We start from the raw sequence: 55,648 nt of genomic DNA on the forward strand, positions 1-55,648 counted from the left end.
CGCCTGGCTGGCCGCCGCCGACTACACCGAGGCGCTGGCGACGGCGCTCTGCTCCGCCGCCTGGGGAGGCCCGGAGGACGCGGACGACGGGGAGGTGCCCCGGAGGGAGGCGCAGGCGGCGGTATAAGCGAAGTATTTGCAGAGACCGATAATCCGCGCCAACTGGCATACTTGTGAGAGAGGAGACATCTCAGCACGCACGCACGGACGAACGCGAAGGGAAGGCGAGCCATGTCCATCCGCGATGACGCGGCCGAGGTCCGGGCCGGTGGCTGGCGGACGCTTGCCGCACTGCACGGGCTGATCGACGCCGCGCTGGAGAAGGCGCTCCAGGCGGAGCACAAGCTCTCGGTGGTCGAGTACACGGTGCTGGACGCGCTCTCCCGGCAGGACGGCTGGCACATGCGGATGCAGCAGCTGGCCCGTGCGGCGGCGCTGAGCAGCAGCGCGACCACCCGGCTGGTGAGCCGCCTGGAGGACCGGGGTCTGCTCAGCCGCTACCTCTGCGCGGACGACCGGCGCGGCATCTACACCGAGCTGACGCCGGAGGGCCGCGCCCTGCTGGAGGCCGCCCGCCCGGTGCACGACGCCACCCTGGAGGCGACGCTGGCCCAGGCCGCCGAGCTGCCCGAACTGGCCCCGCTGGTCGACGCACTCGCCGAACTCAGCCCGGCGAAGGCGTAACCCGGCGAAGTCAAGACCCGGCGCCGGCGAATGCCTGGCTCTGCACCCTGGCGAGGGCGTGACAACGCCGGGTGCAGTCACCGGGACCGCGCCTCACCGCCGCCCGGCGGCCAGCGCGTCCCGGTGCACCCGGTCGAGCAGGGCGAGCAGCAGCTCCTTGCTGGACGTTCGCTCCCGGACGTCGCACAGCACCACCGGCACCTCCGGCCCGAGGTCGAGCGCGCGGCGGACGTCCTCCGGGGTGGCGTCGCGGCGGCCGTGGAAGCAGTTGACCCCGATGGCGAAGGGGATGCCGCGCTGCTCGAAGAAGTCCACGGCGGCGAAGCTGGATTCGAGCCGCCGGGTGTCGGCGAGGATGATCGCGCCGAGGGCGCCGAGCGCGAGGTCGTCCCACATGAACCAGAACCTGAACTGCCCGGGCGTGCCGAAGAGGTAGAGCACCAGGTCCTCGCGGACGGTGATCCGTCCGAAGTCCATCGCCACCGTGGTGGTGGACTTGCCCTGGATGCCTTCGAGGCTGTCGACCCCGATGCTGGCGCGGGTCATCCGCTCCTCGGTCTGCAGCGGTTCGATCTCGCTGACCGAGCCGACCATGGTGGTCTTCCCGACGCCGAAGCCGCCGGCGACGAGGATCTTGACCGCGCCCGGCACCAGGCTCTTGGTCGTCAATTCGGGTCTCCTGGAAGGGAACTGGCCTGGAAGGGGAGCTGGTGGGTCGTGGCCGTCCGGGGTCCGCAGCCTCAGAGTCTGCGGACACCCTCGATCACGGCCTGGATCAGAGAGATGTCCGGTGCCTCGGCGAGCTGGACCGGGGCCCGGGTGAGGATCAGCCGGGCCTCCGCCAGGTCGTCCAGCAGCACCTTGACCACACTCACCGGCAGGTCCATGGTGGCCGCGATCTCGGCCACGGCCAGCGGGCGTTCACGGCACAGGTCGAGGATCGCGGCCGGTTCGGGGGTTAACCGGCTGGTGTCGGTGCGCGGGTCGGCGGTGACCACCAGGGTGATCAGCGCGAAGCCGTCACGGACCGGGCCGGTGCGCCCGTTGGTGATCGCGTAGGGGCGGACCAGGTGGCCGGCGTCCTTGTCGTAGAACCAGCCCTCGTCGGCGTCGGCGGTGCTCACGCACCGCCACCCGCGCCGACCTGGCCCGCGTCGCTGCGCGGCGCCGCGGTGAGGTACTGGCCGACCTGCTTGACCAGCATGTTGATCTCGTAGGCCATCAGCCCGGCGTCCACCAGCTCGCTGGTGAGGACGGCGAGTCGGGCGCCCTGCCCGGCGGTGGTGACGAACAGGAACAGCTGGTCCATCTCGACCACGGTCTGCCGGACCCGTCCGCCGTTGAAGCGGTGCCCGGCGCCGCGGGCCAGGCTCTGCAGGCCGGAGGCGACGGCGGAGAGGTGCTCGGCGTCGGCCCGGTCGAGGTCCTTGGACGTGCCGACCAGCAGGCCGTCCTCGGAGAGGACGATGGCGTGCCGGGTCTCGGGTACCCGCGCCACCAGCTGGTCCAGCAGCCAGTTGAGGTCGCGCTGGGTCTCGGTGTGCTGCGTCATCACTGCTGTTCCTTGACTTCCTGAACGGCGGCGGCCTCCGCGGCTCCCTCGGGGGCGGAAGGTGCGGCCGGGTTGGGGGCGGTGGCGGGTGAGTCCGGTCCGGTGCCGGCCGCGCGGGCGCTCCGGGTGCCGCGCTGGATGGCGGCCATGGTGGCGCGGGAGCGCGACGGCGAGGGGTCGTCGGCCTCGCCGAACCGGGGACCGGCCGGAGCGGCGTGGGCCCCGTACGGTGCGGCCGCGGCGAGCGGGGCGGACGGCGGGGCGGGCGGCATCATGGTGCCGGGCGCGTGGGCCTCGCGGAGCTGCTCGGCGAGGCTGGCGTTGCGGACCCGTTGCGGCAGGACGCGCGGGGTGCGCAGTTCGCCGTCCGGGCCGTGCTGCACGCTGTCCTCCTGCGGGCGTTCGTGGGTGGGCGTCGACCGGTCGGCGGGGACCCCGTCGAAGCCGGCGGCGGAGTCCACCACGGCCGTGTTCGCGACCGTCGGGTTCGCGACCGTCGGGTTCGCGACCGTGGGTTCCACCGGCAGCCCGTCCACGAAGGGCGCGTCCACGTGGCCGGGCGCCGAACCGGCCCCCGGGTCGAGCTGTGCGGCGAGCTCCGCCGACGGACCGGTGGGCAGGTCGTACGGGCGGGGCAGTACGGGCCGGGGCACCACCACAGCCCCGGGCAGCCCGGGGATCTCGGCGCCGACCGGCAGTCCGGCGTTGTCGAGGACGGGCCCGCCGCCCGCACCGTCCTGCCGCGCGAGCAGCTCACCGACGATCACCTCGCCGCCGGCCACACCGGCCTGGCGCGCGGAGGGGGCGCCGGCAGCGGCGTCACCGCCACCGGCGGCGGCACCGGGGACGGCGCCGGGGGCAGCACCGCCGGAACCGCCCGCCGGATCCGTCGCGGCGCCGTTCCCGCCGTTCCCGCCGGTCCCCCCGGCTTCGCCCGGCGCGTCGCCCGTCAGCCCGCTGAGCACTCCCGCCAGCGCACCGGACAGCTCCCCGTCGACCTCGCCGAAGTCGCGGTCGGACGGCCGCGGTTCGGGCACCGGGGTCCGGGTGATCCGCGCGCCGGACGGCAGTCCGGGCACCGCGGCGGGCTGTTCGGCCTGCTCCAGCAGCACCGAGGGCACCAGTACCACGGCCCGGGTCCCGCCGTACGGCGAGGGCCGCAGGGTGACCTGGATGTCGTGCCGGGCGGCGAGCCGGGCGACGACGAACAGGCCGAGCCGCAGGTCGTCGCCGAGCGCGGAGACGTCCAGCTCGGGCGGGTTGGCCAGGTACTCGTTGAGCCGCTCGTACTCCTCCTCGGTCATGCCGAGGCCGCGGTCCTCGACCTCGACCGCCAGGCCCTTGGGGACTTCCTGTGCGGAGACCTGCACCTGGGTGTACGGCGGGGAGAAGGTGGTGCCGTTCTCGATCAGCTCGGCGATCAGGTGGATCACGTCGGCGACGGCCTGGCCGCTGAGCGAGGCGCGCGGCACGCCCTGGACGACGACCCGGGCGTAGTTCTCGGTCTCGGAGACGGCGCTGCGCAGCACGTTGACCACGGGCACGGCGTTGCGCCAGCGCCGGGCGGGCAGCGCGCCGCCGAGGATGACCAGGTTCTCGGCGTTGCGCCGCATCCGGGTGGCCAGGTGGTCGACGGCGAACAGTTCGCGCAGCAGCTCGGGTTCCTCGTGCTCGCGCTCCAGCGCGTCGAGCATGCTGATCTGCCGGTGGATCAGGATCTGGGTGCGGCGGGCGATGTTGAGGAAGACCTTCTTCGTCCCCTCGCGGCCCTGGGCCTGGTGGACGATGGCGGCGACGGCCGCCTGCCGGACGGCGGCCAGGCCGTCGGAGGTCTGCTGGACCTCGTCGCCGACCCGCCGGGACGGCGCCCAGGTGGGCGGGGTCGGCACCGGCTCCCCGGCGCGCAGGCGCCCGACGACCTCGGGGATCTCCTGCTGGGCGAGTGCGAGGGTGTCGGTGCGCAGTCCGGCGAGCCGGGCGGACAGCGACCGGGCGGCGCGTATGCCGCGGACCAGGCTGACCAGCAGCACCAGGGCGACGACGGCGGTTCCGGCCAGCAGCGCGGTGCGGTTTCCGGCGTCGCGCAGCAGGTAGGCGGCGTAGCCCCAGGCGGCGGCGAGGCCCAGGCTCGGGACCAGCACGAGGGCGAGGAGCGAGCTGCGAAGGGAGCCGGACCGGCCGGCGCGGTGGCCCGAGCGGGGGGCCGATATGCCTGGCATCTGATTCCTTGTTGCAGGGCCGAGTTGCAGGCCGGGTCTCGGGGCCGGACGGCGGCTCGGCCCGAGCGGACCGGACCGGACGTCAGGGCGCCGAGGCCCGGGGTCGCCGGACGGGCTGACGCGGTGTCACCGTCCGTGCGGGGTTCAGCGCGGCCGCCGACGGCAGGAAACCTATCAGTCCCAGGTGCCCTCATCGCAACATCAACTGACGATATGTGAACGGGTGATGGCAGGAACGGCCACTCCCGGTCAGAGCGTTCGCCGACGGAACGCCGCTGGTCAGCGCGGCCGCGGTGGAGTGGGAAGCGGCTCCCCGGGAGGCCGGTCGGGGCCTCTCGAGGAGCCGTCAGGAACAGGTCAAAACGTCGTCATGCTGAAAGTTCGCCACCATCCGCGCTTCGGTGCGGGTTTCAGCCCCGCCACTCTCGGCCTGCCACTCTCAGCCTGCCGGTTCCAGCCCGCCGCTCTCAGCCCGCCGCGGAGAGCGGCACCACCCGACTGCCCCGGACGCCCCGGACACCGCGCACCCCGTACCCGTACAGCTCCTCCGCCGGGGCCACCCCGGAGACCGCAGACGCCCCGGACGCTGCGGCGGCCCCGGACACCGAGGGCACCGCGGCCGGCCCCGACTCCAGCTGGTTGAGCTCGGTCCACGCCCAGCTCGCGAGGTCGGCCAGTTCGGCCGACCACTGCTTGCCGTACGTGCCCGTCGCCACCTGTCCGAGCCGCAGCTTCTGCACGTCCGAGGTGCCGGCCGGGGCGTAGATGTGGGTGGCGTCCCGCAGGTAGCGGATGATGTTGTGCTCCTCCTGGGTGCCCCGCGCGGCGAAGATCTCCATCGCCTGGCGCGCCGAGTCCATCGCGTACTCGGTGTTGATGAGCTTGGCGTTCATCAGCTCGGCGTCGCAGGCCTTGCCGTTGTCGAGCAGGTGGGAGGCGTGGTACGCGGCCAACTTGGCCGTCATCAGCCGGGACTGCATCTCGCCGAGCTTCAGCGCGATGCTGTTCAGCTGGTTGATGGGCTTGCCGTAGAGCACCCGCTCCTCGGCGTAGCGCACGGTGTCCTCCACCACGGCGACGTGGATGCCGAGCGCGACGGCGCCCAGGTTCAGCCGGCCGTACAGGGTGGAGGAGGAGTAGGCGACGTCGAGGCCCTGCCCCTCCTCGGCGAGCCGGTTGCCGACCGGGATGCGGCAGTCCTCGAACACGAGCTCGCCGAAGCTGAACCCGTGCAGTCCGCCCTGGGTGCCGACGGTGCCGGCGCGGAAGCCGGGCCGGTCGCTCTCGACCAGGAAGGCGGACAGCCCCTTGCTGCCCCGGTCGGTACGGAAGACCACCCCGTGGACGTCGCCGATGTGCGAGTTGCCGACGAACACCTTGCGGCCGTTGAGCACGTACTCGTCGCCCTCGCGGCGGGCGGTGCCCGCCATGCCGAGCACGTGGCCGCCGGACTCCGGTTCGGTGACCGCGATCGTCGGCAGGCACTCGCCGGACGCGAACTTCGGCAGCCACTCACGCCGTTGGGCGTCCGAGCCGAAGTGGATGACCTTGGCGACACCGAGCTGTGAGGCCTGCGCCATCGCACCCATCGCGCCGCTGACCCGCGCCAGCTCCTCGACGATGACGGTCTTGGCGAGGTGTCCCAGGCCCAGACCGCCGAACTCGCGCGGGATCGTGACGCCGATCCAGCCGCGGCGGGCGATCTCCCGCGAGAGCTCGAACTCGATCTCCCGGTCGGCCTCCATTCTGGCCACCTGAGGACGCACCTCCTTCTCCGCGAACTCACGGACCTCCGCCCGGAGGCTCTCGTGTCGTTCGTCGGTGAAGTAGTCCATCGCCATGCTTGGTCCTCTCGCTCCGGTGGTGTCGTGCCTCCGTTCGTGCCGTAGATGCCGCTCCGGCCGCTCCCCCAGGGAGATCGGGTGGGGGTGTGGAGGTGTGGCGGTGCCGATCGCTTCCAAGCCATCGGTGCATGCGGGTCCGGACCGGGTTCCCGTGGCTCCCGGGGAACTACCGTCCGTGTCTTCGGCAGGGCTCATTGTCATATGGGCACATGGGGTCCATACAGAGTCGATCTTGGAATGGCGGGATTCGGCCCGTCTTGCGGGTGGCGGGTTTTGCCACTGTGCCGGTAGGGGATTGACCTTCCCCGCTCGGGCGCGCTGCCGCCTGGTCGCTCACATGCTGCTTTGACTGTTCATCAGCAAGGCTGGTGATCGGTCCCGGTAGCACCGCAGTGCCCGAATGTCTGATTACATGTGCGCCATGACTGATGTGATGAGCACTCAAGGCCAGTTCCCGGGTGCCGCCGGGGAGTCCGAACGCACCCGCAGGCTGCGCAGCCTGGGTCTCAACGAACCCTCCGCGGACGAGGCCTTCGACCGCTTCGCCCACCTGGCAGCCAGCATCACCCGCGCTCCCATCGCGATGGTCAACTTCATCAACGACGAGCGCCAGATGTTCCGGGGGCTCTACATTCCGCCAAATTCTTCCGACGTCGCGGTCGAGGAAGGCGCGTCCTGGGCGGATCGGGGCATCGCCTTCGACCTTCCCACCCGGCAGATGCCGATGAGTCACGGCTTCTGCCCGCACGTGGTCGCCCAGCGTTCACCCCTCGCACTGGACGACATCCTCGCCTACCCCCGGTTCGCCGGTAACCCGGTCGTGGACGAACTCGGCGTCCGGGCCTACCTCGGCGCCCCGCTCGTCGACGACACCAACACCGTCATCGGCACCGTCTGCGTCCTCGACCGGGAACCCCGGCAGTGGGGACGCGAGCGGCTGCGCGACATCCAGCACCTCGCCGAGGCGCTGCTCTCCGAGATCAGGCTGCGCGACAACCTGCTCGCCCAGCAGCAGGAGATGTTCGCGGCCTTCGACGGCTCCCCGTTCCCCATCATGCTGACCGACGGCCCCGGCCAGGAGATCCGCTACGCCAACGCCCAGCACGCCGACACCTTCGGCGCGCCGGTGGCGTACGGCTCGATCGGCACCGCCTACCCCCAGCTCGGCGCGGCCGGCCTCCAGCAGGCCGTCGCGGAGGCCTACCACACCGGACGGGCCACCGTCCTCAACGACGTCCGGATCCAGTCAGGACGCCCCGAGGCGCAGCGCATCCAGCAGATCTTCAGCTTCACCTGCACCCCGCTGCGGGTCGCGCGCACCGGCCAGGTCAACGGCGTCCTCACCGTCGGCATGGACGTCACCGCCCAGTCCCGCACCGAGGAGGAACTCGGCACCCTCGCCGCACTGTTGGTCGACCGGCTCCAGCAGAACGGCTCCGCCACCCCGACCGGCCGACCGGGCATCGCCGGCGGCACCGGACTCGTCCTGCCGAGCTGAGCGGCCGACCGTCGCTCATGCGCGGCAGCACGGCCCGCGGGCGCACCCGCCCAGCGCACCACCTGCATTGCCCACCGCACCACCCGCACCACCCGTACCGACCACCACCGTGGCGGGGCGCCTCTCACCCCCGAGGAGAGGCTCCCCGCCACGGTGCCGTTCCGGGGCGGGCACGGCGTGTGAGCCGCCGTCCGTCCCGGGCCGGGCGGGCGCTCCGGGCCGAGCGGGTGAACCGGCCACCGCCCGCACCCCGGCCGGGCCCGGCGACGGCCCGACGGCGCCCCGCCGGTGGTAGGCATGGGCCGCATGGACTGGATGGACTGGTTCGCCGCCCCCGACTACTGGCTGAGCCGACTGCTCGTCCAACGCCTGCTCGCCGGCCTCTACCTGATCGGATTCCTGGCCGCCGCCGCACAGTTCCGCGCCCTCATCGGCACCGACGGCATGCTGCCGGTACCCCGCTTCACCGCCCGCGTCCCGTTCCGCCGCTCGCCCAGCCTCTTCCACCTCCACTACAGCGACCGCTTCTTCGCCGCCGTCGCCCGGAGCGGCGCCGTGCTGGCCGCCGCGGTGGCGGCCGGCCTCGCCGACGTCCTCCCGCTCTGGGCCTCCATCCCGGTGTGGGCGGTGCTCTGGGCCCTCTACCTCTCCATCGTCAACGTCGGGCAGACCTGGTACTCCTTCGGCTGGGAGTCGCTGCTGCTCGAAGCCGGCTCGCTCGCCGCCTTCCTCGGCAACGCCGACACCGCCCCGCCCACCCCCGTGCTCTGGCTGATGCGCTGGCTGGTCTTCCGGGTCGAGTTCGGCGCCGGACTCATCAAACTGCGCGGCGACGGCTGCTGGCGCGACCTGACCTGCCTGCGGTACCACCACGAGACCCAGCCGATGCCCGGGCCGCTCAGCTGGTTCTTCCACCACCTGCCCGACCCGCTGCACCGGGTCGAGGCGGCGGCCAACCACGTCGTCCAACTCCTCGTCCCGATCGGCCTGCTGCTCCCGCAGCCCGTCGCCGGCTACGCGGCCTGCGCCGTGATCGCCACCCAACTGTGGCTGATCGCCTCCGGCAACTTCGCCTGGCTCAACTGGCTGACCGTCGTCCTCGCCCTCGCCGCCGTCGAGCCGGCCCGCCTCGGCCTGTCCGTGCCCGTCCACCACCGCGCCGGCGCCCCCGTCTGGTACCAGGTCGTGGTCATGACGGTCACCGCCGCCGTCCTGGTGCTCAGCTACTGGCCGGTGCGCAACCTGCTCTCCCGGGGCCAGGTGATGAACCGCTCCTTCAACCGGCTGCACCTCGTCAACACCTACGGCGCCTTCGGCAGCGTCAACCGGCTGCGCCAGGAGGTCGTGGTCGAGGGCACCGACGAGGCCGTCCTCACCCCGCACACCGTCTGGCGCGAGTACGGATTCAAGGGCAAACCCGGCGACGTGCGCCGCCTCCCGCGCCAGTACGCCCCCTACCACCTGCGCCTGGACTGGCTGATGTGGTTCGCCGGCATCTCGCCCTCCTACGCCCGCCCCTGGTTCCTCCCCTTCGTCGCCCGCCTGCTGGCCGGCGACCGGGCGACGCTGCGGCTGCTGCGCCACAACCCCTTCCCCGACGCCCCGCCGACCCACGTCCGGGCGACCCTCTACCTCTACTGGTTCACCGGATGGCGCGAACTGCGGCAAACCGGCGCCTGGTGGCACCGCACCGCGCTCCACGCCTACCTCGCGCCGGTCGACCTGCCCACCCTCGGCCGGGCCGGCCACTACCCGCCGCCCGGCCGTTCCGTCAGTGGTCCCCGACGCGTGCGCACCGTCCCGCTCGACCGGCCGCGCCGGGCACGCCCACCCCGGACGGAGCACCCCGGCCACCCGTCCGGACCAGCACCGGGCCACCCGGGCGGCCCTCCCGAGTAGCGGCCAGGCGGGCGGTATGGCAGGCGACACCGGCCCGTCGGGCGGTGGGTGCGTGCAAGGCTCGAACGGGCACCCGTATTCTGGGCCTCCACAACCGGCGGCCCGACCGCGCGCCCCCCGGCCCCGCCCCAGGGGCCCCGCGTGCACCCGGCCCGCCGCCCCCTCGCCGCCAGCCCCGCCGTCGTCGCCCAGAACCGGACCTCACATGACAGTGCTTCACTCGCGCAACGCCGACGCAGCCGACCCGGCGGACGTCGCCGACGCCGCAGACGTCAAGGACCCCCAGGACGCCGCTGCGGAGCCCGACCTCCGAGAGGACCTCGGCCGCTACGCCGAACTCGGGGCCTTCACTCTCAGCGCCGACACCCACGCCTGGTACGCGGCCGTCGACAGCGTCGCCACCCCGGAGGACGCCCGCGCCGCCTCCACCGCGCTCGCCGAACTGCGCGGCAGCGACCTCCAGCAGGCCTGGGAGGCCGTCACCGCGATGGCCGCCGAGGTCAAGCTGGACGAGCCCGACACCGTGGCCAAGACCGCGCTGCTGGTCGAGATGCTGCAGCGGATCCGCCGTACCTCGGCCACCCTCACCAGCGCCGCGTACGACGCCGACCTCGCCGCCCTCGCCGCCGCCACCGCCGACAGCACCTGGCGCCGAGAGAACGGCGTCAAGCTGTCCTGGCTGCGCGGCCGCTCGCTGCGCAAGCAGGCCGCCACCCTCGCCCACGACCGCAAGGTCCGCCGCGAGGACCTGCACGAGGCGCTCACCTCCGCCGAGATCGAGCGCCGCGCGTGGGCCGCCGTCGCCCCCGCCGGCACCCTCCCGCGGGTGCCCGCCGACGGTGACCTGGTCGAGCGCACCGCCCAGGCCTTCGAGCCGATCAACACCGGCCTGCGCGGCCTCGCCCGACTGCTGCCCGACCACGACCTCGACGGGCTCGCCTTCACCGAACTGGCCGACCTGGTCGAGCGCCTCGCCGCCGACGAGGGCACCCTCTACCGGCTGCCCACCATCCGCGGCCTGCGCGCCACCCTGGAGGAGGCCGGCCTCGCCGACCTGCTCGCCGAACTCACCGCCGCCAAGGCCGACCGCCGCGCCGCCGAGGCCGCGTACGCGGCGCGGCAGGCGCTCGCGGGCGGGCAGCGGGACGGGCTGGCGTCGTCGGTGGCCGCGGAGGCCGACGCTTCGTCGGACGTCGAGGCCGAGGCGGAGACCGTGGTGGAGACCGAGGTCGAGGCTGACGCGGCTGAGTCCGGCGCCGAGGCCGAGGCCGCCGCGCGTCAGGCGCTGGCCGCCGGGCAGCGGGACGGGCTGGCCGAGTCGGCGGTTGCCGAGCCGGTCGACGAGCCGGTCGACGAGGAGACCGGGGTGGAGGGGTCGGACGTCGACCTGTCGGACGTCGAGCCCGAGGTCGTCGGGACCGCCTCCGACTCGGACGTGGACTTTGCTGAGACCGAGACCGAGACCGAGACCGAGACCGAGACCGAGACCGAGACCGAGACCGAGGCTGAGGTCAAGGCTGAGGCCGAGTCGGTTGTGGTGGTGGAGGAGAAGGAGGAAGCCCCGGTCGCCGTGGTGTCCCTCCCGGCGCCCTCCCCGGCCGCTGACGACCTGGTGGCCGCCGCCACCGTCGCGCTGGCCGAGGCCGCAGTCGCGGACGAGGTGGCGGAGGCCGAGCCGGTCGAGGTCGAAGAGCCCGTCGCTGAGGTCGAGGTTACGACCTCGACCGAGCCCGAGACCATCGCGGTCGAGGAGCCGCAGCTCGGGGCCGAGGTCGAGGCCTCGGTCGAGGTCGTCGAGGAGGCTCCGGCCGTGGTGGCCGAGGAGCCCGAGGTCGTCGCTGAGGTGCCCGCCGTCGAGGTCGAGGTCGAGGAGCCCGTCGCTGAGGTCGAGGTTGCGGTCGAGACCGAGCCCGAGACCATCGCGGTCGAGGAGCCGCAGGTCGGGGCCGAGGTCGAGGCCTCGGTCGAGGTCGTCGAGGAGGCTCCGGCCGTGGTGGCCGAGGAGCCCGAGGTTGTCGCTGAGGTGCCCGCCGTCGAGGTCGGGGTCGAGCCCGAGGTTGTCGTCGTTGAGCCCGCCGCCGAGCCCGAGGCCGTGGTGGAGGCCCCCAGCGCCGAGGTCATCGAGCCGGCGGTCGAGGCCGAGGTCGGGGTCGAGGTCGAGGCCGTCGAGGAGCTCCAGGCCGTGGTGGCCGAGGAGCCCGCTGTCGAGCCGACTGTCGAGGAGCCTGCCGTCGACGCCGAGCCCGCCGTCGAGCCGGAGCCGACCCCCGAGCCCGTCGCCGAGGAGGCCGCCGGCCGCCCGGCGAAGCCGGACTTCACCCCCGGCCGCCCGGTGACCGCCTACTCGGCGGACGAACTGCTCGGCGTCGTCCGCTGGATCGACGGTGACGGCACCGGCCGGAGCGACGAGGAACTGCTCCGTGCGGCCATGAAGGAGCTGGGCTTCGCCCGTCTCGGTCCCCGGATCAAGGAGGCGCTGGGCGCCGCCGTCACCGCCGCGCGCGGCTGACGTCCGGGCGACAGCCGGACACGCAGGGCCCGGGACGCGCGTCCCGGGCCCTGCGCCGTATGGCGGCGGGGGAGTACGTCAGCCCGCCTTGTTCCAGGGCTGGCTTGCCATCAGCGCCTTCACGTTGGCGACGTACTTCGGGTTCGGGATGTCGAGGCTGCCGACGATCTCTCCCGAGGTCGGGTCCGTGACGGTGGTGTAGTGCACGTTGCCGGCGCCCGCGTTGTAGGCCGAGATGACCAGGTCGAGCAGCGGCGTCTTGCCGGTGGCCGGGTCGGCGGAGAGGTCGTACTTGCCGCCGAAGGAGGAGTCGCCGTAGTAGGCGACCAGCCAGTCGATCAACTGGGTGCCGAGCTGGACGTTCCCGGCGAGCGTCTTGGGGTCGGAGCTGGTGCCGTACTTGCCGTTCATCCAGGCGACGGTGTTGGGCATGACCTGCATGGTGCCGATCCCGCCGTCGCAGGCGAGGATGCCGGACTGCCAGCCGCTCTCCTGCCAGGCGATGGCCTTGACCAGGTTGACCGGCAGCGCCGGGAGCTTGTCGGTGCCGCCCGAGCTGAGGTTGAGCACCCGGGACTGGCCGGCCGCCGCCGTGAGCGCCGCGCCGACCGTCGCCTTGGGCTCGTCCGGCTGGGGCTTGCTGGGCTGGCAGCCGCTCTGCGCCGGGGGCACGTGGCCGACGGGCGGGGCGGGCGGTGCCGGGAGGGCGACGGCGCCGGGCTTGGCGGTCGGGACGGGCGCCGGGATGGCGGGCTTCTCGACCGGCGGCTGGGTGGCGGGCGCGCCGGCCGCGGCTCCGCCGCTGCCCTTGGTGTTGCCGGCCTGGGCGCCGGGCGCGGCCTTCGCGGACTTGCCCGCGCCAGTGCTCGGGCCGGTGCCCGCGCCGGTGCTCGGGCTGTGCGCGGCGTCGGGGCTCGCGGAGGCCGAGGCGCTCGGCGTCGGGGTGGTGCTCGCGGACGGGCTCGCGCTGGCCGCGTCGGCCGGCGTGGCGGTGGCCGCGGTGAGGGTGGTGCCGGATCCGGCTCCGGGGTGCTTGTCGGCGCTCTCGGTGCCGCAGCCGACCAGGACGGCGGTCGACACGGCGACGGCGGACACCAGTACGGTGGCCCGCCGGGTGGTGCTCAACTTCATCTGTGGTCCCCCCACTTGCCGCCGGTGGTCCCGGCGAATGGCGGTCATCCTACGATGCGGCCGATTCCCCCTGTACGAACGGGTGGTCGATCGCCCGCCGGAGGACGGCCGGGGCGGCCGCGAGCGAGGGCCCGTACCAGGTCAGGTGGCGGCCGCTGACCAGCGCGACCGGGACGCCGGGGAAAGCCTCCGGGCCGTCCTCGGCGGTGAAGCGGTACGGCTCGTCCGGCAGCAGCACCAATCCCGGCCGCTCGGCGCGCAGTTCGGGCAGCGGTACGGCCGGGTAGCGCTCGGGGTGCCCGGCGTGGACCAGGCGCAGGCCGAGGCGGTGCAGCAGGTCCCCGGCGAAGGTGTCGCGGCCGAGCACCATCCACGGGCGGCGCCAGATCGGCACGACCGCCCGCGGGCCGTCCGCCGCCGGCCGCACCCCGCGCCAGGCCTCCTCCGCCTCGTCCAGCCAGGCCGGGCGCGGCAGTCGGCAGGCGACGGTGAGCAGCCGGTCCAGCGAGCGCAGGGCGTCGTCCAGGGTGCGGATGTCGGTGACCCACACCGGCACCCCCGCCGCCCGCAGCGCGTCCAGGTCCGGGCGGCGGTTCTCCTCGTCGTTGGCGATCACGAGGTCCGGGCCGAGCGCGAGCACACCCGGCAGGTCCGGGTTCTTGGTGCCGCCGATCCGGGCCACGGCCAGGCCGGCGGGGTGGCTGCACCAGTTCGTCGCGCCGACCAGCAGACCGGGGGCGGTGGCGGCGACGGCCTCGGTCAGCGAGGGCACCAGCGAGACCACCCGGCGCGGCGGCAGCGGTCCGAGCGGTACGGGCATACCGAGGTCGTCGCGCGGGTCGGTGGGGTCGGCCATCCGGCCACCCTACGCGCGGGGCGCTGCACGCGGGGCGGGACGGAGGCGCCGGAAGCCCAGGACGCCTCGGAGCCCCAGGACGTCCCGGAAGTCCCGGGAACCCGGCGCGGACCCGGCCCGACTACCTGGTCCGGGTCCGCAGCGCGGGCCCCCAGCACGATCACCGACCAGGAGAGTCCTCATGCGCCCTCGCGTCGTCTGCGGTATCGCGGCCGCCGTCGCCCTGTTCGCCACGGCCTGCGGAAGCGGCGGTGGCGGGAACGGCGGCGGAAGCAGTGCCGCCGTCACCGTTCCCGCCACCGCCGGGGCCGCCTACCCCGTCACGGTCGCCGACTGCGCGGGCAAGGAGACGACCATAGCCAAGGCCCCGACGAAGATCGTCACCTCCAACGCGGCGAGCCTGGAACTGCTGCTCCGACTCGGCGCGGGCGACCGGGTGATCGGCACCGGCTTCCCGCCCGGCAAGGGCACCCTGCCGGCCGCGCTGGCCGAGCAGGGCGCCAAGGTGCCGGTGCTCGGCGACAAGACCATCCCCAAGGAGAAGCTGCTCGGCTCCGGCGCCGACCTCTACGTCGACACCTTCGGCGCGATGCCGATGATGGGCGGCGCCACCGGTCCGAGCGAGGCGGAGTACGCGGCGGCCGGCATCCAGCACGTCTACCTGCTCTCCACCGCCTGCGCGGGCACCCCGAAGGCCGCCAAGGCGCCGCGCACCGACCTCGCCGGGATCGAGGACGACATCCGCCGCCTCGGCGCCGTCACCGGCACCGGCACCCGCGCCGAGGAACTCGTCACCGGGATGGAGAAGCAGATCGGCGAGGTCCGCACCGCGCTCGCCGCCGTCCCGGAGGACAAGCGGCCGAGCTACTTCGTCTTCGACTTCGACGCCGGGACCAAGCAGCCGACGGCCGTCTGCGGCCGACAGGTGGCCAACGCCGTCATCACCCAGGCCGGCGCCCGCAACGTGTTCGCCGACTGCGACGCCGACTTCAAGCCCGGCTCCTGGGAGGACGTCGTGGCCAAGAACCCGGACTGGATCCAGCTGGCCGTCCGCAACCGGGGCAGCGAGGAAGCCACCCGCAAGGCCTTCGACGACGCCGAGGCGTTCCTGCGGAGCTTCCCGGCGACCCAGGGCCTGAAGGCCGTCCAGGAAGGGCACTTCGTGCGGCTCGGCTCCGAGGTGACCACCATCGCGGGGGTGCGCAACGCCGACGCCGTCCGGCAGATCGCCGCCACTGTCCACCCCGACCTCGTCAAGAACGGGCAGTAGACCGTGACTTCGGCCGATCCCGCCGACGTCGCGGATGCCGCCGAGGTCGCCGATGCCACCGATGCCGAGGTCGCGGACGTTCGGCGCCCGGCCCGCACCCTGCGGGCCGGGCCGCTGGCCGCCGCGCTCGCCGTCGCCCTGGTGCTCGCGCTGACCGCCGCCGTCTCGTTCGGCTCGGTGGACATCCCGCCCGGCGAGGTCTGGTCGGTGGTCGTCCACCACCTCACCGGCCGGACCCCCGAGCCCGGCACCCGCGACCTCATCGTCTGGCAACTACGCGTCCCGCGCGCCCTGTTGGCGGCCGTGGTGGGTGCCGGACTCGGCCTGGTCGGCACCGCCGTCCAGGCCCTGGTCCGCAACCCGCTCGCCGACCCCTACCTGCTCGGCATCTCCTCCGGCGCCTCCCTCGGGGCGGTCGCCACCCTCGTCCTCGGCACCGCCTTCGGCGTCGAACTCTCCCTCGGCAGCGCGCTCGGCCTCACCGTCTCCCTGGCGGCCTTCGCCGGCGCGCTCGCCGCGTTCTCGCTGGTCTGGCTGATGGCCCGGCGCGGCGGCGGCTTCTCCCCGCTGCGCCTGGTACTGGCCGGCATCGGCATCGCCCAGTTCCTCGGCGGCATCACCAGCTACCTCGTCCTGCAGACCAGCGACGAACAGCAGACCCGAGGCGTGCTGTTCTGGCTGATGGGCAGCCTCGGCGGCGCCGTCTGGTCCCAACTCGCCATCCCCGCGGTCGCCGTGGCGCTCGGCCTGGCCCTACTCCAGGCCCGGGCCCGGGGGCTCAACGCGATGCTGATGGGCGACGAGACGGCCGCCGGGCTCGGCGTGGACGTCACCCGGCTGCGCCGCGAGGTCTTCGTCGTCACCAGCGTGCTCACCGGGGTGCTGGTCGCCGTCTCCGGGGCGATCGGCTTCATCGGACTGATGGTGCCGCACGTCTGCCGACTGCTCGTCGGCGGCGACCACCGGCGCCTGCTGCCGCTGTCCGCCCTCACCGGGGCGGTGCTCCTGGCCGTCGTCGACACCGTCGCCCGCACCGCCCTGGACGGCCAGGAACTGCCGATCGGCGTGGTCACCGCCGTGCTCGGCGCCCCCACCCTGCTCTACCTGCTGGACCGACGACTGGAGCGCAGTTGAGGATCGCCGTCGAGGACCTGAGCGTCGCCCTGGCCGGGCGCACCGTGGTGGCCGGGGTCCACCTGGTCGCCGAGGAAGGGGAGATCGCCGGACTGGTCGGGCCCAACGGCAGCGGCAAGTCCAGCCTGCTGCGCACCGTCTACCGGCACCTGCGGCCCAGCGCCGGGCGGGTGCTGCTGGCCGGGCGGGACCTGGCGGACCTGAGACCCGCCCAGTCCGCCCGGCACATCGGCGCACTGCCCCAGGAGCGCGGCGGGGACTTCGAGTTGAGCGTGCGCGAGGTGGTGGCGATGGGCCGCACCCCGTACAAGCGGGCCTTCGCGGCCGACGACCCCGAGGACCACCGGATCACCGCCGAGGCCCTCCGCCGGGTCGGTATGGCGCAGGCCGCGGACCGCCGTTTCGCCCAACTGTCCGGTGGCGAACGGCAGCGGGTGCTGCTCGCCCGCGCGCTCGCCCAGCAGCCGGACGTGCTGGTGCTGGACGAGCCGACCAACCACCTGGACGTCCGGCACCAGGTCGAACTCCTCGCCCTGCTGCGGGAACAGCGCCGCACCACCCTGGTCGCGCTGCACGACCTCAACGCCGCCGCCTCGGTCTGCGACCGGCTGCACGTGCTGCACCGCGGCGCCCTGGTGGCCTCCGGGACCCCGCGCGAGGTGCTGACCGCGGACCTGCTGGCCGAGGTCTTCGGCGTCCGGGCCGCGGTGGTCGAACACCCCCTCACCGGCGACCCGTTGATCGCCTTCGACCACCGCTCCCCGGCCGGCTCCGCCGTGCCGCCGCGGTACGGGGCTCAGAGCCTGTCCGAACAGCCCTCGTAGTGGCTCGGCCGGCCGTCGCGCAGCACCGGCCGGCCGAGCCGCGCGGCCTCCTCGCTGCGCCGCAACTCCCATCCGCCGTCCGGCCGGTGGAGCACCGCGGAGTGCCAGGGCGTCATCCAGGCGTCGGCCGCCGCCAGCAGCCGGATGCCGAACTTCGCCGCACCGGCCGGCTGCGGGTGGATCGACAGCCGCACCGCCCGCGGATGCTGCTCGGCGATCAACTCGCCCCAGGCGCGGCTTCGTTGGATCACCCCGTAGGCGCGGCGGCGGCACTCCCGCTGCAGGGCCGACTTCGTGCCGGGGAAGTCCACGGTGTCCTCGGTGAGGAAGCGGGTGATGCCGCGGTAGAGCCGTAGGGTCTCCTGCTCGGTCAGCACCTGCTCACGCAACTCCTCGAGGCTCGGCGCGTACCGCTGGTGCACCCGGGCGCGCTTCTCGTCGTACGGCAGGTCCCCGAGCACCGCCCGCAGGTCGAAGGTGTCCAGGTGGCGCAGGCCCTCGCGCCCGATCATCGCGGTCAACTCGTCCGAGTACTCGTCGATGTGCCCGTCGGGGACGCCGATCAGGTCGCCGAAGATGTGCCCGTCCGAGCAGATCAGGATCCGGGCGCCGGGTGGGTGGATCCGGCCTATCCGCTCGCAGAGCTCGTCCAGGAAGGTCAGGGACAGTCGTTCGCCCTCGTCGGGCAGGTGGCCGAGCACCTTGGCCGGGTTCGGCGACTTGCACGGGAAGCCCGGCAGGGTGAACACGATCGGCTCACCGGCCGCGATGTACTCCGCCAACTGCGCCAGCTGGATGGGGAAGTGCTCGGGTCTGGCGTCGAACTCCGGGTCGGAGGCGCGGCGGTGCGGGAGCAGCAGTCCGAGGACGCGGGCGGCGAGCTGTGCCGTCGACGGCTGCCCGGGGGCACAGGTGACGAAGGGGGCGGCGCCGACGGGCGGCATGATGGGTCTCCTCCGGGGGGTAGGTGGTCGGTGGTGGGTGGTCGGTGGCGGGGTGCGGGGTGCGGGCTGCGTGGGGTGGCTCAGCGGCACTCAGTGGCGCCGGTCGTAGCCGACCGGCAGCCGGTTCACGCCGCGGGCCAGGACGGCGGGGATCCAGGCGAGTTCGTCCAGGCCGTCCCCGGGCGTACCGGCGGGGCGCAGCCCGTCCAGCCGGGTGAGCAGGGTCTCGACGGCGACCTGGAGTTCGGCCCGGGCCAGGGCGGCGCCCGGGCAGTAGTGGATGCCGTGGCCGAAGGCGAGGTGGGCGTTCGGCGTGCGGTCGAGGTCGAGCCGGTCGGGCTCCGGGAACTGCGCGTCGTCGCGGTTGGCGGCGCAGAGCGAGACGATCACCGAGTCGCCGGCCGGGACGGTGGTGCCGAACAGGTCGCTGTCCTCGGCGAAGAAGCGCCAGGTGGTGAGCTCGAATGCGGCGTCGTGGCGCAGCAGTTCCTCGATCGCCCGGGCCAGCCGGCCGGGCTCGTCGAGGCCCGCGCGCAGCGCGGCGAGCTGCTCGGGGTGGCGCAGCAGGGTGATCAGCATGGTGGTGATCTGGTTGGTGACCGGCTCCTGGCCGGCCACCAGCAGCTGGAACACGATCGAGTCGAGCTCCTCACGGCTCAACTCGCCTGCGTCGTGGGCGGCGACGAGCCGGCCGAGCAGGTCCTCGCCCTCGGTCCAGCCGGGCGCCCGGCAGTCGGCGCGCTTGCGGGCGACCACCTCGGCGATGTACGTCTGCAGCCCGCGCAGCCGCGCCTCGTACGCCGGTCGGCCCGGGTCCAGCGGGCCCACCGGCTGGACCACCTTGCCCCAGTCGCGGTCGAAGCGCTCGGCCAACTCGGCGGGCAGTCCGATGACTTCGGCCAGCACCCGGAAGGGGTAGTGGGCCGCGAAGCCCGCCACCAGGTCGGCGCCGCCGGTCTCGGGCAGCCCGTCCACCAGGGCGTCGGCCAGCTCCCGCAGCCGCGGGCGCAGCGACTCCACCCGGCGCGGGGCGAAGGCGTCCAGCACCAGGCGGCGCATCACGGTGTGCTTGGGCGGGTCCTGGTGCAGCAGGTGGACCTGGAGCTGGGAGTGCTGCGGCTCCGGCATGATCGACGCCAGGCGCCGCCAGTTCTCGTTGCCCAGGCTGTGGTTCTTGCCGAGCCGGGGGTCGTTGAGGGTGGTGTGGGCGGCCTGGTGGCCGGTGACCAGCCACGCGTGGATGCCGCTCGGGAACTCCACCCGGTGCACCGGGCCGGCCTCGCGCATCCGGCGGTAGAGCGGGTACGGGTCGGTCTTGTAGGCCTCGCCGTACAACGGGACGGGGCTGGGGAGGCGGTCGTGACCGTACGGACAGCGCGGGGAGTCGGCCTGGGCCTGGGTCCGGGCCTGCTCCTGCTCCTGGTCCTCGGCGTCGGCCGCGGCGGGCATGGGGGTGGTGTCGGTCATGGGTGTGCTTCCTCCGATGGGGCGGATGTGTCCGGTGGGCCCTACGCGCGCGGGCGGCGGCCGTGCAGGGCGAGCAGCAGTACGGCGGTGGCCGCCACCGCGGCGGCCAGGGCGATGCCCGCGTGGGTGCCGGTGGTGGTGCGGCCGCCCGCCAGGGCGGCGGCGGTGGCCAGGGCCGGGCCGAGGGCGAAGCCCAGGCTGCGGGAGAGTTGGACGGCGGAGCCGGTGGTGGCGAGCTTCCCGGGCGGGGAGGCGGTCATCACCAGGGCCTGGGTCGGGCCGCCGTTGAGTCCCATCCCGGCACCGGCCGCGGCCAGCCGGGCGGCGATGTCGAGCGCGGACCAGTCGGCGTCCACCGGGATGAGTGCCGCCAGGCCGCAGGTGGTGATGACGGCGCCGGTGAGTGCCGTCGGCCGGGCGCCCCAGCGGTCGGCCAGCCGCCCGCCGACCCGTCCGGCCAGCACCATGCCGAGCGGGAAGGCCAGCATGGTCAGCGCGGTGGCGGTGGCGCTCTCGCCCTGCGGGCCGCGCAGGTGCTGGACGAGCAGGTACTGGCAGGCCGCGAAGCCGGCCGCGAGGGCGAGTACCGCGGCGTTGACCCCGGTGGTTCCGGCGGCCCGCAGCACCTCGGCGACCGGACGGCCGCCCGGGCGGCGCAGCCACAGCAGCACCAGCGGTACGGCGGGCAGCGCGAGCAGCAGCCACTGCGGCGCCGTCGGCGCCAGGGTGAGCCCGAGCAGGACGGCGGCCACCGCCGCGCCGATCAGCGCGGCGTCGCCGAGCGAGCCCCGGTCGGGCAGCCTCAGGCCACCGCGTCGCGGGGCGTACCGGCGCACGATCAGGACGGCGGCCAGGCAGACCGGCAGCTTCACCAGGAAGACCGCCCGCCAGCCGAGGTGGTCCAGCAGCAGACCGCCGACGACCGGACCGGTGACGGCGCCGAGCGGTCCCAACGTGGCAGGCACGCTCATCGCCCGCCCGCGCAGCTCGGGCCGGACGGAGGTCGCCGCCAGGACCGGCATCAGGACGAAGAGCACGGCCCCGAAGGTGCCTTGGAGCAGACGCGCGGCGATCAGCCAACTCGCGCACGGGGCCAGGGCGGCCAGCACACTGCAGGTGGCGAAGCAGCTGACCGCGAGCAGCAGCGCGGAGCGGGTGCCGACCTGGTCCAGCCACCGCCCTGCGGGCAACAGCAGTGCGACGAGGGGGAGTTGGTAGCCGAGGGCGGCCCACTGCGCGACCCCGGCGGAGACGTGCAGGCCGGCGGCTATGTCGGTGAGTGCCAGGTTGACCACGTTCATGTCGAGCATCGCGACGAACGAGAGCAGCCCGGCGGCCACGACCAGGCTCCACCGGTCCACCGGTTCGATCTGACGCCCTGTCAGACCATGCGTGGCCGAGGGATGTTGCGCTCGCATGAAGGTCCTCCGTCCCCCGCTGCCGTACCGGGCACCGCCTCGGCGGCGGTGTCCGGTACAGCAGTCGGAGGCGCGAGGGCTCCGGTTCCGAACAGGTGGGGGAATTTTTCGGACGGGTGGACGGATGGGCGGGTGGGCAGGGTGCCGAGAGGCCCCGGCGAACAGATGACAGATGACAGATGACAGCGAACAGATTTCAGATAACAGATTTCGAAAGCTGTTATCTGTCATCTGAAGTCTGTTATCCGTTCGCTGTCATCCGTAGCCCGCCCGCCCGCTGCTCAGCAGGCCGCCGCGAGCTCCCCGGCCTCGGCCGCCCGCAGGCGCGCTATCAACTCCTCCCGCGCCCGGGCGACCCGGGAGCGGACGGTGCCGATGGGGCACCCGGCGACCTCGGCCGCCTCGGCGTAGCTCAGGCCGACCACCTGGGTGAGCACGAAGGCCTCCCGTCGCTGCGCGGGTACGCGTTCGAGCAGGTCCCCGAGGGCGATCCCGTCCTCGAACCCGGCCACCGGGGCGCCGCCCTGCCGTTCCGCCGCCTCCTGCCAGTCCGGCAGGGCCGCGCAGCGCGGCCGGGCGGCGGCCATCCGGTACCGGTCGATGACCGTGCGCCGGGCGATCGACAGCAGCCAGGTGCGGGCCGAGGAACGCCCGGCGAACGCGGGGAGGCCGCGCAGGGCCCGTAGGAAGGTCTCCTGGGCGAGGTCGTCGGCGGACTGCACGTCGGTCAGGTGGGCGACGAAGCGCCAGACGTCCCGCTGGGTCGCGCGGACGAAGGCCTCGACGTCCGCCGCCCGGCCCGAGCGGGCGGTCAGCGCGAGCGCGGTGAGCTGGTCGTCATCCACGGCGGCCTCCGATGCGACCGGCTTCGGTCCGACCGGCTTCGGCCCGACAGGCTCCGACCTGGCCAGTCCTGCCCCGGCCGGTCCTGCCTCGGCGGCCGTGCGGGACGATGGGCATATGAGATGCGCGCAGTTCCGTACCGCTCTGTCCGCCCGGCTCGACGGCGAACCGAGCGGCCTGCCCGGCACCAGGCTGGACAAGCATGTGGCGCGCTGTGCCGGCTGCCGGGACTGGCTGGACCGGGCCGAACGACTGCGCGCCCAGGTGCGGGCGGAGGCCGCCGACGGGCCGGCGCCGGAGTGGGCGGCCGGGCTGTCCGCCCGGCTGGGGCTGGACGGTCCGGTCGGCGCAGTGCCGGAGGCGCCGCGGGCTGCGGAACGGTAGGGCGCGGAGCGGCAGGACGGGGGCGCCGGTGGTCACCGGAGCGCCGTCGTAGTGAGGCATGGGAAGGTCCCGAGGGGAAGGCTGGGAGCGGCGCCGCGCACGGCGGCGCCACCGGCGTCCATGGGTCGGCCGCGCCGCGCACCGCACCTCTCGTGGAGGTGCCGGGGCGGTCGCGGATCCGGGCCCGGGCCCCGACGGCACGCGCGGCCCGGAGCGCGACGGCACAGGACGTGACGACGCGGGGCGCGGCGCAGCGGCAGGGCGACCTGCCCGACGCCGAGGTCCCGGTACCGGTCGGTCACCGGCCGGTGGGGGGAGGAGCGCGTCGGGCGCGTCAGCAGGCGAGCGCGAAGGCCGGCGGCCCGCGCCGGACGACCGCATGGGTGAGCAGCACCGACCGGGGCAGCCTGGCGGGCCGGTCGGCGGGCCGGGACACGGTCGGCGGCCGGTGCCCGAAGGGGCGCGTGAGCAGCGTCAGCAGCGGGAGCAGCAGTGCCCCGGCGACGACCCCCCCGAGTGCGGCGAGCAGTTCGAAGACCCGGACCAGCGCGGCGTCACCGCGCCAGAGCAGCAGCGCACAGCCGAGCGCCGCCAGGACGTGGGCGAGGGCCATCCCCGGTGACATGCCGTGCGACATGCCGTGCGACATCCCCTGGGTCATGCCCTGCGACATGCCGTCCGACATCTGGTGCGCCGCGCCCGTCGGCATGCTGTGCGGCAGGCCGGGCACCCCCGCCATCCCGGGCATCCCCATGTCCATCGCCGCCCCGTCGGCCCCCGCCGTCGCCCCGTGGTGCAGGCCCGCCATCGGGCGCAGGCTCCCCGAGGCCGGTGGGACGTCCGGGTCGATGCCCGCCATCCGGGCCAGCTCGGCCGGCGAGAGCCCGCCGGCCGTCCGGTCCGGGTTGCAGAGCAGCAGGGCGGCCCAGTCCGTGCTGGCGAGCCGGCCGAGGCCGCCGCCCCTGCGGCCGAGCGCTGCGGCGTGTTCGAAGAACAGGTGCAGCGCGGTCTGCGCCGCGATCATCCAGGTGCCGATGACCCCGAGCCCGCGCCGCTTCCCGGCCAGCAGCCAGGTCAGTCCGAGGACCGCCCCGAACGCGCCGAGCAGCACCGACGGCGAGACCCCGGCCCCGGCCATGGCGAGGTGCGCCGTGGCGGCCATCGCCACGCACAGCGCGGCGAAGACCGCGGCGCGCAGCAGGCGGATCCGGTCGGTCATCACGATGGCACTCATCGTCGCACCCGCCGCGCCCCGTCCGTACCGCACCCTCCGGTGATGGCCGGTTCCGGCCCGTGAGAACATGCCCGGCCCGTAAGGCAGCGCCCGGCCCCTGAGAACATGCGCGGCCCGCGAGGCCGCGCCCGGCCGGTCGGGGCGACCGATCGTCCGCCTTCGGCGCCGTTGCGCCCTAGCACCGTTCCGCGCCGCCGTCGAACCGGCTTGACACGCCCACCTCTCGATCACTAAATGTGCACACTCCGGTACGGATCGTGTGCGCCGGAGCGAACGTCGAGCGAAGCGGCACGAGTCGGGAACGAACCCGACCGGAAGCACCGGAAGCAGGAGGCACGGCCATGGACACCCCGACGGAGGTCTCCGTTCCGACGGCAGACACCCCCGACCTCACCGATCCCCGCTTCTGGCAGCTGCCCGCCCCCGCCCGCGCCGCCGCCTTCGCCGAGCTGCGCCGCCGCCCGGCCCCCGTCTACTTCGGCGACCGCGCCACCGGCCGGGGCTTCCACGCCCTGGTCCGCCACGCCGACGTGGTCGAGGCCAGCCGCACCCCGGCCGTCTTCCGCTCCGGCCCCGGGGTGACCACCCCCGAACCGGCCCGCTGGGTCCGGCTGCTGTTCGGCGACTCGATGGTCAACCTCGACGACCCCCGGCACGCCCAGCTGCGCCGGATCGTCTCCCGGGCCTTCACCCCGCGCCTGCTCGGCCGGGTGGAGGAGGACGTCCGCCGGATCTCCGCCGCCCTGGTGGACGCGGTCGAACGCGACCGGCCCGAGGACTTCGTCGGCACGGTCGCCGCCCAGCTCCCGTTCCAGGTGATCTGCACCATGATGGGCATCCCCGAGCAGCCCCGCCGCGCCATCCTCGACCTGGTCGACCGCAACTCCGAGAACGTCGGCGTGGCCCGGCCGCTGCGCCGCCGCCTCCGGGTGCCCGGGCGCGGGCTGGCGGCGCTCGCCCGGATGCAGGGCATCGTGGCCGGGATCGGCCGCGAGCGCCGCCGCCGGCCCGCCGAGGACCTGATCTCCGCGCTGGTCACCGCCGACGTGGAGGGCCGCCGGCTCACCGGCCGCGAGCTGGGCGCCTTCTTCTCCCTGCTGCTGGTCGCCGGGGTCGAGACCACCCGCAACGCGCTCGCCCACGGACTGCACCTGCTGACCGTCCACCCCGAGCAGCGCGCGCTGCTCCTCGCCGACCTGGACGGCCGGCTCGACGGGGCGGTGGACGAGATGGTCCGCCACGCCACGCCGATCGTCCAGTTCCGCCGGACCGTCGCCGTCGACCACGAGCTGGGCGGCCCCGGCGGCCCGCTGCTGCGGGCGGGGGAGAAGGTCGCGCTGTACTACGGCTCGGCGAACCGGGACGAGACGGTGTTCCCCGACCCGGAGGCCTTCGACATCACCCGCACTCCCAACCCCCACCTCGGCTACGGCGGCGGAGGGCCGCACTACTGCCTGGGCGCGCACCTGGCCCGGCAGGAGATGACGGCGCTGTTCCGCGAGCTGTTCACCCGGCTGCCCGAGACGCGGTCGGTCGGCGAGCCGGTGCTCGTCCCGTCCAGCTTCGACCACCGGGTCCGCTCGCTGCGCTTCACCTTCTGAGCCCGTACGGCCCCGGGACGGCCCGGCACCGCCGCGGTAAGGCCCAGTTCGGCCCACGTACTGCCCCGTACTGCCCCGTACCGCCCTGTCCGAGCCTCGGGCGGGTCAGACGGACAGCTCCCACACCGCGTGGTCGTGCGCGAACATCACCTGGCGCGGCCCGTGCTCCGCGACCCGGTCCAGCCAGGCCCGGTAGCGGGGCAGCGGCGCCGCCACCCCGTCGCGCGCCGCCTGCCGGGCCAGCACCGCCTGCCCGTACTCGGAGGCGAAGTCGTACGCCTGCCCGGCCAGCAGGACGCTGCAGGAGTCCATGCGTTCGACCAGCAGGGACTGGTGGCCGCCGGTGGGCCCGGGGGTGGGCAGCACCCGGACGCCGGGCCAGAGCTCGGTCTCGCCGTCGAGCTCGCGGTGGACGGCGCCGGGGAAGTCGACCAGGGCGTCGATGGTGTAGTCGCCGCGCCGGGCGGTGGCCAGCTCGTCGGCCTGGACCAGGATCGGCGTCCCGGCGAACAGCGGATTGCCGCCGCAGTGGTCGAACTGCAGGTGGCAGTTGACCACCAGGTCGATGTCCGAGACCGCGACGCCCGCCGCGGCGAGCGCCTCCGGCAGCGGGCGCCGGGCGGGGCGGTAGCGCGCCTCGGTCTCCGGCGAGCCGGCGCCGATCCCGGTGTCGAACAGCAGCAACCCCTCCGGGCCGCGGACCAGGTACGCGAGCACCGGCTCCACCCGCGGCTCGGGACCGCCCACCTCGGCGGCCGGCCGGACGATGCGGCCCAGGTCCAGTCGGCGGATCGTGTGCATGCGTCCCCCTTGACACTCAGCCCCCGTGTGACGGCCGATGCGGCCGCTGTTCGCACCCTATCCGGCGTCCGGAAGCCGCCTACCGGCGTCCGCCTGCTTCCCCGTCAGGTCCGCTCGGACCCGCGGGATCTCGGGCCGGCGGACGTGGTCGGGCGGGGTCCGCCGGGCGTGGTGGTGTGCATCACGGCGAACGGTCCGGACGCGGAGCACAATGCGCGGCATGAGCGATCGTCCGACACCGTCCGAGTCCGAGTCCGGGACCAAGTCCGGGACCAAGTCCGGGACCAAGTCCGGGACCAAGTCCGGGGCCGGGTCCAAGTCCGGGTCCGTGATTGGACACGGGACCGCAGACCGTCCCACCGCCGATGTCTGGGCCGCCCTCGGCGGGCCGGTCGAACTCCTCGACCGGGTGGCCTTCCACGGCCCGCAGGACGGCCTGCCGTCGGGCCTGCCGGTGCGCCGGTACGCCCGGGCCACCGTGGCCGCCTGCTCGCTGGCCGCCGCGGAACTCGCCGCCCACCGCGGCGGCGGGCCCGTCCCGGCGGTCCGGGTGGACGAGGGGGCGGTCGCCACCTCCTTCGTGAGTGAGCGGCACCTGGAGATCGACGGCCGCAAGCCGGTCGGCTTCGCCCCGCTCTCCGGCTTCTGGCGCACCGCCGACGGCTGGATCCGCACCCACGCCAACTACCCGCACCACCGCGACCGGCTGCTCGCCGTCCTCGACCTCGCCCCCGACGCCGGGCCCGAGCAGCTCGCCGCGGCGCTGGCCAAGCTGCCGGGCGAGCAGGTGCAGGAGCGCGCGTACGCGGCGGGGGCGCTCGCCGTGGCGGTCGCGCCGGTGAGTGCAGCCGTCCACCCCCTGGTGGAAACCCGGGAGATCGGCACCGCACCCGTCCGCCCGCTCGCCGAGGCCCCGCCGGACCGGCCCGCCGCCGGGATCCGGGTCCTCGACCTCAGCCGGGTGATCTCCGGACCGGTCGCCACCCGCACCCTCGCCCTGCTCGGCGCCGACGTGCTGCGGATCGACTCGCCCCGACTGCCCGAGGCCGAGGACGCCCACGCCGACACCGGCTTCGGCAAGCGCTCCACCCGCCTCGACCTCGCCGACCCGGCCGACCGCGCCACCTTCGAGGGGCTGCTCGACACCGCCGACGTCGTCGTCAACGCCTACCGCCCCGGCTCCCTCGACGCCCTCGGCCTCGCCCCCGACGCGCTGTTCGCCCGCCGCCCCGACCTGATCCTCGCCCAGATCTGCGCCTGGGGCTGGACCGGACCGTGGGCCGGCCGCCGCGGCTTCGACAGCCTGGTCCAGGCCGGCGTCGGCATCGCCGCCCACGAGGCCGGCCCCGACGGCCGCCCCGGCGCGCTGCCCGCCCAGGCGCTTGACCACGGCACCGGCTACCTCCTCGCCGCCGCCGTCCTGCGCGCCCTCACCGGCCAGCGCACCCACCGCCCCGGCGGCCGCCACCTGCGCTTCTCCTTCGCCGGTTCGGCCTCCTGGCTGCTGCACGGCATCCCGTCCGAACCGTCCGAGCCGTCCGAACCGTCTGGCCCTGTCGACCAGGCGCTCCCGGGAGCCGAGCCGTACGACCCGGCGCGCTGGCTCACCGAGACCGACTCGGCCTACGGGCGGCTGCGGTACGCCCGGCCCCCGATCGGCTACGCCGGTGCGCCCGTCGACTGGGCCGGCCCGCCCGGGCGTTGGGGGACGGACGTACCGGTCTGGCGCTGAGCGGGGCCGCCCCGTGCCGTGCCGTGCCCTCCCGTGCGCTCCCGTGCCCTCCCGGACGTGGCGGGGCGGGGCACGGGACAGGGGTGGGGTGGGCGGTGTCGGTGGGGTCTGACAGCATCACCGCATGACCGCCGCACACGCCAACGACTACACCTGGTTCGAACAGCGCTACCCCGTCCTGGGCGAGGCCTACTGCCTCACCCACGTCCAGGACACCGCCGCCGACGAACTGCTGCGCCGCTTCGACGCCCTGACCGGCCGGGAGGTGACCGGGCTGGACGCGGTGATCGCCGCCTGGGAGACCTTCGACGACGGGGAGGACGAGGAGGCCCAGGAGCTCCTCGGCCCGGACGAGGAGCGACTGCTGGTCGCCGTCACGGAGCTCGACGGCTGGGCCCTCGCGGTCGAGCCGTACGGCTACCTCGGCAGCCTGTCCGAGGTCATCTCCACCCTCACCGAGGGCACCCGGCTGGTCTCGCACTTCCGGAGCGCCCACGCGGTCGACCACTTCAACTGGTGGGAGCGCGAGAGCTGCCGCCTGCAGTTCGAGCCGCTCTTCGCCGACCAGCGGCACGGCACCGACGCCGACGCCCCCGGCATCCCGGAGCTGTTGACGGCCTGTGGCTTCCGGCTCGACGGGGAGCGGGCCGACCTGCACACCGAAGCCGCGTTCGCGCTCGCCGAGCGGCTGACCGACGTGCGGCTCACCCCGGAGCGGCTGGAGGCCGCCACCTTCCGGCTCGGTTACGCGCCCCGACCGTGAGGGCCGCGCTCTCCGACCGTGAGGGCGGGGACCTCCGGCCGTGACGGCCGCGGTCCCCGCAGCGGTGGCGGTGGGTCAGACCGCGGAGGGAATCCTTTTGGCCCGGCCACGCACCTGGAGCGCGGTCGCGATCTCGACCACGCCCAGGACCACCAGCCAGCACCCGGCCAGCACGGTCAGCGCGGTGATCGAGCCGACCGGCCAGACCATCAGCAGCACACCGGCAAGGGTGTTGGCCACGCCGGCGAAGGCCTGCCAGCCGCGGGCGGGCATCAGCGGGTCGGAGATTGCGGCGGCGAGCTGGGTGATGCCGCGGAACAGCCAGCCGATCCCGATCCAGAGGGCGAGCAGCAGCAGCGACTGCACCGCGCTGCGGAAGCAGAGCAGCCCGAGCAGGACGCTGATCGCGCCGCTGATGAAGGCCAGCACCCGCAGGGCGGTGGTGGCGTGGGTGCCGAACGCGGCGACCAACTGCACGATGCCGATGACCAGCAGGTAGAGGCCGAACAGCACGCCCACCACCAGCAGCGTCTCCCGCGGCCAGGCGAAGACGACGATCCCCAGGGCGAGTGAGGCCACGCCGGCGGCCAGCAGCACCTGCCAGGCGGCTTTGGCGAGCATGCCGAGCGGCCCCTGGACCGGGGTTCCGTCGGGGGTGATGATCGGAGGGGCCACGGCGGCGTACTCCTCGTGGTCGGGGGCGAAGAACGAACCCCAGCCTTTGGGCGTTGTCAGCGGACCGCCTGCCGAGTACATCCGTTCGAGTGATGTCCCCCGGCTGCCGGAATGACATCGTCCAGTCGCATGCCGCCGATATCATCCGGCGGTATGACTTCTGAAGGGTGGGGGACCCCTCCGGTCGAGCCGATCAGCCAGCACTACATCGTGTGCGGGGGCAACGCCCTGGCCCACCGGCTGGTCCTGGAACTCGTCGAGCACTACGAAGTCCCGGTCGTCGTCCTGGTCGCGGACCGCACCCGCGACCACGCGCCGCGGATCGAGCAGATCACCGGCGTCGCGGCCGTCGTCGAATACCCGAACATCACCGAGGAAGCACTGCGGGCGGTGTCCATCGACACCGCCCGCGGCCTCGCCCTGGTCGAGGGCAGCGACCAGGAGAACATCCACGCCGCGCTCAGCGCCCAGGGCCACAACCCGAACATCCGGATCGTCTTCCGGATGTTCAACCAGCGCCTCGGCGAGAACATCGAACGACTGCTCAGGAACGGCGCCGCGCTGTCCGGCTCCGCCACCGCCGCCCCGGCTTTCGCCGCCGCCGCGCTCGGTCGGCCCAACTCGGTGGAGATCGGCGGTCGTTACCTGCACATCGCGTTCGACGACGCCATCACCCCGGACCGGATCTGCGTGGTCGCCGACCACATCGACCGACAGGACCTCAGCAAGATCCGTCTGCTGCCGGAGCAGGAGGGCGACTCGGCCGAATTCGTCCGGCTCGCCGCCGAGTTCGGCGACGACGGACCGGTCCGGCCGGGCGGGGTCCGCCGTGAACCGGGGCCGGAGCGGGTGCCGGAGCCCGAGGCCGAGCCTGGGATCGGGACCGGGACCGAGCCTGGGACCGGGACCGAGGTCGAGCCCGAGGAGTCGCCGGGCGGGGTCGCCGCGCTGCAGGTGCTGCGGATGGAGCCCGGGGAGCCGATCAGCTGGGCGCGGCGGCTGCGCTGGCGGGTGCTCGACACCATGCGGTTCTTCACCAGCGCCCGGATGCGGCTGACGCTGCTCACCGCGCTCGCCGCCGTGCTACTGGCGTTCAGTGTGCTCTGGTACCTCAGCCGGGACTTCGGCTGGACCGTCTACATCTCCCTGCTCGACCTGGCCGGCGCCGCCCAGCCCGACCAGCCGGCCGACATCGCCGCCGGGACGGGGACGGGCGGGGCGTGGCAGCGGGCCGCCCAGGTGGTGATCACCCTCTGCGGGATCACCTTCGCGCCGGTCGCCACCGCCGTCGTGGTCGAGGTGCTCGGCTCCGGACGGCGCGGGCTGCCGCGCAACCCGAGCACCGGCACCCGGGACCACGTGATCGTCGTCGGGCTCGGCAACGTCGGCACCCGGGTCGCGAGCCAGCTGCACGAGATGGGGGTGCCGGTGGTCTGCATGGAGCGCGATCCGCAGGCCCGCGGCATTGCCGCCGCCCGGGCGCTCGGCATCCCCGTGGTACTGGGTGACGGGCCGTTCGAGGAGCAGCTGCGCCGGGCCCGGCTGAAGCACAGCCGGGCGGTGGTCGCGGTCAGCGGGGACGACGCCACCAACCTGGAGGCGGCACTGGAGGCGCGGCACGGTAACCCCGACGTCCGGGTGGTGGTCCGGCTGTTCGACGACAACTTCGCGGGCCACTTCTACAAGACGCTGGACAACGCGGCCTCCCGCTCGGTCTCCTACCTGGCCGCGCCCGCCTTCGCCGCCGCCCTGATGGGCAGTGAGGTGCGGGGGACGTTGTCGGTGTTCCGGCACGCGTTGCTGATCGCGGAGCTGACGGTGGAGGACGGCAGCGGACTGATCGGCCTGAACCGGCACGACCTGGAGGACCCGGGCGGCGTGCGGGTGATCGCGGTCCGCTTCGCCCGCAGCAACCAGCTGCACTGGGGCTTCGCCGACCGCACTCGGCGGCTGACCCCGGGCGACCGCATCGTGGTCGCCGCCACCCGCGGCGGGCTGGCGCGGCTGAACACGGTGCTGGTGGAGGAGAGCGGCTGACCGGGGGCGGCGGTCAGATGACAGCGAACAGATTTCATCATCTGAAATCTGTTCGCTGTCATCTGTTATCCGTCATTCGTCATTCGTCATTCGCCAGCTGTCATTCCTCAGCTGTCGCGCACGCCTGCCGCGCGTCGCCCACCACCTGCCGTCAGCGGTTCTCGAACTTCGGCGCCCGCTTCTCGGCGAAGGCGGCCATGCCCTCCTTCTGGTCCGCCGTGGCGAACACCGAGTGGAACAGCCTGCGCTCGAAGCGCACGCCCTCGGCGAGGGTCGTCTCGAAGGCCCGGTTGACGCTCTCCTTGAGCATCACCGCCGCCGGGGTGGACATCGCCGCGATGGTCTCGGCGGTGGCCAGCGCCTCGGTGAGCAGCTGGTCGGCCGGGACGATCCGGGCGACCAGGCCCGCCCGCTCGGCCTCCTCGGCGCCCATCATCCGGCCGGTCAGGCACAGGTCCATCGCCTTCGCCTTACCGATGGCGCGGGTGAGGCGCTGCGAACCGCCGATGCCGGGGAGCACGCCGAGCTTGATCTCCGGCTGGCCGAACTTCGCGGTGTCCGCCGCCAGCAGGACGTCGCACATCATCGCCAGCTCGCAGCCGCCGCCCAGCGCGAACCCGGCGACCGCCGCCACCACCGGCTTGCGCAGTGCGCCGAACCGGTCCCACGGGCCCAGCCAGTCGTCCAGGTAGACGTCCGGGAACCGGTTGCCCTGCATCTCCTTGATGTCGGCGCCGGCCGCGAAGGCCTTCTCCGAACCGGTGATCACCAGACAGCCGATCTCCGGGTCGCGGTCGAACGCCGTGGCCGCCGCCACGACCTCGTTCATCAGCTGGGTGTTCAGCGCGTTGAGTGCCTTGGGCCGGTTGAGCGTGATCAGCCCGACCCGGCCCTTGCGCTCGACCAGGATCGTCTCGTAGGTCTCGGTCTCGGTCATCGCCGTAACTTCCATTCCGCTGCTTGGCCATCGCGCTGCCTGGCCATTCCACTGCTCGGCGCCGCGCGGGCGCGCCCTGACCGTCCAACGATCTACGACGCGCCCCGCCTCGCGCCAGTCTTGGTATGCGAGACGCCGGTCACCGTCGCCGGCCGCTGCGGCCGCCGTCCCGTGCGGCGTGCAGCTCCAACGTGCCGGTCTCCCGGCCGGTCGGACCACCGCCGCCTCGGCGGCCGGGCGCTCCGGTGCCGCCCGCAGCTGGTCGACCTCGCACGGTTGCGCCGGGCCGATCTCGCGTACCCGGAGGCCCCGGTTGGGTTCCGTGTCGAGCACCCCGAGGGCCTGCAGCGGGCGCAGCGCCTCGCACACCGGCGCCTGGTTGGCGCTCAACTCGGCCGCCAGACGCCGCTCGACGATCCGGCCCCCGGGCTGCCGGCGGCCGCCGAGCAGGCTCTCCGGCAGCAGTCCGCGCACCTGCTCGCCGAGCGGCACCCGGGAGAGTGGGTCGGCGTCCCCGGCCGGCGTCGGCGCCGGCGTCACTGCCCGCGTCGGCATCGGGTGGGTCATGGTGTCCTCCAGGCATTCGGGGGCCGGGAGGTCGGCGGGGCGGCGGGGGTGGCCGCGGGGGGCGGTCAGGCCAGGCCCAACTCGTCGCCCTCGCGCGGGGCGAGGAAGCGGGCGACCTCGGCCTCCGTCACCTCGGCGAGCGTGCGCGGCGACCACTGCGGGTCGCGGTCCTTGTCGATCACCTGGGCGCGGATGCCCTCGGCCAGGTCCGGCCCGTCCAGCGCGGCGCAGGAGATGCGGTACTCCTGGTCGAGCACGGCCTCCAGCGAGGGCAGCGTACGGGCCCGGCGCAGCGCGGCCAGGGTGACCTTGACGGCGGTGGGGGAGTTCCCGAGCAGCAGCTCGGCGGCCTCCTTCGCCTCCGGTACGCCGGAGTCGAGCAGGCGCCGGAGAATCTCCTCGACGGTGTCGGCCGCGTAGCAGGCGTCGATCCACTCGCGCTGCGCGGCCAGTCCGGTGGGGCCGGCGGACGGTGCGGGCTCGGCGTGGGCGGCGACGGTCGCGGCCGGGTCGGCGCCGGTGGCGCCGGCGGTGCTGCGCGCGAGGGCGTCGAGCAGTTCGGGGAGGCGGGCGGACGGGACGTAGTGGTCTGCGAAGCCGCACAGCAGGGCGTCGGCGGGGCCGATCGAGGCAGAGGTGAGCCCCAGGTGGGTGCCCGACTCGCCCGGGGCGCGGGCGAGCAGGCGGCTGCCGCCGACGTCCGGGGTGAGCCCGATCCGGGTCTCGGGCATCGCGATCACGGAGCGCTCGGTGACGATCCGCACGGCCGCGTGGGCGGACAGGCCGATGCCGCCGCCCATCGTGATGCCGTCCATGACGGCGACGAACGGCTTCGGGTAGCGGGCGATCAGCGCGTTCACCCGGTACTCGTCGCGGAAGAAGGCGCGGGTGCCGGCCCCACCGGTGGTGACGTCGGCGTGCATCGCGCGCAGGTCCGCACCCGCGCACAGGCCGCGCTCGCCGGTGCCGGTCAGGACGACGGCGCGCACCCGGTGATCGGCTGCCCAGGCGTCCAGCGTCGAGCGGATGGTGGTGATCATGCCGTGGGTCAGCGAGTTGAGGGCCCGCGGCCGGTTCAGCACGAGCCGCCCGAGGCCGTCGTCGCCGTCCAGGACCGCCTGGACCTCCGCCACCTCTGCGCTCATCGCAACCGCTCCCGTCCCCTCGGTGATCCCGCCTTCCGCGGTCCACCGTACCGGGGCGGGTGGGCCGTTGTGATCACGCGGCCGCCGCGATCGCGGGTCCGGGCGGCGGCCCCGGCGGGCCCTTGCGGCTGGGGGTCGGTGCCGACGGTCACGGCCAGGCGCGCAGGGCGAGTTCGGCGACGCGGGTCAGCTCCTCGGGGGTGGCGCCGTCGCGGGCCTGCTGGGACATGCCCTGGATGACGGTGGCGAGGTACCCGGCCAGCGCCTTCGGGTCGGCCCCGGGAGGCAGTTCGCCGTCCTGTCGGGCGGCGAGCAGCCGGTCCTCGAAGACCTGCCGGTTCCGGTTGCGCAGGTCGCGCAGGAGGGCCTGGACCCCGGCGTCCTGCGGGGTGACGTTGGTGGCGGCGCTGATCACCAGGCAGCCGGCCGGGTGGGACGGGTCCGGATAGATCACCGCGGCCTCGCGCAGGATCCGGGCGAAGGCCGCGCGGGCGCCGGTCTCCTCGGCCAGGGCGATGCCGACGAACGCGCCGACGGGGGAGTGCCCGTACCGGCGGACGACCTCCTCGAAGAGCGTGCGCTTGTCGCCGAAGGCGGCGTAGAGGCTGCCGGGGCGGATGCCCATGGCGGTGGTCAGGTCGGTGACGGAGGTGGCCTCGTAGCCGCGCTCCCAGAACAGTCGGATCGCCGCGCCCAGGGCCTCGTCCCGGTCGAAGGCGGGCGGGCGTCCGCGCCGGGGGTGGGGGCGGGGGCGGGGGGCCGGGTCGGCTGCCCGGCCTGCCGCCGGGTCAGCCGCCGGGTCAGCCGGCGGGTCGGCCGTCGGCGCGCTGTCGGGTGTGGCTGCCTCGGTCATGGAACGAATTTTAGAGCAGTCGCTCAAGAAGTGTGTGCTAGCGTCTTTTTTGAGCGATCGCTCAAGAATAATGGGGATGCAACAGGAGGGGGTCGGTCATGGGCGTGTACGGACTTCGGGACAAGGTGGCATTGGTCACCGGTGGCAGCAGGGGGATCGGTCGGGCGATCGCCCGCCGGCTCGGGCGGGACGGCGCCGTCGTCGCGGTCGGCTACGCCAGGGACGAGGGGGCGGCGCGGGAGGTGGTCGACGGTATCCGGGTCGGCGGCGGGCGGGCCTTCGCGCTGCGCGCCGAACTCGGGCGGCACGGGGACGCAGCCGCACTGTGGGCCGCCTTCGATGCGGAGGTCGAGGCGCACGCGCCCGGCGGTGGGGTCGACATCATCGTCAACAATGCCGGGATCGGCCGCAGTTCGGATCTCGCGACACTGACCGAGGAGGGCTTCGACGAGGTGTTCGCGGTGAACGTCCGGGCGCCGTTCTTCGTCGTGCGGCACGGGCTGGAGCGGATGCGGGACGGCGGACGGATCATCAACATCTCCAGCGGGGCCGCCCGGCTCGCGATGCCGGAGATCATCGCCTACGGCGCGACCAAGGGTGCGCTCGACACCTTCACGCTCAACCTGGCCAAGCAGTTGGGCCCACGCCGGATCACGGCCAACTCGGTCGCGCCCGGCGTGGTGGACACCGACGTCAACGCGGGCTGGCTGCGCGGTAATCCGGAGGCGGAGGCGCACGCGGCCTCGCTCGCCGCGCTCGGCCGGGTCGGGCAGCCGGAGGACATCGCCGACATCGTCGCCTTCCTGGCGTCGGACGAGGCGCGCTGGGTGACCGGGCGGGTCGTCGACGCCACGGGTGGCGCGGGGCTGTAGGCGGGGGCGGGCGAACAAAGAACAGCTGACAGATTTCAGATGATGAAATCTGTCAGCTGTTCTTTGTTACCTGTCACCTGTTACCTGTCACCTGTCGGCCGCCAGCCGCCAGCCGCCAGCCGTCCGTCGTCAGCCCCGCACTCGCCCCGAGACCTCGCCGAAGCCGACCACCGAGCCGTCCAGCCCCGGGGCCGTCGCCGTGATGACCACCTCGTCGCCGTCCTCCAGGAAGGTCCGGGTCGTGCCGTCCGGCAGCTTGAGCGGCTCCTCGCCGTTCCAGGTCAGCTCGATCAGCGCGCCGCGGGTGTCCGGCTCCGGCCCGCTGACCGTCCCCGAGGCGAACAGGTCGCCGGTGCGCAGCGAGGCGCCGTTGACGGTCATGTGGGTCAGTTGCTGCTGCGCCGTCCAGTACATGGAGGCGAACGGCGGGCGCGAGACCAGGTGCCCGTTCAGCCGGACCTCCATGGCCAGGTCCAGGCCCCATGGCTCGCCGCCGCGGTCGTCCAGGTACGCCAGCGGCTCGACGTCGCGCTCCGGCGGCGTGACCCGGGCGTGCTGGAGGGCGTCCAGCGGCACGATCCACGGCGAGACCGAGGTCGCGAACGACTTGCCCAGGAAGGGGCCGAGCGGCACGTACTCCCAGGCCTGGATGTCGCGCGCCGACCAGTCGTTGAGCAGACAGACGCCGAAGACGTGCTCGCGGAAGTCGTCCAGCACGACCGGCCGGCCCAGCTCGGACGGCGTGCCGACGACGAAGCCGACCTCGGCCTCGATGTCCAGCCGGCGGGTCGGCCCGAAGGTCGGCGCGGCGTCGGCGGGCGCCTTGCGCTGCCCGTGCGGACGCACCACCGGCGTGCCGGAGACCACGACCGTGCCCGCCCGCCCGTGGTAACCGATGGGCAGGTGCTTCCAGTTGGGCGTGAGCGGCTCCGAGCCCGGGCGGAAGATCCGGCCCAGGTTGGTGGCGTGGTGCTCGGAGGCGTAGAAGTCGACGTAGTCCGCGACCTCGAACGGCAGGTGCAGTTCGACCTCGTCGGCGGGCAGCAGCGCCGACGACAGGGCCTCGCGGAAGGACTCGTCGGTCAGCCAGGCGGTGAGGTCGGCGCGGACCTGGGTCCAGGCCGAACGCCCGGCCGCCATCAGCGGGTTGAGCGAGTCCGCGTCCAGGAGGACCGACGGTGTCCCGGCCGCTCGGGCGGCGGCCCCGGCGTCCAGCACGAAGTCCCCGACGCGCACGCCGATCCGGCGCTGCCCGGGCCGGTCGACCGCGGTGAAGACGCCGTACGGCAGGTTGTGCACGCCGAACGGCGAGTCCTGGGCGCTGGCCAGCCAGCTGCGGGGGGTGCTCAACGGTCCTCCTGGAGGAGTGGACTGGGCGACAACAGGCCGAGCGCGGCCAGGTCGTCCAGGGGCTCGGCGATGCTGCAGGTGCCGAACGCGGTGAACGAGTTGCGGATCACCGTAACCTGGTGCCCGCTCAGGGCGCGGACGGCCTTGGCCAGCACCTCGCCGTCGCGTTCGGCCAGCACCTCGGCGGCCGCCGCGCGGTCGGTCTCCTGCGCGGCCAGCAGCACGTTGAGGAAGCCGTGGTGCTCGAAGCCGGTCGCCGGATCGGTGTGCCGGACGGCGTTGTGCAGCCCGGCCGTGCACTTGTACGGCAGGCCGCGCCGGGCGCAGCCGGTGAGGAAGGCGGCCAGTTCATCCTCGTCCGGGAACGCCTCCGCGACGACCCCGCCGGTGCGGAACTTCGCCCGGTAGGCGCTGTCGACCAGGGCGTCCAGGGTCTCGTCCAGGCCGTCCCCGCGCAGGAGTTCGCGCGGCAGCTCGACGGCGGCGGGCACGTCCGGCGGCAGCAGCCGGTCCAGTTCGGCCACGGCCTCCTGCACGTCCCGGGTGGCGAGCTCGACGCCCGCGACCTCGAACGGCGCGGCGGCGGTGAGCGCCGGCCCGAGCTCGGCGCTGCCCCCCGGCAGCACCAGCCCGACCCTGAGCGGCCCGGTGCCCGCCACCGCCGCGGCCAGTTCGCCCAGCCGGCCCGCCCCGCAGAGGAACGGGCCGACCGCGTCGGCGTACCAGGCCGTGCGGTGGGCGCGGTGCGCGGGCACCGCCTCGGCGACCGGCAGGTTCCCCGGGGGGAACACCGCCGCGTCGTCGAAGAGCCCGCGGAACAGTTCCGGGATCGCGGACGGGATCGCGGACGGGAGCAGGGACCCCGCGGCGCTCATCGCCCGGGCCCCCGACCCGCCCACGTCCAGGCGTAGTCGGCGTCCTCGCCGGCCCGACCGCCCTCGCCGAGCTCCAGCGGGCGGAAGGTGTCCACCATGACCGCCAGCTCGTCGAAGAACTCCACGCCGATGCTGCGCTCGTAGGCGCCCGGCTGCGGCCCGTGGGTGTGCCCGCCCGGGTGCAGCGAGATCGAGCCCTGGGCGATGCCGGAGCCCTTGCGGGCCGCGTAGTCGCCGCCGCAGTAGAACATGACCTCGTCGCTGTCCACGTTGGCGTGGTAGTACGGCACCGGGACCGACAGCGGGTGGTAGTCCACCTTGCGGGGAACGAAGTTGCAGATCACGAAGTTGTTGCCCTCGAACACCTGGTGGGCCGGCGGTGGCTGGTGGATCCGCCCGGTGATCGGCTCGAAGTCCCGGATGTTGAAGGCGTACGGGTACAGGCAGCCGTCCCAGCCGACGACGTCGAAGGGGTGGTGCGGCACGGTGTAGCGGGTGCCCGAAACCCCGTTCGGGCCACGGTGCTTGACCAGCACGTCGACGTCGCCGGGGGTGTCGACCACGAGCGGCCCGACCGGTCCGCGGAAGTCCCGCTCGCAGTACGGCGCGTGCTCCAGCAGCTGCCCGTACTTGGACAGGTAGCGCTTGACCGGGGTGATGTGGCTGTTCGCCTCGATGCAGTAGGCGCGCAGCGGTTCATCGCCGGTCGGCACCCAGCGGTGGGTGGTGGCGCGCGGGATGATCACGTAGTCGCCCTGGCCGACCTCGATCGAGCCGAAGACCGTCTCGACCGTGCCCGCGCCGGACTCCACGTACACGCACTCGTCGCCGAGCCCGTTGCGGTACAGCTCGCTCGGGGCCCCGGCGGCGACGTACGAGATCCGCACGTCGCCGTTGCCGAGGACGAGCCGGCGGCTGCCGACCACGTCCGCGGACTTCCACTCCTGGTCCGAGAACAGCTCGTGCAGCCTGAGGTGGCGGGGGAGCAGGGGATGGTTGGGCACCGTGGACTGGTCGGGCAGCTCCCACGGCACCGCATTGACCACCGCCGAGGGGATGCCCCGGTGGTAGAGCAGCGACGAGTCGGAGGAGAACCCCTCCTCGCCCATCAACTCCTCGTAGTACAGCCCGCCTTCGGGCGTGCGGTGCTGGGTGTGCCGTTTGGGCGGGATGTTGCCCAGCTGCCGGTAGTACGCCATCTCCGTGCTCCTCCTCGACCGTCCGTCAGGCCGCCGTGCTGCCATCGACCAGGGTAGGTCGACCGATCAGATCGGGCCGACGCTTCACAGGTTGCCGCGACGGTCCTGCTCGCGCTCGATGGACTCGAACAGCGCCTTGAAGTTGCCCTTGCCGAAGCCCAGCGAACCGTGCCGCTCGATGAACTCGTAGAAGACGGTCGGGCGGTCGCCGATCGGCTTGGTGAAGATCTGCAGCAGGTAGCCGTCCTCGTCGCGGTCCACCAGGATGCCGCGCTTCTTCAGCTCCTCGATCGGAACCCGGACCTTGCCGATCCGCTCCCGCAGCTCCGGGTCGTCGTAGTAGGCGTCCGGGGTGTTGAGGAACTCGACGCCGCGCGAGCGCAGCACGTCGACGGTGGTGAGGATGTCGTTGGTGGCTAGCGCCATGTGCTGGCAGCCGGGGCCGGTGTAGAACTCCAGGTACTCGTCGATCTGGGACTTCTTCTTGGCGATGGCCGGCTCGTTGAGCGGGAACTTCACCCGGTGGTTGCCGCTGGCGACGACCTTGGACATCAGGGCGGAGTACTCGGTGGCGATGTCGTCGCCGACGAACTCGGCCATGTTCACGAAGCCCATGACCCGGTTGTAGAACTGGACCCACTCGTCCATCCGGCCCAGCTCGACGTTGCCCACGGCGTGGTCGAGGGCCTGGAAAAGTCGCTTGGGCGTGCCCTCCGGGCGGGTGACGCTGCTCTGCGCGACGACGTAGCCCGGCAGGTAGGGGCCGTGGTACCGGGAGCGGTCGATCAGGGTGTGGCGGGTCTCGCCGTAGGTGGCGATGGCCGCGCGGCGCACGGTGCCGTTCTCGTCCGAGACGTCGTTCGGCTCCTCCAGGACGGTGGCGCCGGTGGCCCGGGCGTGCTCGATGCACTTGTCGACGTCCGGGACCTCCAGGGCGAGGTCGACCACGCCGTCGCCGTGGCGGCGGTGGTGGTCCAGCAGCGCGCTGTCCGGCTGGACGCCGCCCTTGATCACGAAGCGGCAGGAGCCGGAGCGCAGCACGTAGGCCTTGCGGTCGCGGCGGCCGGTCTCCGGGCCGGAGTAGGCGACCAGCTCCATGCCGAACACGACCTGGTAGAACTGGGCCGTCTGGGTGGCGTTGCCGACCACGAACACGACCGCGTCCTGCGCGGTGACCGGGAACGGGTCGGAGGCCTGGTCGTGCTCGACGAGGCCGACGAGGCGGCGCAGCTGGTCGGCGTCGAGACCGGCCTCGCGCTCCTCGGGGGTCAGCTCAAGGGCGTGGGACTGCGGGGTCATCGCTCGTTCCTCCACTCAGGGCCTCGGCGTTGAGGCTTCCGGGGGTTTCCGGGGGCTTGCGGCCCGCCGGTCGGATCGCGTGGATCGCGGCCGCACGGCGAACGGGTGGGCGGTGCGGTTCCGCAGAGCTTGCTCCTGTCGTGGGGGTTGGGCAACAGGTCGATTTTTCACTGCTCAATGTGTACAAGCTGGTCAGGAAATCCCGGCTTCGGCTGCGCAAAATGCGCTGCCTCCGCGCGGTCACCGCACGAATTCTGCGCAACCGCACCTACCGGCCCCCGGGAGCCGGTCCGCCGGCGGGCGGGAGGTGGCGCAGGAACCAGTCCCCGGCCAGCTCAGCGGCCCGGTCGAGGGTGCCCGGCTCCTCGAACAGGTGGCTCGCGTGCGGCACCACCGCCAGTTCGCTCGCGCCGCCCAGTAGGGCCCGGGCCCGCCGGTTGAGGTCGAGCACGGTGGCGTCCAGCGCGCCGACCACGAGCAGCGTCGGCGCGACCACCCGGCCCAGGACCTCCGGCCCGGCGAGGTCGGGCCGCCCGCCCCGGGAGACCACGGCTCGCACCGCCGGGCCCAGTTCGGCGGCCGTGTACAGCGCCGCGGCCGCGCCGGTGCTGGCGCCGAACAGCCCCAGCGGCAGGCCGCGCGCCCCCTCGGTGCGCCCGAGCTCCGCGGCGACGGCGCTCAGCCGCGAGCCGAGCAGAGCGACGTCGAACACCTTGCGCCGGTCCGGCTCCTCGGCCTCGGTGAGCAGGTCGAACAGCAGGGTGCCCAGCCCGCAGCGGTTCAGGTGGCGGGCGACGTGCCGATTGCGCGGACTGTGCCGGCCGCTCCCGCTGCCGTGCGCGAACACCACCATCCCGAGCGCCCCGGCCGGCACGCTCAGCCGACCCGCCAGCCGGACCCCGGCGACGGCCAGCTGCAACCCGCGGTCGACGCCGGCCGGCTGCCCGTCGGGCCGCTCGCCCCGGGCCTCGGCCAGCAGCCGCAGCACCTCCTCGTCGCCGGTCTGCGAGAAGTCGGCGTAGAACTCGCCGATCGCGAAGAACGGCGACGGCGTGTCGACGCAGACCAGCTCGTCGGCGACCCCGGACAGCCGCTCCGTCCAGTCCCGGGGCGCCACCGGGACGGCGAGCACCACCCGGGCCGCGCCGCGCGCCCGAACGATCCGGCAGGCGGCCCGGGCGGTCGAGCCGGTGGCGATCCCGTCGTCCACCACGACCACGGTGCGCCCGCGCAGGTCGGCCGCCGGGCGGTCGCCCCGGTAACGCAGCGCCCGGCGCTCCAACTCGGCCCGCTCGCGCCGCTCCACCTGCGCCAACTGCCCGTCGTCGACCCCGGCGAGCCGGATGACCTGCTCGTTCAGCACCCGGACGCCGTCCTCGCCGATCGCCCCCATGCCCAGCTCGGGCTGGTACGGCACGCCCAGCTTGCGGATCACGCAGATGTCCAGCGGCGCGCCGAGCGCCGCCGCCACCTCCGCCGCCACCGGCACCCCGCCCCGCGGCAGGGCGACCACCACGGTGTCGGGGCCGGCGAGGTGGGCGAGCAGGCCGGCCAGGCGGCGGCCCGCCTCGGTGCGGTCGGTGAAGTGGGTTCCGGTGACGTGCATTCCACGGCCTCCGAGTTCCACCGTACGCCGGTCCGGGGCGTCCCTCCGGGCGTCCCTCGGGCCTCTGGCGCACCGGCGGGAGCTCGGTGAGCGCTCGGCGGGGAGCCGGTGGGACGTGGGTGGGACCGGGGTGGGCACGGGCTCGGGACTTCGCGGGTTCCGGCCCGGGACGGTGCGCGGGCGCGGCCGGGAGCGGGACGGGAGCGGGACGGGACGACACCCCCGTGCGGCCGGGACGGCGGGCGGCGGAACGTGGTGCGCAGCGGCGGTCCGCAGGGCCCGCCCACCACCGAAGGAGCACCCGAAATGCCGGGCACCGTCATCACCGACCTGCGCCGACTCGGCGCCGCCGTCGACCCCGGCCGCCTGCTCGCGGGACCGCTGCGCGCCGTCGGCCTGCAGTGGCTCGACCCCGGGCGCAGCGCCGAGGTGACCGCTGAGGGCGTCGAGCACGCGCTGTACGTCACCGCGGGCTCCGGTCTCGCCGCACTGCCGGAGGACGTCGCCCACCCCGACCAGGCGGAGCGCGCCGACACCGGCCTGCCGCTGGTCGAGGGCACCGCCGTCGTACTGCCGCTCGGCGCGCGGACCGTCCTGACCGCCGGGACGGCCGGACTGGAGTACTTCCACGCCGTCCTGGCCGTCCCCGCGGCGGCCGAGTCCTCCACCGAAGAAGCCGAACCTTTCCCCGAAGGAGGTGACCCGAGGTGATCGTCACCACCGACACCGGCTCCGCCACGGTCCTGCTCGGGCCGAACGGCGAGCGGGTCCGGAGCCGCTCGCTGGCCCGCCGCACCATGCTCAGCAGTGCCTGCGAGGCCTTCGACCACCTGCGGCTGAGCCCGGGCGCGCACCACGTCCTGCCCGGGCGGCCCGACACCGAGACCGTGCTGCACGTGCTGCGAGGCGCCGCCGTCATCGGACAACTCGCCGACCAGCCGGACCACTTGGCATCGGACGGCGACCTGCTGCTGGCCCGTAGGGGCCGCACCCTGCGGATCGAGGCCGGCCCGCTCGGCGCGGAACTGCTCTGCCTCACCCTCGCCGTGCCGCGCCACCGGGCCGGCGCCGGGGCCGCCCTCGCCCGCCGCCGGGCCGAACGCTCCGACCGGCCCTGACCGCCCACCGTCTCCAGGAGTCACCCATGATCCTCGTCCCCGCCGCCGTGCCGCGCACCGCGCCCGCCTTCCAGAGGCTGATCGACCCCGAACGGCGGCCGTCCGTCCGCGCCGCGCTGACCGTCGAGACCCTGCCGCCCGGCGTCCGGGTCGAGCAACTGCCGTGCGAATCAGTGGAGTCGGTCACCGTGGTACTGGCCGGACGGCTGTCCGCGGCGGGGCGGATCCTCTCCCCGGGCCAAGTGCTGCACCACCCGCCCGGCAGCGGCCACCGGCTCACCGCCGTGCGCGGCGCTCCGACCGCCGTGCTGACCGTCCGCGCGGTCCTGCCCGCCGCCGACATCCCCGCCCAGCGCGCCGGTTCGGGTTCCGCCGGGCCCACCCGGTCCGCCCGGCGGATCGTCGTCGACACGGTGGTCCTCACCCCGGGGCGGGACCACGGGCCGTACGCCGAGACCGCGGCCGACGCGTTCCTGGTGCTGCTCTCCGGGGTCGGAGTCCGCCTCCATCTGGCCGGTGGTGGTGAAGTGCCGCTCTTCCCAGGCGACTTGGTGTACCTCCGGGCGGGCGAGCGGTACGGCCTGCGGGCCGGTGCGGGCGGGGCGCCAACCGTTGTGCGCGGTCGGGTCGGCGCCGTTCTGGGACCGGAACGGGACCTCGAACCCATGCAATCGGGGCAGGTCGGTCCGCACAGTGGTGGGCAGAGCGATTGATCGGTCGGATCGGCCGCTCGGAGGAATCAGGAGTACCACCTCATGTCTACGAACACCGCGACTGCCGCGACTACTGCGACCAAGGTGATCTGTGTGGCCGGCGCACTGGCCGGTGTGATCGCGGCAGCCCTGGCCCTGCGCAACGCCTGCTCCGTCGCCGCCTCCGTCTCCGGGTCGACCGGGCGCTCCGGGCCTCGGGCTGGGTCTGGGGCCACGCCCGAGTCCGCGTCCGCGGCCGGCGGGATCACGCCCGACGACTGCCACTTCGGATGCGGGCCCGGCAAGTAGTCCGCGCTCGGCGCCGCTGCCCCGGCCCGGCCGACGGATGACAACCGACAAGTAACAACTAACAGATAACAGCTGACAGATTTCGAAATCTGTCAGCTGTTATCTGTTAGTCGTCATCTGTCATCTGTCAGCTCCCAGTCGTCGACCGCGTCCCGCTCCCGCTTCCCCTACCGGTCGGCCGCCGCCGAGCGCGGCAGCACCGCCAGCACCTGCGTGCCGTGCTCCTGCGGCAGCGGCCCTACGGTGCAGCGCCCGCCGATCTCCGCCGCCCGGTCCGCCATCGACCGCAGCCCGACCCCGCCGCCCGGCCGCCCGTCGATGCTCTCCGTCTCCTGGTACCCCACCCCGTCGTCCTGCACGGTCAGAGTCAGGGCCTCGTCGTCCACCCGGAGCGTCACCCGCGCGGTCCGGGCCCGGGCGTGCCGCAGCACGTTGTTGAGCGCCTCCGCGGTGATGCGGTAGGCCGCGACCTCCACCGCCGCCGGCAGTTCCGGCAGCGGCTCCGGCGAGACCTCCGTCGTCACGGTCAGCCCCGCCCCGCTGAAGTTGTCCGCCAACTGCCCGACGGCCCGGGCCAGTCCGAGCTCGCCCAGCTGCGCCGGCCCGAGCCGGTCGGTGATCCGGCGGACCTCCTGGATCGCCATCCCCAGGCCCTCCGAGACCGTGCGCAGCGGATCCGCGAGCCCGGTGTCCGCCGCCGAGGCCGCGTCGTCCACCCGAAGCCGCAGGCCCGCCAGGGCCGGACCGAGCCCGTCGTGGATGTCCCGCCGCAACCACCGCCGCTCCTCCTCCCGCGCGGCGATGATCTGCTCCCGGCTGGCCAGCAGGTCCTCCTGAAGCTGGAGGGAGGCGACGGCGGGCGAGGCCTGGTCGGCCAGCGAGCGCAGGATGTCGACGTCGGTGGCCGCCAGCCGTTCCTCGCCCGCCCGCAGGCCGACGGTCAACTCGCCGATCGGCAGCCCGTTGTGGACGAGGGCGAAGCCCTGGCTGCGGCCGTCCAGCCGACCGGCGGTGGCCAGCGTTCGCCGTCCGGCCCGGGTGGTGACGGCCAGGGCGACCCCGGGCAGCCTGAGTTCCTCGGCGACCGTCGCACACAGCGCCGCCGGCAACCGCTCCGGATCGACGACCTGCCGCACCCGCCCCGCGAGCGTCCTCAGTACCTGGTACGGCTGCGCCCGTTCGCCGTAGTACAGCCGGTCCACCACGGCCACGGCCCGCCGCGCGGCCCGCGGCAGGGTGGCGCCGAGCGCGTACACCAGGGCGATCAGCAGCAGGGCGGCGCCGCCGCGCCCCGGCAGCAGCGAGTCGGACAGCACGGCGGCGGCCGCCACGAACAGTCCGGTGACGCCGGTGCCCAGCAGCAGCCCGATCAGGACGCTGCGGGCCGCCCGGTCGAGCCGCCAGCCGTGGTCCCGGATCACCAGGAAGCCGACCGCGACCGCCCAGACCGCTCCCGCCCCGGTGAACAGCCAGTAGCTGAGCCAGTAGTGCTCGGCGCGGTCGCGCTGGTAGAAGTCCTGCAAGCCGACCCAGAGCAGGTATGCCCCGAGCATCCCCGCCACCCGCAGTCGGTGCCGACGGGCCTCCCTCCCGTCGCGGCCCGGGACGGCCGGTCGCAGCAGCCGCGACAGCAGGACCAGTGCGACGAACCCGAGCACGCACTCGCTGATCAGCAGGTCGTGGCCGCCCAGGCCGTCGACCACGGTCGTGGCGAGGTGCGCGGGCGGGCTGTCGGTCAGCGGGTTGGTGCGCCCGTAGGTCGTCGGGTCGGCGAGGCTCTGGGCCACTTCAGCGGTCACCCACACGAAGACGGCCCCGATGAACCACCACCAGCGCCGGGTCGTCAGCCGGCCGTCCGGCAGCCAGAGCGGCAGCGCGTAGATGAGCGTCACGTTGACCGCGCTGAACAGCGTGTCGAAGGCCAGCACGGCGCCGGCGATGTTCGGGTCGCGGACCTCGACCCAGAGCGGCGCGGCCGCCACGCTGGGGAGGATGTCGGTGGCCGCGTAGACGAGCATCACCCAGCCCAGCGGACCGCCCGGGCGGTGCGCGTGCAGCAGCATGCCCGCCCCGGCGGTCGGCAGGGCGTAGACCAGGATGGCGAGTTGGTCGCGGGGGTGGGAGACGCCCGGTTCGCCGAGGTGGACGAGGACGTAGCAGATCCACACCGTCGCGGCGACGAAGCAGAGCGCGGTGACGGCGGCGGCGGCGGTCAGTTGCCGCTCGGCCCGGGTGCGGTGCGGGGGAGAGGACACCGTGATCATGGCACCACCTCGTTCTGGACAGCAGGTGTTCCGCCGGTCGGGACGTGATCCGCCGGCGCCTCCTCCCCAGGCGTGCGCTCCCAGTGTGGTCGGCCCGGTGTCCCGGACGCCTGAGGCAGCGGTCACGCATCCCGGGCGGGACCTCGGCGGGCGGGACCTCGGCGGCCGGGACCTCGGCGTGCGGGGCGGCGATGGGCGAGACGGCGGAAGACAAGGCTGTGCCGGGCAGTACCCCCGCCGTGCGGACGACCTTCGGGCATGTCACGGAGAGTCACCTGATCACCGCTGCTAGTGTCGGCCGGGTGGATGAACAGCAGCTGGTCGCACCGTCGGGCCCGGTGGGCGGGGCAACACCCGTTCGGGTACTGATCGTCGACGACCACCCCCTTTTCCGCGAGGGGCTCAAGGCGGCGCTGGAGAGCGCCGAGGGCGTCACCGTGGTGGCCGAGGCCGAGCGGGTCGCCGACGTCCCGGAGGCGGTCGCCCGGCACCGGCCCAACGTGGTGATCATGGACCTCTCCCTGCCCGACGGCTCCGGGCTGGAGGCCGTCCGCCGGCTCTCCGTCCAGGAGCAGTCCCCGCCGGTGCTGATGCTGACCATGTCGGACGACGACGGCAACCTGCTCGCCGCGCTCCAGGCGGGCGCCCGCGGCTACCTGGTCAAGGGCGCCGGGCGGGAGGAGGTGCTGCACGCCGTCCGGACGGTCGCCGCGGGCGGCGCGGTGTTCGGCGGCGAGGTCGCCGGGCGGATCACCGCCCTGCTGGCCGGCGCGAAGATGCGCGAGGCGGGACAGCTCTTCCCCGACCTCACCGCCCGCGAGGCCGAGGTACTGGACCTGGTCGCGCGCGGCCACGACAACCGGCGGATCGCCCGGGAGCTGGTGGTCGCGGAGAAGACCGTCCGCAACCACGTCACCCACATCTTCGAGAAGCTGCACGTGGCCACCCGCGCGGAGGCGGTCGCCCGGGCCCGCGACATGGGCCTCGGCGACGGCTGAGCACGGCTGAGTAACAGCCGGACTGCGGCCGGACCACGGCCGGGCGGCGGCGGGAACGGTCCGGGGGTGCCGGTCCGCCGACCGGCACCCCCGGGGTCCTCCTGGTCCTTGCGGACCTACGACTGCATCTCGTACGCGCCCGAGAGCGCCTCGACCCGGGCCCACACCTTGGCCGCGCGCTCGGCGTCCGCGACCGGGCGGCGCACGTTGGCCAGCGCCCAGGCGGCCTGCTCCTCGGTGGTGGAGGCCTTGCCGTGCAGCTCGGTCGCGTGCGCGGAGAAGTCGCGGACCAGCGCGTCGAAGACCTGGTCCAGGACGGCGCCGCCCTCGTCGGACGCCGTGAGGCCGGTCAGCTCGGCCTGCTCCAGCACCAGCTGGCCGTAGACGATCAGCGCGAACAGCTGGCCGATCTCCAGCAGGAAGTCCAGGTCGGCCTGCTGCTCCTTGCTCGGCGCGTGCTTGAGCAGCAGCTCGCAGAAGCCGTCGGCCTGCTCGCGGAAGCGGGCGACGTTCGGCAGCTGGGCGTTCCGGTCGTAGGCGGCGCGCCAGTCGTGGAAGCGGATCGCGCCGAGGCCGCGGGCCGGGCCCTGGCGGAACAGGAAGGCGTCGTCGGCGGCGTCCAGCCGGGTCGGCACCGGAGCGTAGTCGGCGGGCGCGAACAGGTAGTTGCCCATGAACTTGAGGATCAGCGCCAGGTTGACGTGGACGGTGCCCTCCAGCTTCGGCAGGCCGCGGATGTCCTTGGCGGCCTTGTCGAAGTAGGTGTCCGCCTCGAAGCCCTTGGCCGCGATGACGTCCCACATCAGGTCGATGACCTTCTCGCCCTCGGTGGTGACCTTCATCTTGGTCATCGGGTTGAAGAGCAGGTAGCGGCGGTCCTCGGCGGAGGCGGTGCGGAAGTAGTCCACGGCCCGCGCGCTGAACAGCTTCATCGCCGCCAGGCGGGCGTACGCGTCGGTCAACTCCCGTCGCACGTGCGGGAAGTCGGTGACCTTGCGGCCGTACAGGACCCGGTTGTGGGCGTGCGTGACGGCCTCGTACATCGCGTGCTCGCAGATGCCGACCGAGGCGGTGCAGAGGTTGAACTTGCCGACGTTGACGGTGTTCAGCGCGGCGTCGAAGGCGGCCTGCCCGGTGTGCAGCACGTCCTCGGCCCGCACCGGGTAGTCCTCCAGGCGGAACTCGCTGACGTACATCTGGGCGTTCACCACGTTCTTGACCAGGTGGTACGCCTCGTGGCGGCTGTCGGCGGCGAAGAAGACGTAGCCCTCCGGGCCCTCGACGTCCGAGCGGCGGCCGAACACCGAGACCAGGCCAGCCACGTTGCCGTTGCCGATGTAGTACTTGGGGCCGGTCGCGGTGAAGCCGCCCTCGCCGTCCGGGGTGAGGATCATGTCGGTGGAGTAGATGTCGGCGCCGTGGGTGCGCTCGGACAGGCCGAAGGCCATCACGTGGCCCTCGGCGAGGAGCTTTGCGGCGCGGGCCCGGACGGCCTCGTTCTCGCTCTGCCAGACCGGGCCGAGGCCCAGGATGGTGACCTGCCAGGTGTACCAGTAGCCGAGGCCGTAGAAGCCGAGGATCTCGTTCAGCTCGGCGATCCGCGCGGTGTCCCAGCGCTTGTCGGGGTCGGCCGCGGACGGGGTCAGGAACTCCGCGAACAGGCCTTCCCGGGCGGCGAATTCGAGGAAGTCGCCGTACCAGGCGCGGTCGATGTAGGTGTCGATGAGCGCCTTCTTGCCGCGGGTCTCGAACCAGTCGACGGTCGCGCGCAGCAGCCGACGGGTCGGCTCGTCGAACTGCGCGGGGTCGTAGGTGCGCGGGTTGAAGAGCATCGGGGGCTCCCAGGGGTCGAGGGTGAGAGGGCTCGGTGGAGCGGGGCGGGACGCGGCGGGCGGCGGGGGCGAACAGAATTCAGAAGACAGATTTCAGCGAACAGATTTCAGATTTCAAACTCTGTCATCTGTTCGCTGTTCCCCGTCCGTCCGCCGCGAGCCGGCGCAGAGTGGCGAGCACGTCGTCCAGCCAGGCGAGGGTCATCCGCTCGAACTCGATCCCGCCGCGCAGCACCACGTGCTGGAGCTCCTGCCGGGAGTCCAGTGCGGTGAGGTCGGGGAAGTCCCGCTGCTCGCCGTGGAGGTAGCGGGCGAGGAGGGCGGCGTGGCTCTCGCGGTGCCGTTCGACCTCGGAGATCAGCGCGCCCGGGTCGTCGAAGGCGGCGGCCCGGATCTTGACCGCGAGCTCGTGCCGCACCGTCTCCGGTTCGACCGGTTCGCGCAGCCAGTCGGCCAGCGCGGCCCGTCCGGGCCCGGCCGCCGAGTAGACCTTCTTGTCCGGTCGGCCGTCCTGTGCGACCTCCTCGGCGGCGACCCAGCCGTCCGCCTCCATCCGCCGCAGCACCCGGTAGATCTGCTGGTGGGTGGCGGTCCAGAAGCGTCCGATGGAGCGGTCGAAGCGCCGGGCCAGTTCGTACCCGGAGCCGGGCTGCTCCAGCAGCGAGACGAGGATCGCGTGCTCCAGTGCCATGAGCGCATCCTGCTATGCAACGAGTTGCATAGGCAATGGACCCTCGGCGTGTTGAGACGCAGGTCACCGACGTGATCGGATGGTTATCGGTCATTCCAGACTATTGGGTGCAAAACCTTGGAGAAGCGCCAGAATAGGTACGGGGCTTGCCCCTTTCCTGGTCCGAACCACAGGAGGTGGTAACGGTGGCAACCCACATGCCGACGGGCATGGAGCACCACCCGGACATCGTCGAACTCCGGGAACACTACGAACGGGTCACCTCGACCCCCCGCGCCCAGGGTGTGGAAGCCCTGGCCGTACTCGCCGGCCTCTTCCTCGCGGCATCGCCGTGGATCGTCGGCTTCACCGCGTTCAGCACCCTGACCGTGACCTGCCTGATCGTCGGGCTGGCCTACACGGCACTGATGGCCGGCTACGGCTCGGCCTACGAGCGCACCCACGCTAGGGCTTGGGCCGCCGCGGCGCTCGGCATCTGGACGATCATCTCTCCCTGGGCCGTCTCCGGGTCCGTCGCGCACGGCAAGAACATCGTCACCTGCGTCATCGTCGGTGCCGTGATGTTCCTGCTCGGCCTCGCGGCGCTCTCGATGGCCACGATCACGTCGAACGGAGCAGCGATGCGGCTCGGCCGGGCCGGCCGCGCCAAGGGCTGACCTTCCCCGCAGCCCGCGCCGGGGCACGGAGGGCACGAGTGCCCGCCGCGCCCCGGCGCCCGTCCGGTCCAATCGATCCGGGTCCCGTCCGGTCCCGTCCGGGTCCGGTCAGGGGTGCGTCATCCGCAGCACGTCCAGCGCCCGGTCCAGCTCCTGTTCGGTGAGCGCGCCCCGCTCGACGTAGCCGCGCTCCAGCACCACCTGACGGATGGTCTTCCGTTCGGCCAGCGCCTGCTTGGCGACCTTCGCCGCCTCCTCGTACCCGATGTACCGGTTCAGCGGCGTCACCACCGACGGCGAGGACTCCGCGTACTCGCGGGCCCGTTCGACGTTCGCGGTGATGCCGTCCACGGTCCGGTCCGCCAGCAGCCGGGCGCTGTTGGCCAGCAGCCGCACCGACTCCAGCACGTTGCGGGCGATCACCGGGAGCATCACGTTCAGCTCGAAGTTGCCGCTCGCCCCGGCCAGCGTGACCGTCGCGTCGTTGCCCACCACCTGGGCGGCGACCATCAGTACGACCTCCGGCAGCACCGGGTTCACCTTGCCCGGCATGATGGACGAACCGGGTTGCAGATCCGGCAGGTTGATCTCCCCCAGGCCGGTGCGCGGACCGGAGCCCATCCACCGCAGGTCGTTCGCGATCTTCGTGAACCCGACCGCCACCGTGCGCAGTTGGCCGCTCAGCTCGACCAGCGCGTCCCGGGCGCCCTGCGCCTCGAAGTGGTCGCGGGCCTCGGTCAGCGGCAGCCCGGTGGCGCGCGCCACCTCCTCGATGACGGCCGCCGGGAAGCCGGGCGGGGTGTTGATGCCGGTGCCCACCGCCGTGCCGCCGAGCGGCAGTTCGGCGACCCGGGGGAGCGTCGCCAGCAGGCGTTCCCGCCCGTGCCGCACCTGGGCCGCGTAGCCGCCGAACTCCTGGCCGAGAGTCACGGGCGTGGCGTCCATCAGGTGCGTGCGGCCGGACTTGACCACCTGGGCGAACTCGACCGACTTGCGCTCCAGAGCCTCCGCCAGGTGCTCCAGCGCCGGGATCAGGTCGTGGGTGACAGCGGCGGTGGCGGCGATGTGAATCGAGGACGGGAACACGTCGTTGGACGACTGGCTCGCGTTCACCTGGTCGTTCGGGTGGACCGGCCGCCCCAGCCGCTCGCCGGCCAGGGTGGCGATCACCTCGTTGGCGTTCATGTTGGACGAGGTGCCCGAACCGGTCTGGAACACGTCCACCGGGAACTCGTCGTCCCAGCGCCCCTCCGCGACCTCCTCGGCCGCCGCCGCGATCGCCCCGGCCGTCTCCTCGTCCAGCACCCCGAGGCGGGCGTTCACCCGCGCCGCGGCCGCCTTGACCCGGGCCAGCGCGGCGATGTGCGCGCGCTCCAGCCGCTGGCCGGACACCGGGAAGTTCTCCACCGCCCGCTGTGTCTGCGCCTGCCACTTCGCGGCGGCCGGCACCCGCACCTCGCCCATCGAGTCGTGCTCGACCCGGTACTCCTGCGGCTTCTCCCGCTCGTCACCCATCGCGCGCTGTACCTCCTGTACGGGCCCGTCCGGCCCGGTCACGGGTCTTCCGGTCACGACAGCCGCGCGCGGGCCCCGGGTATTTCCGTCCGGGGCGGCCGGTCCGCCGCGGGTGATGCGCGCCCAGGCTACCGGCGGGGCAACTCGGCGCGGAGCAGCCCGCCCGGTTCGGCGCCGAGCTGCCCGATCACCGTGCCGTCCGGCGCCCACACGCCGGAGCGGCCGGAGGTCTCCGGGAACTCGCCGCTGGCCCCGGCGCTGGTGGACAGCACGCCCCAGACCCCGTGCGCGGTGGTCCGCTCCCGCAGGTGCCCGGCGAGCCGCTCGGCCTGGGCGGGGCCGGGGCCGTACAGGGTGGACGCGACGTAGGCGTCGATGCCGAGCGCGGCGGTCTCCTGGGCGTGGGTCGGGTCGGCGGCGTCGGCGCAGACCGCCAGGCCCAGCCGCAGGCCGTCCAGCTCCAGTACGACGGGCTCCTCGCCCGGACTGAACCGGTCGAGCTCCGGGCCGTGCAGACGCATCTTGCGGTAGACGACGACGGCGCCCTCGCCGGTGACCGCCAGGGTGGCGACGGACTCGCGCCCGTCGGCCTCCGCGACCGGCGCGCCGACCAGCGCCAGGGCACCGGTGGCGGCGCAGGCCTCGACCAGCGGGGCGAGCCGCGCGTCCGCCGGATCCACGGCGGGGGCGGCCAGGTCGTAGCCGGTCAGGGACAGCTCGGGGAACACCACCAGGCGGGCCCCCGCCTCCCGGACGGCCTCGGCGTGCCGTGCGGCGTTGACGGCCAGGGTGTCCGGACGGCCGGGGGCGGCGCAGACGGGCTGGGCGACGGTGACGGTGACCGTGACGGCGGCCGGGGTCGTGACGGGGACGGCGACAGGGTTGGCGACGGTGTGGGTCGGCGGTGCGGACGAGGGCATGGCGGGGCCTCCGGGCGGGTGGGGGCGGTCAAGATCAATCTATGGGTCCGCCGATCGGCTGGGCAACGGTTCGACGTCCGCCGAAGCCACGCTGGACGACCGCCTCGGCCCGGGCCCCACCATGGCGGCATGACCAGCAAGGAGGCCGCCGCCGCCCGCTACGGCGCGATCGCCGGCGAACCGGCGCCCCGCGGCGGCCACCGCTCGCAGAGGATTCGGCATGCCCGGCCTGAAGGACGCGCTCGCCGCGCCGCGCTGAGCCGTTCCCGGCCGCCCGCCCGCTTTGGGGGTCGGCCGCGGCCGTGAGCCTTCCCGGCCCTTGCGCCGTTTCCGCGCCGTTCGGGCAGCGGGAGTAGACGGTTCTCATCCGTTCGCATCATGATCACTCGAACGAGTGAGATCCCGGCCGGATCGCTTCAAACGGTCGTACGGCACTTCGTACGCTCCTGGTCGGGTCGGACGGACGCCGACCGCCCCGGAGCGCCGCGACCCGGCCCGGGGAACCGACGTAGGGGGCGGACCGGATGACCACGGAGCACGACGGCAATGACACACACCGCGGCCTGACCAGGCGCCGACTGCTGGGCGCCTCGGCGGCGCTCGGCGGCGCGGCCTGGCTGCTGCGCGGCACCATCGGCCCGGACAGCGCCGAGGCGGCCGCGCCCGTACCGCCCAGCCTGCCGACCGGCACCGAGCTGTACCAGCGGGTGTTCCAGAACTGGTCCGGTGAGATCCGCACCGACCAGCTGTGGACCTGCGCGCCGCGCACCCCCGAGGAGGTCCCGGCGCTCGCCGACTGGGCACACGCCAACGGCTGGCGGCTGCGCGCCACCGGCTACCGGCACACCTGGGCGCCGCTCACCGTCGCCAACGGGACCCCGGCCGACGCCCGGGTCCTGCTCGTGGACACCAACCGGTACCTCACCGCCATCACCGCCGACTCGCCCACCACCGTCCGGGTGCAGACCGGCGCGAGCATGGAGGCGCTGCTCGCCCACCTCGCCGACCGGGGCCTCGGCCTGACGGCCTGCCCGGCGCCGGGGGACCTCACCGTCGGCGGGGTGCTCGCCATCGGCGGCCACGGCACCGCCACCCCCGCCGGCGGCGAACTGCGTCCGGACGGGCACGGCTACGGCTCGGTCAGCAACCAGGTGGTCAAGCTCACCGCCGTCGTCCTCGACCCGGCCACCGGCCGCTACGCGCTGCGCACCTTCGACCGCTCCGAGGCCGACAGCGCCGCCTTCCTGGTGCACCTGGGCCGCGCCTTCCTCACCGAGGTCGTGCTGCGCGCCGGAGCCGACCGCCCGCTGCGCTGCGTCAGCCGGCTGGACATCCCGGCGAGCGACCTGTTCGCCCGCCCCGGGACCGCCACCGGCGGCGGGGGGCCGCTCGGGGGACTGCTGGGCGGACTGCTCGGCGGCGAAGGTGGCCCGCGCACCCTCGCCGACTTCGTCGAGCGCGACGGCCGGGTCGAGGCGATCTGGTTCGCCTACACCGAGTACCCGTGGCTCAAGACCTGGACCGTCGCCCCGAGCAAGCCGCTCGCCTCCCGGGCCGTCGACCAGCCCTACAACTACCCCTTCTCGGACAGCATCCCGGAACCGGTCGCCCGGCTGGCCGGCCAAATCGTCGCCGGCGCCTGGGGATCGGCTCCGCTGTTCGGCCAACTCCAGTACCTCGTAGCCAAGGTGGCGCTCACCGGCGACCTCACCGACGTCCTGCTCTCCGGCAGCCTGCTGCGCGACCTGCTCACCGGCGACCTGATCACCCACCTGCTCGCCGGCGGCCTGCGCTCCGACCTCTGGGGTCCTTCGCGCGCCCTGCTGCAGTACGTCCGGCCCACCACGCTGCGGGTCACCGCCAACGGCTACGCGATCCTCACCAAGCGCGCCGACCTGCAGTGGGTGGTCAGCGAATTCGCCGCCTACTACCGGCAGTTGCTCGCCGACTACCAGGCCCGGGGCGAGTTCCCGGTGAACGGCGCGGTGGAGATCAGGGTCACCGGACTGGACGACCCGTCCTACTCCGGCGTCCCCGGTGCCCGGCCGCCGCTACTCTCCGCGCTGCGCCCGCGGGCGGACCGTCCGGAGTGGGACACCGCCGTGTGGCTCGACGTCCTCGCCTTCCCCGGCACGCCCGGACTGGAGCGCTTCGCCCGGGACTTGGAGCAGTGGCTGCTGCGCACCTTCGACGGCACCCGGGCCGGGATGCGGGTCGAGTGGTCCAAGGGCTGGGCGTACACGGCGGACGCCGCCTGGGCCGACCAAGACCTGATCGGCCGGGTCATCCCCGACGGCCTGCGCGCCGGGGGCGGGCCCGGCTGGGACGAGGCGGTCGCCACGCTCGACCGGTACGACCCGCACCGGGTGTTCGGGAACCCTTTCCTGGACGGGCTGTTGAAGTAGCTCCGGTGGCCCCGGTAAGCCCCGGCGGCCCCGGTAGCCCGGTTCGAGGTGTGACGGCGAACGACTGACGGCGAACAACTAACAACTAACAGCTGACAGATGACAGATTTCGAAATCTGTTATCTGTCAGCTGTTTTCTGTCATCCGTAGCGCGCCGCCTGCTCGCCGGGCTTGGCGGCGGTGCGTCAGATGTGCTCCATCACGATCACGGCGAGGGTGTCTGGAG

49 protein-coding genes and 1 pseudogene (2 of these 50 only partly in view) are annotated in these 55,648 nt (G+C 73.7%); 21 read left to right on the forward strand and 29 right to left on the reverse strand.

The features are described 5' to 3' along the window. Positions 1-127: the final stretch of a hypothetical protein gene (locus tag ABTY61_RS07980; protein ID WP_350504079.1), read on the forward strand. It extends 1,919 nt beyond the left edge of the window; 127 of the gene's 2,046 nt are visible here — the last part of the coding sequence; its start codon lies off the left edge, out of view; it ends in the stop codon at positions 125-127. A gap of 104 nt (positions 128-231) precedes the next feature. Next, positions 232-684, forward strand: coding sequence for a MarR family winged helix-turn-helix transcriptional regulator (locus tag ABTY61_RS07985; RefSeq protein ID WP_350504080.1), 453 nt, complete (start codon positions 232-234; stop codon positions 682-684). 93 nt (positions 685-777) lie between these two features. On the opposite strand, the gene ABTY61_RS07990 is transcribed toward ABTY61_RS07985, so the two are convergent. The 5 genes from ABTY61_RS07990 to ABTY61_RS08010 all read right to left on the reverse strand — a co-directional run bounded on the left by ABTY61_RS07990 (position 778) and on the right by ABTY61_RS08010 (position 6,296). Next, positions 778-1,353, reverse strand: a complete 576-nt coding sequence (locus ABTY61_RS07990; protein WP_350504081.1) for a GTP-binding protein — start codon at positions 1,351-1,353, stop codon at positions 778-780. Positions 1,354-1,424: 71 nt separating this feature from the next. Continuing rightward, the gene (locus tag ABTY61_RS07995; protein ID WP_350504082.1) at positions 1,425-1,808 is read right to left on the reverse strand and encodes a DUF742 domain-containing protein; all 384 of its coding nucleotides are present in this window, start codon (positions 1,806-1,808) and stop codon (positions 1,425-1,427) included. Then, on the reverse strand, positions 1,805-2,236 hold the full coding sequence (locus ABTY61_RS08000; RefSeq protein WP_350504083.1) for a roadblock/LC7 domain-containing protein: 432 nt from the start codon (positions 2,234-2,236) through the stop codon (positions 1,805-1,807). The genes ABTY61_RS07995 and ABTY61_RS08000 overlap by 4 nt, the downstream gene beginning before the upstream one ends. Then, complete coding sequence (locus ABTY61_RS08005; protein ID WP_350504084.1) at positions 2,236-4,455, reverse strand: sensor histidine kinase; 2,220 nt, start codon at positions 4,453-4,455, stop codon at positions 2,236-2,238. Before ABTY61_RS08005 ends, ABTY61_RS08000 begins: the two co-directional genes overlap by 1 nt. 467 nt (positions 4,456-4,922) lie before the next feature. Then, entirely contained in the window at positions 4,923-6,296 is a 1,374-nt protein-coding gene (locus ABTY61_RS08010; protein ID WP_502895239.1) for an acyl-CoA dehydrogenase family protein, read from the reverse strand. Positions 6,297-6,720: 424 nt separating this feature from the next. On the opposite strand from ABTY61_RS08010, the gene ABTY61_RS08015 reads away from it, so the two are divergent. The 3 genes from ABTY61_RS08015 to ABTY61_RS08025 all read left to right on the forward strand — a co-directional run bounded on the left by ABTY61_RS08015 (position 6,721) and on the right by ABTY61_RS08025 (position 12,205). Then, positions 6,721-7,797, forward strand: coding sequence for a GAF domain-containing protein (locus ABTY61_RS08015; RefSeq protein WP_350504085.1), 1,077 nt, complete (start codon positions 6,721-6,723; stop codon positions 7,795-7,797). A 315-nt stretch (positions 7,798-8,112) separates the two neighbouring features. Beyond that, complete coding sequence (locus tag ABTY61_RS08020) at positions 8,113-9,696, forward strand: lipase maturation factor family protein (RefSeq protein ID WP_350504251.1); 1,584 nt, start codon at positions 8,113-8,115, stop codon at positions 9,694-9,696. A 205-nt stretch (positions 9,697-9,901) separates the two neighbouring features. Further along, positions 9,902-12,205, forward strand: a complete 2,304-nt coding sequence (locus ABTY61_RS08025; protein WP_350504086.1) for a hypothetical protein — start codon at positions 9,902-9,904, stop codon at positions 12,203-12,205. 78 nt (positions 12,206-12,283) lie between these two features. Here ABTY61_RS08025 and ABTY61_RS08030 read toward each other — a convergent pair whose 3' ends face one another. Next, complete coding sequence (locus ABTY61_RS08030) at positions 12,284-13,336, reverse strand: transglycosylase SLT domain-containing protein (RefSeq protein ID WP_350504087.1); 1,053 nt, start codon at positions 13,334-13,336, stop codon at positions 12,284-12,286. 49 nt (positions 13,337-13,385) lie between these two features. Next, positions 13,386-14,156: a helical backbone metal receptor gene (locus tag ABTY61_RS08035; RefSeq protein ID WP_350504252.1), complete on the reverse strand. Its 771-nt coding sequence runs from the start codon at positions 14,154-14,156 to the stop codon at positions 13,386-13,388. 217 nt (positions 14,157-14,373) lie between these two features. Here ABTY61_RS08035 and ABTY61_RS08040 point away from each other — a divergent pair, with 217 nt between their 5' ends. The 3 genes from ABTY61_RS08040 to ABTY61_RS08050 all read left to right on the forward strand — a co-directional run bounded on the left by ABTY61_RS08040 (position 14,374) and on the right by ABTY61_RS08050 (position 17,420). Further along, positions 14,374-15,462 (forward strand): ABC transporter substrate-binding protein, encoded by a 1,089-nt coding sequence (locus tag ABTY61_RS08040; RefSeq protein WP_350504088.1) that lies wholly within the window; start codon positions 14,374-14,376, stop codon positions 15,460-15,462. A gap of 99 nt (positions 15,463-15,561) precedes the next feature. Beyond that, the gene (locus ABTY61_RS08045) at positions 15,562-16,596 is read left to right on the forward strand and encodes a FecCD family ABC transporter permease (RefSeq protein WP_350504253.1); all 1,035 of its coding nucleotides are present in this window, start codon (positions 15,562-15,564) and stop codon (positions 16,594-16,596) included. Continuing rightward, positions 16,593-17,420: an ABC transporter ATP-binding protein gene (locus ABTY61_RS08050; protein WP_350504089.1), complete on the forward strand. Its 828-nt coding sequence runs from the start codon at positions 16,593-16,595 to the stop codon at positions 17,418-17,420. The genes ABTY61_RS08045 and ABTY61_RS08050 overlap by 4 nt, the downstream gene beginning before the upstream one ends. Here the strand turns inward: ABTY61_RS08050 and ABTY61_RS08055 are convergent. The 4 genes from ABTY61_RS08055 to ABTY61_RS08070 all read right to left on the reverse strand — a co-directional run bounded on the left by ABTY61_RS08055 (position 17,393) and on the right by ABTY61_RS08070 (position 22,094). Beyond that, complete coding sequence (locus tag ABTY61_RS08055) at positions 17,393-18,364, reverse strand: L-tyrosine/L-tryptophan isonitrile synthase family protein (protein ID WP_350504090.1); 972 nt, start codon at positions 18,362-18,364, stop codon at positions 17,393-17,395. The genes ABTY61_RS08050 and ABTY61_RS08055 overlap by 28 nt on opposite strands. 90 nt (positions 18,365-18,454) lie before the next feature. Next, complete coding sequence (locus ABTY61_RS08060) at positions 18,455-19,831, reverse strand: cytochrome P450 family protein (RefSeq protein WP_350504091.1); 1,377 nt, start codon at positions 19,829-19,831, stop codon at positions 18,455-18,457. Between the two features lie 41 nt (positions 19,832-19,872). After that, positions 19,873-21,192 carry an MFS transporter gene (locus tag ABTY61_RS08065; RefSeq protein WP_350504092.1) on the reverse strand — a complete coding sequence of 440 codons (1,320 nt, stop codon included), beginning with the start codon at positions 21,190-21,192 and terminating at the stop codon, positions 19,873-19,875. Positions 21,193-21,530: 338 nt separating this feature from the next. Beyond that, complete coding sequence (locus ABTY61_RS08070; protein WP_350504093.1) at positions 21,531-22,094, reverse strand: sigma-70 family RNA polymerase sigma factor; 564 nt, start codon at positions 22,092-22,094, stop codon at positions 21,531-21,533. Positions 22,095-22,209: 115 nt separating this feature from the next. Here ABTY61_RS08070 and ABTY61_RS08075 point away from each other — a divergent pair, with 115 nt between their 5' ends. Then, positions 22,210-22,476 carry a zf-HC2 domain-containing protein gene (locus tag ABTY61_RS08075; RefSeq protein WP_350504094.1) on the forward strand — a complete coding sequence of 89 codons (267 nt, stop codon included), beginning with the start codon at positions 22,210-22,212 and terminating at the stop codon, positions 22,474-22,476. Positions 22,477-22,810: 334 nt separating this feature from the next. Here the strand turns inward: ABTY61_RS08075 and ABTY61_RS08080 are convergent, their stop codons facing one another. Further along, on the reverse strand, positions 22,811-23,710 hold the full coding sequence (locus ABTY61_RS08080) for a hypothetical protein (protein ID WP_350504095.1): 900 nt from the start codon (positions 23,708-23,710) through the stop codon (positions 22,811-22,813). A gap of 341 nt (positions 23,711-24,051) precedes the next feature. Between ABTY61_RS08080 and ABTY61_RS08085 the strand changes: the two genes are divergently transcribed. Next, positions 24,052-25,311, forward strand: a complete 1,260-nt coding sequence (locus ABTY61_RS08085; RefSeq protein WP_350504096.1) for a cytochrome P450 — start codon at positions 24,052-24,054, stop codon at positions 25,309-25,311. A gap of 105 nt (positions 25,312-25,416) precedes the next feature. On the opposite strand, the gene ABTY61_RS08090 is transcribed toward ABTY61_RS08085, so the two are convergent. Beyond that, complete coding sequence (locus tag ABTY61_RS08090; RefSeq protein ID WP_350504097.1) at positions 25,417-26,112, reverse strand: N-acyl homoserine lactonase family protein; 696 nt, start codon at positions 26,110-26,112, stop codon at positions 25,417-25,419. A gap of 220 nt (positions 26,113-26,332) precedes the next feature. On the opposite strand from ABTY61_RS08090, the gene ABTY61_RS08095 reads away from it, so the two are divergent. Both ABTY61_RS08095 and ABTY61_RS08100 read left to right on the forward strand, forming a co-directional pair. Further along, the gene (locus tag ABTY61_RS08095; protein ID WP_350504098.1) at positions 26,333-27,844 is read left to right on the forward strand and encodes a CoA transferase; all 1,512 of its coding nucleotides are present in this window, start codon (positions 26,333-26,335) and stop codon (positions 27,842-27,844) included. Positions 27,845-27,968: 124 nt separating this feature from the next. Beyond that, a complete protein-coding gene (locus ABTY61_RS08100) occupies positions 27,969-28,607 on the forward strand; it encodes a DUF6461 domain-containing protein (RefSeq protein WP_350504099.1) in 639 nt (212 codons plus the stop codon). 75 nt (positions 28,608-28,682) lie between these two features. On the opposite strand, the gene ABTY61_RS08105 is transcribed toward ABTY61_RS08100, so the two are convergent. Next, on the reverse strand, positions 28,683-29,282 hold the full coding sequence (locus ABTY61_RS08105; RefSeq protein WP_350504100.1) for an HdeD family acid-resistance protein: 600 nt from the start codon (positions 29,280-29,282) through the stop codon (positions 28,683-28,685). 153 nt (positions 29,283-29,435) lie between these two features. Between ABTY61_RS08105 and ABTY61_RS08110 the strand changes: the two genes are divergently transcribed. Continuing rightward, the gene (locus ABTY61_RS08110; protein ID WP_350504101.1) at positions 29,436-31,319 is read left to right on the forward strand and encodes an NAD-binding protein; all 1,884 of its coding nucleotides are present in this window, start codon (positions 29,436-29,438) and stop codon (positions 31,317-31,319) included. Positions 31,320-31,470: 151 nt separating this feature from the next. Here the strand turns inward: ABTY61_RS08110 and ABTY61_RS08115 are convergent, their stop codons facing one another. The 4 genes and pseudogenes from ABTY61_RS08115 to ABTY61_RS08130 all read right to left on the reverse strand — a co-directional run bounded on the left by ABTY61_RS08115 (position 31,471) and on the right by ABTY61_RS08130 (position 34,821). Next, positions 31,471-32,256, reverse strand: a complete 786-nt coding sequence (locus ABTY61_RS08115) for an enoyl-CoA hydratase (RefSeq protein WP_350504254.1) — start codon at positions 32,254-32,256, stop codon at positions 31,471-31,473. A gap of 309 nt (positions 32,257-32,565) precedes the next feature. Next, positions 32,566-32,823 (reverse strand): annotated as a pseudogene (locus ABTY61_RS08120) (GntR family transcriptional regulator); the annotation flags it as partial. Between the two features lie 65 nt (positions 32,824-32,888). After that, entirely contained in the window at positions 32,889-33,968 is a 1,080-nt protein-coding gene (locus ABTY61_RS08125) for an enoyl-CoA hydratase/isomerase family protein (RefSeq protein WP_350504102.1), read from the reverse strand. Between the two features lie 148 nt (positions 33,969-34,116). Continuing rightward, the gene (locus ABTY61_RS08130) at positions 34,117-34,821 is read right to left on the reverse strand and encodes a TetR/AcrR family transcriptional regulator (RefSeq protein WP_350504103.1); all 705 of its coding nucleotides are present in this window, start codon (positions 34,819-34,821) and stop codon (positions 34,117-34,119) included. A 98-nt stretch (positions 34,822-34,919) separates the two neighbouring features. Here ABTY61_RS08130 and ABTY61_RS08135 point away from each other — a divergent pair, with 98 nt between their 5' ends. Further along, positions 34,920-35,693, forward strand: a complete 774-nt coding sequence (locus tag ABTY61_RS08135; RefSeq protein WP_350504104.1) for an SDR family oxidoreductase — start codon at positions 34,920-34,922, stop codon at positions 35,691-35,693. 129 nt (positions 35,694-35,822) lie between these two features. Here ABTY61_RS08135 and fahA read toward each other — a convergent pair whose 3' ends face one another. The 5 genes from fahA to ABTY61_RS08160 form a co-directional block, all read right to left on the reverse strand. Next, entirely contained in the window at positions 35,823-37,043 is a 1,221-nt protein-coding gene (fahA, locus tag ABTY61_RS08140; RefSeq protein WP_350504105.1) for a fumarylacetoacetase, read from the reverse strand. After that, complete coding sequence (locus ABTY61_RS08145; RefSeq protein WP_350504106.1) at positions 37,040-37,918, reverse strand: hypothetical protein; 879 nt, start codon at positions 37,916-37,918, stop codon at positions 37,040-37,042. Before ABTY61_RS08145 ends, fahA begins: the two co-directional genes overlap by 4 nt. Further along, complete coding sequence (locus tag ABTY61_RS08150; RefSeq protein ID WP_350504107.1) at positions 37,915-39,117, reverse strand: homogentisate 1,2-dioxygenase; 1,203 nt, start codon at positions 39,115-39,117, stop codon at positions 37,915-37,917. The genes ABTY61_RS08145 and ABTY61_RS08150 overlap by 4 nt, the downstream gene beginning before the upstream one ends. 84 nt (positions 39,118-39,201) lie before the next feature. Further along, complete coding sequence (gene hppD / locus ABTY61_RS08155; RefSeq protein WP_350504108.1) at positions 39,202-40,416, reverse strand: 4-hydroxyphenylpyruvate dioxygenase; 1,215 nt, start codon at positions 40,414-40,416, stop codon at positions 39,202-39,204. A gap of 268 nt (positions 40,417-40,684) precedes the next feature. Further along, positions 40,685-42,022: a phosphoribosyltransferase family protein gene (locus tag ABTY61_RS08160; RefSeq protein ID WP_350504109.1), complete on the reverse strand. Its 1,338-nt coding sequence runs from the start codon at positions 42,020-42,022 to the stop codon at positions 40,685-40,687. A 306-nt stretch (positions 42,023-42,328) separates the two neighbouring features. On the opposite strand from ABTY61_RS08160, the gene ABTY61_RS08165 reads away from it, so the two are divergent. Genes ABTY61_RS08165 through ABTY61_RS08180 form a run of 4 tightly spaced genes read left to right on the forward strand, consistent with a single transcriptional unit; the run spans position 42,329 to position 44,141 of the window. Continuing rightward, positions 42,329-42,733 carry a hypothetical protein gene (locus ABTY61_RS08165; protein WP_350504110.1) on the forward strand — a complete coding sequence of 135 codons (405 nt, stop codon included), beginning with the start codon at positions 42,329-42,331 and terminating at the stop codon, positions 42,731-42,733. Continuing rightward, complete coding sequence (locus tag ABTY61_RS08170; RefSeq protein WP_350504111.1) at positions 42,730-43,140, forward strand: pirin family protein; 411 nt, start codon at positions 42,730-42,732, stop codon at positions 43,138-43,140. The genes ABTY61_RS08165 and ABTY61_RS08170 overlap by 4 nt, the downstream gene beginning before the upstream one ends. A gap of 26 nt (positions 43,141-43,166) precedes the next feature. Next, entirely contained in the window at positions 43,167-43,853 is a 687-nt protein-coding gene (locus ABTY61_RS08175) for a hypothetical protein (RefSeq protein ID WP_350504112.1), read from the forward strand. Between the two features lie 42 nt (positions 43,854-43,895). Next, entirely contained in the window at positions 43,896-44,141 is a 246-nt protein-coding gene (locus tag ABTY61_RS08180; protein ID WP_350504113.1) for a hypothetical protein, read from the forward strand. Between the two features lie 167 nt (positions 44,142-44,308). Here the strand turns inward: ABTY61_RS08180 and ABTY61_RS08185 are convergent, their stop codons facing one another. After that, entirely contained in the window at positions 44,309-46,405 is a 2,097-nt protein-coding gene (locus tag ABTY61_RS08185; protein WP_350504114.1) for a sensor histidine kinase, read from the reverse strand. A gap of 302 nt (positions 46,406-46,707) precedes the next feature. Between ABTY61_RS08185 and ABTY61_RS08190 the strand changes: the two genes are divergently transcribed. Next, positions 46,708-47,403: a response regulator gene (locus ABTY61_RS08190; protein ID WP_350504115.1), complete on the forward strand. Its 696-nt coding sequence runs from the start codon at positions 46,708-46,710 to the stop codon at positions 47,401-47,403. A 116-nt stretch (positions 47,404-47,519) separates the two neighbouring features. Here the strand turns inward: ABTY61_RS08190 and ABTY61_RS08195 are convergent, their stop codons facing one another. Beyond that, a complete protein-coding gene (locus ABTY61_RS08195; RefSeq protein ID WP_350504116.1) occupies positions 47,520-49,235 on the reverse strand; it encodes an acyl-CoA dehydrogenase family protein in 1,716 nt (571 codons plus the stop codon). A 124-nt stretch (positions 49,236-49,359) separates the two neighbouring features. Then, positions 49,360-49,926: a PadR family transcriptional regulator gene (locus ABTY61_RS08200; RefSeq protein WP_350504117.1), complete on the reverse strand. Its 567-nt coding sequence runs from the start codon at positions 49,924-49,926 to the stop codon at positions 49,360-49,362. 185 nt (positions 49,927-50,111) lie between these two features. Here ABTY61_RS08200 and ABTY61_RS08205 point away from each other — a divergent pair, with 185 nt between their 5' ends. Next, complete coding sequence (locus ABTY61_RS08205; protein ID WP_350504118.1) at positions 50,112-50,582, forward strand: SPW repeat protein; 471 nt, start codon at positions 50,112-50,114, stop codon at positions 50,580-50,582. Between the two features lie 108 nt (positions 50,583-50,690). On the opposite strand, the gene ABTY61_RS08210 is transcribed toward ABTY61_RS08205, so the two are convergent. Together ABTY61_RS08210 and ABTY61_RS08215 are read right to left on the reverse strand one after the other, a co-directional pair. Beyond that, positions 50,691-52,097 carry a class II fumarate hydratase gene (locus ABTY61_RS08210; RefSeq protein WP_350504119.1) on the reverse strand — a complete coding sequence of 469 codons (1,407 nt, stop codon included), beginning with the start codon at positions 52,095-52,097 and terminating at the stop codon, positions 50,691-50,693. A gap of 128 nt (positions 52,098-52,225) precedes the next feature. Beyond that, the gene (locus ABTY61_RS08215; protein WP_350504120.1) at positions 52,226-53,017 is read right to left on the reverse strand and encodes a carbon-nitrogen hydrolase family protein; all 792 of its coding nucleotides are present in this window, start codon (positions 53,015-53,017) and stop codon (positions 52,226-52,228) included. 524 nt (positions 53,018-53,541) lie between these two features. On the opposite strand from ABTY61_RS08215, the gene ABTY61_RS08220 reads away from it, so the two are divergent. After that, positions 53,542-55,422 (forward strand): cholesterol oxidase substrate-binding domain-containing protein, encoded by a 1,881-nt coding sequence (locus ABTY61_RS08220; RefSeq protein WP_350504121.1) that lies wholly within the window; start codon positions 53,542-53,544, stop codon positions 55,420-55,422. 185 nt (positions 55,423-55,607) lie between these two features. On the opposite strand, the gene ABTY61_RS08225 is transcribed toward ABTY61_RS08220, so the two are convergent. Next, positions 55,608-55,648: the 3' end of a helix-turn-helix domain-containing protein gene (locus ABTY61_RS08225; RefSeq protein WP_350504122.1), read on the reverse strand. 550 nt of this gene lie beyond the right edge of the window; 41 of the gene's 591 nt are visible here — the last part of the coding sequence; its start codon lies off the right edge, out of view; its stop codon occupies positions 55,608-55,610.

Origin of the sequence: Kitasatospora sp. NPDC096128, from assembly GCF_040303105.1 — a bacterium.
Taxonomy (GTDB): Bacteria; Actinomycetota; Actinomycetes; order Streptomycetales; family Streptomycetaceae; genus Kitasatospora.

What these genes read in the sequence shown, in the direction of transcription:
- ABTY61_RS08220 (WP_350504121.1), top strand. Translation starts at nt 53,542, where the DNA reads ATGACCACGGAGCACGACGGCAATGACACACACCGCGGCCTGACCAGG.
- ABTY61_RS08035 (WP_350504252.1), bottom strand. Translation starts at nt 14,156, where the DNA reads ATGCCCGTACCGCTCGGACCGCTGCCGCCGCGCCGGGTGGTCTCGCTG.
- hppD (WP_350504108.1), bottom strand. Translation starts at nt 40,416, where the DNA reads ATGACCCCGCAGTCCCACGCCCTTGAGCTGACCCCCGAGGAGCGCGAG.
- ABTY61_RS08055 (WP_350504090.1), bottom strand. Translation starts at nt 18,364, where the DNA reads ATGCCGCCCGTCGGCGCCGCCCCCTTCGTCACCTGTGCCCCCGGGCAG.
- ABTY61_RS08025 (WP_350504086.1), top strand. Translation starts at nt 9,902, where the DNA reads ATGACAGTGCTTCACTCGCGCAACGCCGACGCAGCCGACCCGGCGGAC.
- ABTY61_RS07985 (WP_350504080.1), top strand. Translation starts at nt 232, where the DNA reads ATGTCCATCCGCGATGACGCGGCCGAGGTCCGGGCCGGTGGCTGGCGG.
- ABTY61_RS08040 (WP_350504088.1), top strand. Translation starts at nt 14,374, where the DNA reads ATGCGCCCTCGCGTCGTCTGCGGTATCGCGGCCGCCGTCGCCCTGTTC.
- ABTY61_RS08210 (WP_350504119.1), bottom strand. Translation starts at nt 52,097, where the DNA reads ATGGGTGACGAGCGGGAGAAGCCGCAGGAGTACCGGGTCGAGCACGAC.
- ABTY61_RS08100 (WP_350504099.1), top strand. Translation starts at nt 27,969, where the DNA reads ATGACCGCCGCACACGCCAACGACTACACCTGGTTCGAACAGCGCTAC.
- ABTY61_RS08060 (WP_350504091.1), bottom strand. Translation starts at nt 19,831, where the DNA reads ATGACCGACACCACCCCCATGCCCGCCGCGGCCGACGCCGAGGACCAG.
- ABTY61_RS08135 (WP_350504104.1), top strand. Translation starts at nt 34,920, where the DNA reads ATGGGCGTGTACGGACTTCGGGACAAGGTGGCATTGGTCACCGGTGGC.
- ABTY61_RS08005 (WP_350504084.1), bottom strand. Translation starts at nt 4,455, where the DNA reads ATGCCAGGCATATCGGCCCCCCGCTCGGGCCACCGCGCCGGCCGGTCC.
- ABTY61_RS08110 (WP_350504101.1), top strand. Translation starts at nt 29,436, where the DNA reads ATGACTTCTGAAGGGTGGGGGACCCCTCCGGTCGAGCCGATCAGCCAG.
- ABTY61_RS08020 (WP_350504251.1), top strand. Translation starts at nt 8,113, where the DNA reads ATGGACTGGTTCGCCGCCCCCGACTACTGGCTGAGCCGACTGCTCGTC.
- ABTY61_RS08085 (WP_350504096.1), top strand. Translation starts at nt 24,052, where the DNA reads ATGGACACCCCGACGGAGGTCTCCGTTCCGACGGCAGACACCCCCGAC.
- ABTY61_RS08000 (WP_350504083.1), bottom strand. Translation starts at nt 2,236, where the DNA reads ATGACGCAGCACACCGAGACCCAGCGCGACCTCAACTGGCTGCTGGAC.
- ABTY61_RS08145 (WP_350504106.1), bottom strand. Translation starts at nt 37,918, where the DNA reads ATGAGCGCCGCGGGGTCCCTGCTCCCGTCCGCGATCCCGTCCGCGATC.
- ABTY61_RS08090 (WP_350504097.1), bottom strand. Translation starts at nt 26,112, where the DNA reads ATGCACACGATCCGCCGACTGGACCTGGGCCGCATCGTCCGGCCGGCC.
- ABTY61_RS08195 (WP_350504116.1), bottom strand. Translation starts at nt 49,235, where the DNA reads ATGCTCTTCAACCCGCGCACCTACGACCCCGCGCAGTTCGACGAGCCG.
- ABTY61_RS08075 (WP_350504094.1), top strand. Translation starts at nt 22,210, where the DNA reads ATGAGATGCGCGCAGTTCCGTACCGCTCTGTCCGCCCGGCTCGACGGC.
- ABTY61_RS08125 (WP_350504102.1), bottom strand. Translation starts at nt 33,968, where the DNA reads ATGAGCGCAGAGGTGGCGGAGGTCCAGGCGGTCCTGGACGGCGACGAC.
- ABTY61_RS08095 (WP_350504098.1), top strand. Translation starts at nt 26,333, where the DNA reads ATGAGCGATCGTCCGACACCGTCCGAGTCCGAGTCCGGGACCAAGTCC.
- ABTY61_RS08115 (WP_350504254.1), bottom strand. Translation starts at nt 32,256, where the DNA reads ATGACCGAGACCGAGACCTACGAGACGATCCTGGTCGAGCGCAAGGGC.
- ABTY61_RS08150 (WP_350504107.1), bottom strand. Translation starts at nt 39,117, where the DNA reads ATGGCGTACTACCGGCAGCTGGGCAACATCCCGCCCAAACGGCACACC.
- ABTY61_RS08130 (WP_350504103.1), bottom strand. Translation starts at nt 34,821, where the DNA reads ATGACCGAGGCAGCCACACCCGACAGCGCGCCGACGGCCGACCCGCCG.
- ABTY61_RS08185 (WP_350504114.1), bottom strand. Translation starts at nt 46,405, where the DNA reads ATGATCACGGTGTCCTCTCCCCCGCACCGCACCCGGGCCGAGCGGCAA.
- ABTY61_RS08200 (WP_350504117.1), bottom strand. Translation starts at nt 49,926, where the DNA reads ATGGCACTGGAGCACGCGATCCTCGTCTCGCTGCTGGAGCAGCCCGGC.
- ABTY61_RS08080 (WP_350504095.1), bottom strand. Translation starts at nt 23,710, where the DNA reads ATGAGTGCCATCGTGATGACCGACCGGATCCGCCTGCTGCGCGCCGCG.
- ABTY61_RS08180 (WP_350504113.1), top strand. Translation starts at nt 43,896, where the DNA reads ATGTCTACGAACACCGCGACTGCCGCGACTACTGCGACCAAGGTGATC.
- ABTY61_RS08165 (WP_350504110.1), top strand. Translation starts at nt 42,329, where the DNA reads ATGCCGGGCACCGTCATCACCGACCTGCGCCGACTCGGCGCCGCCGTC.
- ABTY61_RS08215 (WP_350504120.1), bottom strand. Translation starts at nt 53,017, where the DNA reads ATGCCCTCGTCCGCACCGCCGACCCACACCGTCGCCAACCCTGTCGCC.
- ABTY61_RS08010 (WP_502895239.1), bottom strand. Translation starts at nt 6,296, where the DNA reads ATGGCGATGGACTACTTCACCGACGAACGACACGAGAGCCTCCGGGCG.
- ABTY61_RS08015 (WP_350504085.1), top strand. Translation starts at nt 6,721, where the DNA reads ATGACTGATGTGATGAGCACTCAAGGCCAGTTCCCGGGTGCCGCCGGG.
- ABTY61_RS08160 (WP_350504109.1), bottom strand. Translation starts at nt 42,022, where the DNA reads ATGCACGTCACCGGAACCCACTTCACCGACCGCACCGAGGCGGGCCGC.
- ABTY61_RS08175 (WP_350504112.1), top strand. Translation starts at nt 43,167, where the DNA reads ATGATCCTCGTCCCCGCCGCCGTGCCGCGCACCGCGCCCGCCTTCCAG.
- ABTY61_RS08030 (WP_350504087.1), bottom strand. Translation starts at nt 13,336, where the DNA reads ATGAAGTTGAGCACCACCCGGCGGGCCACCGTACTGGTGTCCGCCGTC.